The organism is Rhodobacter sp. P2_H5 (assembly GCF_056403335.1).
In genome coordinates, this window is sequence record NZ_JBFUFS010000022.1 from 1 (window position 1) to 56,034 (window position 56,034).

At 65.5% G+C, this 56,034-nt stretch carries 52 protein-coding genes (1 of these 52 only partly in view); 17 read left to right on the forward strand and 35 right to left on the reverse strand.

The genetic code is table 11. From position 1 onward, the window contains the following. Positions 1 to 181: 181 nt before the first annotated feature. Entirely contained in the window at positions 182 to 1,846 is a 1,665-nt protein-coding gene (locus AC1DVR_RS20370; protein ID WP_478002444.1) for an amidohydrolase, read from the reverse strand. Positions 1,847 to 1,950: 104 nt separating this feature from the next. After that, on the reverse strand, positions 1,951 to 2,928 hold the full coding sequence (locus AC1DVR_RS20375; protein ID WP_478002445.1) for an agmatinase: 978 nt from the start codon (positions 2,926 to 2,928) through the stop codon (positions 1,951 to 1,953). A gap of 213 nt (positions 2,929 to 3,141) precedes the next feature. Between AC1DVR_RS20375 and AC1DVR_RS20380 the strand changes: the two genes are divergently transcribed. Then, entirely contained in the window at positions 3,142 to 3,522 is a 381-nt protein-coding gene (locus AC1DVR_RS20380) for a bactofilin family protein (RefSeq protein WP_478002446.1), read from the forward strand. Between the two features lie 24 nt (positions 3,523 to 3,546). Continuing rightward, on the forward strand, positions 3,547 to 4,332 hold the full coding sequence (locus tag AC1DVR_RS20385) for an enoyl-CoA hydratase (protein ID WP_478002447.1): 786 nt from the start codon (positions 3,547 to 3,549) through the stop codon (positions 4,330 to 4,332). Between the two features lie 3 nt (positions 4,333 to 4,335). Here the strand turns inward: AC1DVR_RS20385 and AC1DVR_RS20390 are convergent, their stop codons facing one another. From AC1DVR_RS20390 to AC1DVR_RS20405, 4 genes are all read right to left on the reverse strand, one after another. After that, positions 4,336 to 5,517, reverse strand: coding sequence for an MFS transporter (locus AC1DVR_RS20390; protein ID WP_478002448.1), 1,182 nt, complete (start codon positions 5,515 to 5,517; stop codon positions 4,336 to 4,338). Continuing rightward, positions 5,514 to 6,992 carry a carboxypeptidase M32 gene (locus AC1DVR_RS20395; protein WP_478002449.1) on the reverse strand — a complete coding sequence of 493 codons (1,479 nt, stop codon included), beginning with the start codon at positions 6,990 to 6,992 and terminating at the stop codon, positions 5,514 to 5,516. Before AC1DVR_RS20395 ends, AC1DVR_RS20390 begins: the two co-directional genes overlap by 4 nt. Continuing rightward, positions 6,989 to 8,140: a heme A synthase gene (gene ctaA, locus AC1DVR_RS20400; protein WP_478002451.1), complete on the reverse strand. Its 1,152-nt coding sequence runs from the start codon at positions 8,138 to 8,140 to the stop codon at positions 6,989 to 6,991. Before ctaA ends, AC1DVR_RS20395 begins: the two co-directional genes overlap by 4 nt. Positions 8,141 to 8,358: 218 nt before the next feature. Then, entirely contained in the window at positions 8,359 to 8,784 is a 426-nt protein-coding gene (locus tag AC1DVR_RS20405; protein ID WP_478002452.1) for an Rrf2 family transcriptional regulator, read from the reverse strand. A gap of 145 nt (positions 8,785 to 8,929) precedes the next feature. Here AC1DVR_RS20405 and AC1DVR_RS20410 point away from each other — a divergent pair, with 145 nt between their 5' ends. The 5 genes from AC1DVR_RS20410 to AC1DVR_RS20430 all read left to right on the forward strand — a co-directional run bounded on the left by AC1DVR_RS20410 (position 8,930) and on the right by AC1DVR_RS20430 (position 12,962). Further along, positions 8,930 to 9,826: an NAD(P)/FAD-dependent oxidoreductase gene (locus tag AC1DVR_RS20410; protein WP_478002453.1), complete on the forward strand. Its 897-nt coding sequence runs from the start codon at positions 8,930 to 8,932 to the stop codon at positions 9,824 to 9,826. Between the two features lie 4 nt (positions 9,827 to 9,830). Further along, entirely contained in the window at positions 9,831 to 10,511 is a 681-nt protein-coding gene (locus tag AC1DVR_RS20415) for a class I SAM-dependent methyltransferase (RefSeq protein ID WP_478002454.1), read from the forward strand. 515 nt (positions 10,512 to 11,026) lie between these two features. After that, complete coding sequence (locus AC1DVR_RS20420) at positions 11,027 to 11,500, forward strand: hypothetical protein (RefSeq protein WP_478002455.1); 474 nt, start codon at positions 11,027 to 11,029, stop codon at positions 11,498 to 11,500. Positions 11,501 to 12,117: 617 nt separating this feature from the next. Then, the gene (locus AC1DVR_RS20425) at positions 12,118 to 12,600 is read left to right on the forward strand and encodes an ankyrin repeat domain-containing protein (protein ID WP_478002456.1); all 483 of its coding nucleotides are present in this window, start codon (positions 12,118 to 12,120) and stop codon (positions 12,598 to 12,600) included. Between the two features lie 32 nt (positions 12,601 to 12,632). Then, positions 12,633 to 12,962, forward strand: coding sequence for a hypothetical protein (locus AC1DVR_RS20430; protein WP_478002458.1), 330 nt, complete (start codon positions 12,633 to 12,635; stop codon positions 12,960 to 12,962). Between the two features lie 34 nt (positions 12,963 to 12,996). On the opposite strand, the gene AC1DVR_RS20435 is transcribed toward AC1DVR_RS20430, so the two are convergent. Next, on the reverse strand, positions 12,997 to 13,737 hold the full coding sequence (locus AC1DVR_RS20435) for a hypothetical protein (RefSeq protein ID WP_478002459.1): 741 nt from the start codon (positions 13,735 to 13,737) through the stop codon (positions 12,997 to 12,999). Between the two features lie 87 nt (positions 13,738 to 13,824). Beyond that, positions 13,825 to 14,574 (reverse strand): type I methionyl aminopeptidase, encoded by a 750-nt coding sequence (gene map / locus AC1DVR_RS20440; RefSeq protein ID WP_478002461.1) that lies wholly within the window; start codon positions 14,572 to 14,574, stop codon positions 13,825 to 13,827. Positions 14,575 to 14,736: 162 nt separating this feature from the next. Between map and AC1DVR_RS20445 the strand changes: the two genes are divergently transcribed. Then, a complete protein-coding gene (locus AC1DVR_RS20445) occupies positions 14,737 to 15,564 on the forward strand; it encodes a class I SAM-dependent methyltransferase (protein ID WP_478002462.1) in 828 nt (275 codons plus the stop codon). A 58-nt stretch (positions 15,565 to 15,622) separates the two neighbouring features. On the opposite strand, the gene AC1DVR_RS20450 is transcribed toward AC1DVR_RS20445, so the two are convergent. Next, positions 15,623 to 15,964 (reverse strand): VOC family protein, encoded by a 342-nt coding sequence (locus AC1DVR_RS20450; RefSeq protein ID WP_478002463.1) that lies wholly within the window; start codon positions 15,962 to 15,964, stop codon positions 15,623 to 15,625. Between the two features lie 205 nt (positions 15,965 to 16,169). Then, positions 16,170 to 16,907, reverse strand: a complete 738-nt coding sequence (locus AC1DVR_RS20455) for an RNA methyltransferase (protein ID WP_478002464.1) — start codon at positions 16,905 to 16,907, stop codon at positions 16,170 to 16,172. Positions 16,908 to 17,012: 105 nt separating this feature from the next. Between AC1DVR_RS20455 and AC1DVR_RS20460 the strand changes: the two genes are divergently transcribed. Continuing rightward, positions 17,013 to 17,633 carry a thiamine phosphate synthase gene (locus AC1DVR_RS20460; RefSeq protein ID WP_478002465.1) on the forward strand — a complete coding sequence of 207 codons (621 nt, stop codon included), beginning with the start codon at positions 17,013 to 17,015 and terminating at the stop codon, positions 17,631 to 17,633. A gap of 4 nt (positions 17,634 to 17,637) precedes the next feature. On the opposite strand, the gene olsA is transcribed toward AC1DVR_RS20460, so the two are convergent. From olsA to AC1DVR_RS20475, 3 genes are all read right to left on the reverse strand, one after another. Then, the gene (gene olsA, locus AC1DVR_RS20465) at positions 17,638 to 18,468 is read right to left on the reverse strand and encodes a lyso-ornithine lipid O-acyltransferase (RefSeq protein ID WP_478002466.1); all 831 of its coding nucleotides are present in this window, start codon (positions 18,466 to 18,468) and stop codon (positions 17,638 to 17,640) included. Continuing rightward, on the reverse strand, positions 18,465 to 19,250 hold the full coding sequence (olsB, locus tag AC1DVR_RS20470; RefSeq protein ID WP_478002467.1) for an L-ornithine N(alpha)-acyltransferase: 786 nt from the start codon (positions 19,248 to 19,250) through the stop codon (positions 18,465 to 18,467). The genes olsA and olsB overlap by 4 nt, the downstream gene beginning before the upstream one ends. An 82-nt stretch (positions 19,251 to 19,332) precedes the next feature. Further along, complete coding sequence (locus AC1DVR_RS20475; protein WP_478002468.1) at positions 19,333 to 19,530, reverse strand: DUF3553 domain-containing protein; 198 nt, start codon at positions 19,528 to 19,530, stop codon at positions 19,333 to 19,335. A gap of 23 nt (positions 19,531 to 19,553) precedes the next feature. Between AC1DVR_RS20475 and AC1DVR_RS20480 the strand changes: the two genes are divergently transcribed. Further along, entirely contained in the window at positions 19,554 to 20,150 is a 597-nt protein-coding gene (locus tag AC1DVR_RS20480) for a histidine phosphotransferase family protein (protein ID WP_478002469.1), read from the forward strand. 5 nt (positions 20,151 to 20,155) lie between these two features. Here AC1DVR_RS20480 and AC1DVR_RS20485 read toward each other — a convergent pair whose 3' ends face one another. The 3 genes from AC1DVR_RS20485 to obgE form a co-directional block, all read right to left on the reverse strand. Further along, positions 20,156 to 21,415 (reverse strand): glutamate-5-semialdehyde dehydrogenase, encoded by a 1,260-nt coding sequence (locus AC1DVR_RS20485; protein WP_478002470.1) that lies wholly within the window; start codon positions 21,413 to 21,415, stop codon positions 20,156 to 20,158. A gap of 70 nt (positions 21,416 to 21,485) precedes the next feature. After that, complete coding sequence (gene proB / locus AC1DVR_RS20490) at positions 21,486 to 22,610, reverse strand: glutamate 5-kinase (RefSeq protein WP_478002471.1); 1,125 nt, start codon at positions 22,608 to 22,610, stop codon at positions 21,486 to 21,488. Beyond that, complete coding sequence (obgE, locus tag AC1DVR_RS20495) at positions 22,598 to 23,623, reverse strand: GTPase ObgE (protein WP_478002472.1); 1,026 nt, start codon at positions 23,621 to 23,623, stop codon at positions 22,598 to 22,600. The genes proB and obgE overlap by 13 nt, the downstream gene beginning before the upstream one ends. A gap of 273 nt (positions 23,624 to 23,896) precedes the next feature. Here obgE and AC1DVR_RS20500 point away from each other — a divergent pair, with 273 nt between their 5' ends. Continuing rightward, a complete protein-coding gene (locus tag AC1DVR_RS20500) occupies positions 23,897 to 24,979 on the forward strand; it encodes an alkene reductase (RefSeq protein ID WP_478002473.1) in 1,083 nt (360 codons plus the stop codon). A gap of 64 nt (positions 24,980 to 25,043) precedes the next feature. On the opposite strand, the gene AC1DVR_RS20505 is transcribed toward AC1DVR_RS20500, so the two are convergent. From AC1DVR_RS20505 to AC1DVR_RS20535, 7 genes are all read right to left on the reverse strand, one after another. Beyond that, positions 25,044 to 26,663, reverse strand: coding sequence for a dihydroxyacetone kinase subunit DhaK (locus tag AC1DVR_RS20505; RefSeq protein ID WP_478002474.1), 1,620 nt, complete (start codon positions 26,661 to 26,663; stop codon positions 25,044 to 25,046). An 11-nt stretch (positions 26,664 to 26,674) separates the two neighbouring features. Further along, positions 26,675 to 27,670 carry an ABC transporter ATP-binding protein gene (locus AC1DVR_RS20510; RefSeq protein WP_478002475.1) on the reverse strand — a complete coding sequence of 332 codons (996 nt, stop codon included), beginning with the start codon at positions 27,668 to 27,670 and terminating at the stop codon, positions 26,675 to 26,677. Further along, entirely contained in the window at positions 27,663 to 28,757 is a 1,095-nt protein-coding gene (locus AC1DVR_RS20515; protein ID WP_478002476.1) for an ABC transporter ATP-binding protein, read from the reverse strand. The genes AC1DVR_RS20510 and AC1DVR_RS20515 overlap by 8 nt, the downstream gene beginning before the upstream one ends. A gap of 3 nt (positions 28,758 to 28,760) precedes the next feature. Beyond that, positions 28,761 to 28,949 (reverse strand): hypothetical protein, encoded by a 189-nt coding sequence (locus AC1DVR_RS20520; protein WP_478002477.1) that lies wholly within the window; start codon positions 28,947 to 28,949, stop codon positions 28,761 to 28,763. Further along, positions 28,946 to 29,884, reverse strand: a complete 939-nt coding sequence (locus AC1DVR_RS20525; RefSeq protein WP_478002478.1) for a carbohydrate ABC transporter permease — start codon at positions 29,882 to 29,884, stop codon at positions 28,946 to 28,948. The genes AC1DVR_RS20520 and AC1DVR_RS20525 overlap by 4 nt, the downstream gene beginning before the upstream one ends. Beyond that, positions 29,881 to 30,828: a carbohydrate ABC transporter permease gene (locus AC1DVR_RS20530; protein WP_478002479.1), complete on the reverse strand. Its 948-nt coding sequence runs from the start codon at positions 30,826 to 30,828 to the stop codon at positions 29,881 to 29,883. Before AC1DVR_RS20530 ends, AC1DVR_RS20525 begins: the two co-directional genes overlap by 4 nt. A gap of 113 nt (positions 30,829 to 30,941) precedes the next feature. Beyond that, the gene (locus AC1DVR_RS20535; RefSeq protein ID WP_478002480.1) at positions 30,942 to 32,261 is read right to left on the reverse strand and encodes an ABC transporter substrate-binding protein; all 1,320 of its coding nucleotides are present in this window, start codon (positions 32,259 to 32,261) and stop codon (positions 30,942 to 30,944) included. Between the two features lie 166 nt (positions 32,262 to 32,427). On the opposite strand from AC1DVR_RS20535, the gene AC1DVR_RS20540 reads away from it, so the two are divergent. Beyond that, a complete protein-coding gene (locus AC1DVR_RS20540; RefSeq protein ID WP_478002481.1) occupies positions 32,428 to 33,447 on the forward strand; it encodes a LacI family DNA-binding transcriptional regulator in 1,020 nt (339 codons plus the stop codon). Here the strand turns inward: AC1DVR_RS20540 and AC1DVR_RS20545 are convergent. The 9 genes from AC1DVR_RS20545 to AC1DVR_RS20585 form a co-directional block, all read right to left on the reverse strand. Next, positions 33,442 to 35,208 carry an ABC transporter ATP-binding protein gene (locus AC1DVR_RS20545; RefSeq protein ID WP_478002482.1) on the reverse strand — a complete coding sequence of 589 codons (1,767 nt, stop codon included), beginning with the start codon at positions 35,206 to 35,208 and terminating at the stop codon, positions 33,442 to 33,444. The two genes, AC1DVR_RS20540 and AC1DVR_RS20545, sit on opposite strands and share 6 nt — an antisense overlap. After that, complete coding sequence (locus AC1DVR_RS20550) at positions 35,205 to 36,164, reverse strand: acetamidase/formamidase family protein (RefSeq protein WP_478002483.1); 960 nt, start codon at positions 36,162 to 36,164, stop codon at positions 35,205 to 35,207. Before AC1DVR_RS20550 ends, AC1DVR_RS20545 begins: the two co-directional genes overlap by 4 nt. Positions 36,165 to 36,170: 6 nt before the next feature. Continuing rightward, positions 36,171 to 37,793 carry an ABC transporter substrate-binding protein gene (locus AC1DVR_RS20555; RefSeq protein WP_478002484.1) on the reverse strand — a complete coding sequence of 541 codons (1,623 nt, stop codon included), beginning with the start codon at positions 37,791 to 37,793 and terminating at the stop codon, positions 36,171 to 36,173. 17 nt (positions 37,794 to 37,810) lie between these two features. Next, positions 37,811 to 38,731 (reverse strand): ABC transporter permease, encoded by a 921-nt coding sequence (locus AC1DVR_RS20560; protein WP_478002485.1) that lies wholly within the window; start codon positions 38,729 to 38,731, stop codon positions 37,811 to 37,813. Then, positions 38,732 to 39,616, reverse strand: coding sequence for an ABC transporter permease (locus AC1DVR_RS20565; RefSeq protein ID WP_478002486.1), 885 nt, complete (start codon positions 39,614 to 39,616; stop codon positions 38,732 to 38,734). Beyond that, positions 39,594 to 40,193: an ANTAR domain-containing response regulator gene (locus AC1DVR_RS20570; protein WP_478002487.1), complete on the reverse strand. Its 600-nt coding sequence runs from the start codon at positions 40,191 to 40,193 to the stop codon at positions 39,594 to 39,596. The genes AC1DVR_RS20565 and AC1DVR_RS20570 overlap by 23 nt, the downstream gene beginning before the upstream one ends. Beyond that, the gene (locus tag AC1DVR_RS20575; RefSeq protein ID WP_478002488.1) at positions 40,190 to 41,260 is read right to left on the reverse strand and encodes a transporter substrate-binding protein; all 1,071 of its coding nucleotides are present in this window, start codon (positions 41,258 to 41,260) and stop codon (positions 40,190 to 40,192) included. Before AC1DVR_RS20575 ends, AC1DVR_RS20570 begins: the two co-directional genes overlap by 4 nt. 195 nt (positions 41,261 to 41,455) lie before the next feature. Beyond that, complete coding sequence (locus AC1DVR_RS20580) at positions 41,456 to 44,584, reverse strand: PAS domain S-box protein (protein ID WP_478002489.1); 3,129 nt, start codon at positions 44,582 to 44,584, stop codon at positions 41,456 to 41,458. Then, positions 44,581 to 45,309: a response regulator transcription factor gene (locus AC1DVR_RS20585; protein ID WP_478002490.1), complete on the reverse strand. Its 729-nt coding sequence runs from the start codon at positions 45,307 to 45,309 to the stop codon at positions 44,581 to 44,583. Before AC1DVR_RS20585 ends, AC1DVR_RS20580 begins: the two co-directional genes overlap by 4 nt. Before the next feature lie 109 nt (positions 45,310 to 45,418). On the opposite strand from AC1DVR_RS20585, the gene AC1DVR_RS20590 reads away from it, so the two are divergent. Next, on the forward strand, positions 45,419 to 46,099 hold the full coding sequence (locus AC1DVR_RS20590) for a response regulator transcription factor (RefSeq protein WP_478002491.1): 681 nt from the start codon (positions 45,419 to 45,421) through the stop codon (positions 46,097 to 46,099). Positions 46,100 to 46,127: 28 nt separating this feature from the next. Here the strand turns inward: AC1DVR_RS20590 and AC1DVR_RS20595 are convergent, their stop codons facing one another. Continuing rightward, positions 46,128 to 46,571 carry a globin domain-containing protein gene (locus AC1DVR_RS20595; RefSeq protein ID WP_478002492.1) on the reverse strand — a complete coding sequence of 148 codons (444 nt, stop codon included), beginning with the start codon at positions 46,569 to 46,571 and terminating at the stop codon, positions 46,128 to 46,130. Between the two features lie 198 nt (positions 46,572 to 46,769). Further along, positions 46,770 to 49,565, reverse strand: a complete 2,796-nt coding sequence (locus tag AC1DVR_RS20600; protein ID WP_478002493.1) for a hypothetical protein — start codon at positions 49,563 to 49,565, stop codon at positions 46,770 to 46,772. 240 nt (positions 49,566 to 49,805) lie between these two features. On the opposite strand from AC1DVR_RS20600, the gene AC1DVR_RS20605 reads away from it, so the two are divergent. From AC1DVR_RS20605 to AC1DVR_RS20620, 4 genes are all read left to right on the forward strand, one after another. Further along, complete coding sequence (locus tag AC1DVR_RS20605; protein ID WP_478002494.1) at positions 49,806 to 51,893, forward strand: calcium-binding protein; 2,088 nt, start codon at positions 49,806 to 49,808, stop codon at positions 51,891 to 51,893. Between the two features lie 89 nt (positions 51,894 to 51,982). Beyond that, positions 51,983 to 52,810 carry a glycoside hydrolase family 25 protein gene (locus AC1DVR_RS20610; RefSeq protein ID WP_478002495.1) on the forward strand — a complete coding sequence of 276 codons (828 nt, stop codon included), beginning with the start codon at positions 51,983 to 51,985 and terminating at the stop codon, positions 52,808 to 52,810. A 118-nt stretch (positions 52,811 to 52,928) separates the two neighbouring features. Continuing rightward, positions 52,929 to 53,171, forward strand: a complete 243-nt coding sequence (locus tag AC1DVR_RS20615; RefSeq protein ID WP_478002496.1) for a hypothetical protein — start codon at positions 52,929 to 52,931, stop codon at positions 53,169 to 53,171. Further along, on the forward strand, positions 53,171 to 53,605 hold the full coding sequence (locus AC1DVR_RS20620; RefSeq protein ID WP_478002497.1) for a hypothetical protein: 435 nt from the start codon (positions 53,171 to 53,173) through the stop codon (positions 53,603 to 53,605). Before AC1DVR_RS20615 ends, AC1DVR_RS20620 begins: the two co-directional genes overlap by 1 nt. Before the next feature lie 97 nt (positions 53,606 to 53,702). Here AC1DVR_RS20620 and AC1DVR_RS20625 read toward each other — a convergent pair whose 3' ends face one another. After that, on the reverse strand, positions 53,703 to 56,034 hold the 3' portion of the coding sequence (locus tag AC1DVR_RS20625; RefSeq protein ID WP_478002498.1) for a GcvT family protein. Its footprint extends 167 nt past the window's final position; 2,332 of the gene's 2,499 nt are visible here — the last part of the coding sequence; the start codon falls outside the window, past its right edge — the gene reads right to left on this strand; the stop codon is at positions 53,703 to 53,705.

A 56,034-nucleotide genomic window follows, 5' to 3' on the forward strand; every position in this document is an offset into this window, starting at 1 on the left:
AGGAGGCGGTATTTAGGGAAACACAACAAAACCCGCAAGCACAAAAAACACCCTTCATGACGATTTCTTGTCAGACCCAGTAAAACTTGGACTTTTTCAGCGCTTCGCCCCCAACCGACTCATCCAACGAAAACGGCCGGAACCCAAACATCCCGGCCGCAACCCAAATCCTGTGGATAACTCAAACGAATCCAACCCCTTGATACGTGATTCGGCCCCCGCAAACCGTCAAACCGATTCCCAAGGTGCCGAGTCGGTCATCCGGAACCGCTTCGATATCCCCGTCGATCAACACCAGATCCGCCGCCATCCCCGGACGGATCGTGCCGGTCACGCCCTCCATATGCGCGGCAAAGGCCCCGCCTGCCGTATAGGCGTGCAGCGCCGCCATCCGGTCGAGGCCCTGGGCGGTCCCGCCTTCATAGGCCGGCCGCGTCGCATTGGCCTGCATCCCGCGCAGCACCGAGACATCCGCCACCGGCCAGTCCGAGGCGAATGCCACCCGCGCCCCCGCCTCCGCGAGGTCGCGGCAGAGGTAGGCATCCTTCCAGCGCTCGGGCGCGAAGACCGTCTCCATGGCACCGATCGGGAAATCCATCGCGCCGGGCGGGTGCGGCGGCTGCAAGCTGGCGGTGATCTCCAGCTCCGCCAGACGCGGCACGTCGCTGCGGTTGATCAGCTCGATATGTTCGATGCGGTGGCGACGGTCGTGCTTGCCATTGGCCCGCGCGGCTGCCTCATAGCCGTCGATGGTCTGGCGCACCGCGCCGTCGCCGATGGCATGGACGGCGATCTGCAGGCCACGGCGGTCGATCTCGACGCAGACCTCGTTGAAGCGCGCCGCGTCAAAGAGGGGGAAGCTGCGATGCCCCGGCACTCCGGGATAATCCTCCAGCATATAGGCGGTGCGGCTGTCGACCACGCCATCCATGAACATCTTGACGAACCCCGACGACAGCCATTCATCCTGATAGGCCGCCGTCATCGCAGAGGCGCGGTCGAGTTCCGAAAGCGCCATCTCGGGCTTCATATGGAAGGGCACCTTGACCCGCTGGGTCAGCCGCCCCTCATCCCGCATCTCGGCCAGAAGCTGCAGCGTGTAAAGGCTGCCATCCATCGTCACGAGGCTGGTAATCCCCTGCGCCGCGCAATGCGCCATGCCGCGGGCGATATGGTCCTTGTCGATGGCCCTTTCGGCATCCGTGGGCCAGGTCGCAGGCTCTGCCCCGCGCGCAATCGCGAGGTACATGCGCGAGACCCCGGCCAGCGCCAGGATCGCGTCAAAGGCCTCAAACTCCAGAAGCTCGCCCGAGGCCAGCCCATCCGCCCCCATCACCACCTCATGGCCATGCGGCATCTCGGCCCCCTGCAGCAGCCCCGCCGTCTGCAGGGCCACGGTATTGGCCCAGACGGTATGGTGGTCCATCGCCCGGATCGCGATCGGCCGGTCGGCAAAGATCTCGTCCAGCGCCTGCCGCGTCACCCCGCCTGGCAGCAGCGAATAATCCGCCCCCTCCGCCATCAGAAACCCGTCGCGCCCCTTGGCATAGTCCTGAAACGCCGCCTTCAGCGCTTCCATCCCATGCACCCCGGTCAGTTGCAGGTGGTTGAGCTCGGCCCCGCCAAACAGATGCATGTGGCTCTCAAAGAACCCGGGCAGCAGGCTGCGCCCGCCCGCCTCGATCACGCTTGTCTCCGGCCCCCGCAGGGCCAAAACCTCCGCCGCCGTCCCCACCGCCAAGATGCGCCCGCCCGCCACGGCCACCGCCTCGGCCCGCGGCAGCTTCGGGTCCATCGTCAGAACCCGCGCCCCTGTCACGATCATCTCAGCCACAAGATCAGCCATCCGGGCTCTCCTTTTCATTGGTCTTCAAATATCCCGGGGGGGTCCAGGGGGGCAGAGCCCCCCGGCCTCCCGCGGCCGCAGGCCCCTTCAGGCATCCCGCAGGCCTATTTCGCCAGCCGCTCTGCCATCACGCAAAGCATCTCGAACATCAGACTGATCCCCAGCCAGGCCGTCCCCCCCGCCTGATCGAACGGCGGCGAAACCTCGACCAGATCCGCGCCGATGATATTCAGCCCGCGCAAGGCGCGCGCCACCTGCAGGGCCTGCCAGGAGTTCGGGCCGCCCACTTCCGGCGTCCCGGTGCCGGGCGCGAAGGTCGGGTCGACGAAGTCGATGTCATAGGTGACATAGGTCTCGCCGTCGCCGACGATGCTGCGCACTTCGGCCATCACGTCCTCGACCCCGCGACGGTGGAATTCGTCGATGCCGATGATGCGGATGCCGTGTTCGGCGGCATAGTCCCAGTCCTCACGCCCGTAAGCCGTGCCGCGAATGCCGATCAGGACATAGCGTTTGGGGTCGATCAGCCCCTCTTCCATCGCGCGGCGGAAGGGGGTGCCATGGGTGTATTTGCCGGTGCCGAAATAGACGTCGTTCAGATCGGTATGGCTGTCGAACTGGATCAGGCCCAGCTTTTGCCCCTCGGGGCGCCCCTTGCCCAAAGCGCGCAGGATCGGCAGCGTGCAGAGGTGGTCGCCGCCCCCGGTCAAGGGCAGAACCCCCGCCTTCCGCAGCCGGGTGTAGAAGGCCTCCATCCGGGCCAGACTGTCCATCAGGTCCGCCGGGTTCGGCGCCACATCGCCCAGGTCAGCGCAATTGGCCAGGGCGAAGGGCGCCACCCAGGTCGAGCCGTTCTGCGCCCGGATCATGGTGGACAGATCGCGCAGCTGGCGCGGTCCGTGGCGCGGGCCCGGGCGGTTCGTCGTCCCGCCATCCCAGGGCGCACCCACCAGGCCGATCTGCACCTCGGCAAAGCGCGGGTGGTCGAAGTCCACCACCGGCAGCCGCATGAAGCTCGGCACCCCGGCGAATCGCGGCAGGTCAAAGCCCGATACCGGTTGGAAGAAAGGATCGCCCGCCATGCTCTTGTCTCCGTTCGTTGCACCCGGCCCGCATCCGGGCCGCCGTTGGCCCGGGTCTGGCCCGCTGTTCCGCCGCAGTCAAGCAGCGCAGCCCCCCGCCTGCTGGCCAATGCGCGACACCTTCTGGCGCGAAACAGCCCCGAGACCCATCCACCACTTGACCCCGCCCGCCCTATCAGTCCTTATCCCTGCAACCACCCAGGGACAGACCTCATGTTCAGCAAATCCGCCGACACCACCCCGCCGCCCGCCCCCGCCGCTTCGCCGCGGGCCTCGGGCAATTCCAACCGCTCCGTTCTCGCCGCCGATCTGCGGATCACCGGCGAGATCTCCTCGACCGGCACGATCGAAGTGCTGGGCGAGATCGAGGGCAACATCACCTCCAAGGGCCTGATCATCGGCGCCGAGGGCCGGGTCTCCGGCACCGTCTCGGCCGAGAATGTCGAAGTGCGCGGCAAGCTCGACGGGTCGGTCGCGACCCACGGCTTTGCGCTGCGCGCCTCGGCCGAGGTGCAGGCCGATGTGCTTTACACCACCTTGATGATCGAAAACGGCGCCTCGATCGAAGGCAAGTTCGCAGTGAACAAGGCCTGAACGGTCCCGGCGCGGGAGATTGGGATGAACCAGATCCTCTTGCGTGCCGACCAGGGCCCGGTGGCCGTGCTGGTGCTGAACCAGCCGGCCAAGCTGAACCCCCTGTCCAATGCGATGCTGGCAGCCCTCGAATCCGAGCTGGATGCCATAGCCAGCGACCCTGCCCTGCGGGTTCTGGTCATCAGGGCCGAGGGCAAGGCCTTCTGCGCCGGCCATGACCTGCGCGAGATCCAGGCCGCCCGCCAATCGCCCGACGGCGGCGCTGCCGAATTTGCCGCGCTCTTCGACGCCTGTGGCCGCGTCATGCAGAAAATCGCGGGCCTGCCGAAACCTGTCATCGCCGCCGTCCAAGGCATCGCCACTGCCGCCGGCTGCCAGCTGGTCGCGAGCTGCGACATGGTGGTCGCCTCCGATCACGCCCGCTTCGGGGTCAACGGCGTCAACATCGGCCTCTTCTGCTCCACGCCCATCGTGGCCCTGTCGCGCAAGATCGCCCCCTCCGCCGCCTTCGAACTGGCCGCCACCGGCGATTTCCTCGATGCCCAGCGCGCCCTCGCCCTTGGCCTCGTCACCCGCGTCACCCCTCCCGAGGGGCTGGAGGCCGAGGCCATGGCGCTCGCCCAGCGTCTGGCGCAGAAACTCCCCTCCGCCCTCGCCCTCGGCAAAGCCGCCTTCGCCGCGCAAAGCGGCCTGCCCCTGGCTGCGGCCTATGCCGCCGCCGGGGCCGCGATGGTGGAAAACCTGCTCGATGCCGACACGGCCGAGGGGATCAGCGCCTTCCTCGACAAGCGCCCGCCGCACTGGACCTGACTGCTACCCCGCCAAAGGCCGCGGGCGCAGCAGAACCAAAGCCACCGCCAGCCCGACCACCGCGCAGATCACCAGCAGCGCATAAATCGCCCCCGGCCCATGATGGTCCAGCAAATAGGCCCCGAGGATCGGTGCCGCCGCCGTCGCGAGAATGGGCGAGACGGCCACCGCCCCCGAAATCGCCCCGAAGCCGCGCCGCCCCAGCACATCGCCGATCAGCATCGGCCGCATGATCGACATGAGGCCGACCCCCGCGCCCTGCACCGCAACCACCAGAAAAACCAGCTCCGGCGCCAGCCCCGCCAGCAGCAGCAGAAAAGCCGCCACCACGACCATGGCCAAGGCCACCTTGGTCGCCACCGCATTGACGATCCGCCCGCCGCCAAAGACCAGAACCAGCCGCCCGGCCAGTTGCGCCGGGCCAAGGCAGGCCGCCGCCAGCGTGGCCCAGCCCCGGCTGACGCCGCGCTCCTCGAACAGGGGCAGGATGAAGGTCACCAGCATGCCATGCGCCAGCCAGATCAGCGCCAGCATCACCGCAATCGCCCAGAAGGCCGGCCGCCGCAGCGCCGCCCGCAAGGCGCCCGAGTTGTCCGCCCGGGTCGCCGCCACTTCCGGCCCGCGCAGCAACCAGACCGCGGCGATATTCAAGGGCACCGTGCCAAACAGGGTCAAAGCGGCAAAGCCCAGATAGGCCTCGCGCCCGCCAAAGGCGCTGCCCATCCAGTGGCCCAAGGGAAAGGTCACCGTCCCCGACAGCCCGGCCACCAGCGTGATCCTTGTGATCGCGGTGCGCGAATGGTCGGGCAGGCGCCGGGTCAGCAGGGCAAAGACGCTTTCATAAAGCGACCCCGCCTGGGCGATCCCCAGAACGCCCCAGACCGCCCACCATTGCCAGACGCTCTGCACCACCGACAACAGCGCCACGCCAAGCGCCGCCAGCACCGGCAGCACCATCATCATCCGCCCGCCCTGCCCGCGGTCGATCACCCGCCCGGTCAGGGGCGTCAGTGCCGCCATCACCAGAAACGACAGCGTCGGCCCCGCCGCCAGTTCGGCCTTGCTCCAGCCGGTTTCGGCCTGCAAATCCGGCAGAAGCGCCGGAAAGGCATAGAACAGCCCGGCGTAGATCAACAACTGCCCCAGCGCGAGCAGCCAGACCGCAAGGCTTTCGTTGCGGCTCACAATCCGTACAGCGCCCCGAACTTGGCTTCGAGATAGTCGAGCAGCGGCGCCTCGGTGGGTTCAAAGCCGCAGGCATGGGTGATCGTCTCGCGCGGGCTGCGCAAGCCGCCATGGCGCTGCAAATTCTCGCGCAGCCATTCGACCGCAGAGGTCGTCTCGCCCTTGGCCAAATGGTCCTCCAGATCCGGCACCGCAGCCTGCAACGCCTGCCACAGGCAGCCGGCATAGACATTGCCGAGGGTATAGGTCGGGAAATAGCCGAAAAGCCCCACCGACCAATGCACATCCTGCAACATGCCATGCGAGGGCCGATCGACCTTCACACCGAAGTCCTTGAAGAAGCGCTCGTTCCAGGCGCCTTCCAGATCGGCCACCGCCAGATCACCGCGCACCAAGGCGCGCTCCAGATCGAAGCGCATCATGATGTGCAGGTTGTAATGCACCTCGTCCGCCTCGGTCCGGATGAAGCCCGGCTGCACCCGGTTGACCGCCTTGTAGAAGCCCGTCGCATCCTTGACGCCCAGATCGTCGAAGCGGTCCTTCATCTCGCCGTAAAGGTATGCGGTGAAGCCACGCCCCCGCCCGATCTGGTTTTCATAGATCCGGCTCTGGCTTTCATGCACCCCCATCGACACGCCGCGCCCCAGAGGCGTCAGCTTGTAATCGGGGTCGATGTTCAGCTCGTAGCTCGAATGGCCGACCTCATGGATGGTCGAATAGATGCAGTTGAAAGGCTCGGTCTCGACCACCCGCGTCGTGATCCGGCTGTCGCTGGCCGAACCCGAGGAGAAGGGATGCACCGCCAGATCAATCCGCCCCCGGCTCCAGTCATAACCGAAGGCCGAGGCGAGGTCGCGCGCCAGCCGCATCTGCGCCGCCTCGCCATAGCGTCCGGTCAGGGCCTTGGGCGCGGGCTTGTCCAGCACCGCGGCACGCAAGGCAACCAGCCTTGGCCGCATCCGGTCGAACATCGCGCCGATGCTTTCCGCCGTGGCACCCGGTTCGTAGTCGTCCAAGAGCGCGTCATAAAGATCGCCGCCCTGGGCGAGGCAAGCCGCCTCTTGGCGCCGCAGGTCGATCACTTCGGACAAGGTCGGCAGGAAATCCGCCACCCGGTCATTGGCCCGCGCCTCGGCCCAGACCCCTTGCGCCACCGAAGTCACCTGCGCCAGCTTTTGGGCGAGGTCGGAGGGCACCTTGGTCGCCCGCACGAAACTGCGCCGGATCAGGCGCAGCTGCGCCAGCCCCTCGGCATCCTGCGGGTCCGCCGCCTCCAGCCAGTCGGCGATGCGCGGGTCGGTGCGGCGGGCGTGCATCACACCCTCCATCGCCGCCATCTCCTCGCCGCGCTGTTCGGCAGCGCCGCGCGGCATCATGGTCTCCTGATCCCAGCCGAGCCTTTCGGCCACCAGACCCAAAGCCTCGGTCTGGCGCTGGAAGGCCATCAACTGCTCATATGCGTGATTGTTCGTCATGCCGTTCCCTTCCGGATCGAGCCTTGGACCGGATACGCCGCCATGTGCCGCGCCCGGATCACCAGAACCCACAAGACCACCGCGCCGACCTGGTGCGTGATCGCCATATGCAACTGCGCCGCCGAAAGCGCCGTGAAGATGCCCAAGGCCACCTGCGCCAGAAGCATCGCCATCATCAGGTTGAACGCCGTCCGCGTCGCCTTGTACGCCGACTTGCGCCCCCTGAGCCACGCCACCACCCCAAAGGCGAACAAGAGATAGCCCGAGATGCGGTGCACGAACTGCACCAGCCCCGGATTGGCCCACAAAGGCACGCCCGGCACATCAAACGCATCCGCCGGAAAGAAGCTGCCGTTCATATCCGGCCAGGTCGGATAATTCCGCCCCGCATCAATTCCCGCCACCAGGGCACCCAGGATGATCTGCAGGAACAGGAAATGCATGACCCCGGTCGAAAGCCCGAAGAGCTTCCTCTCCCCACTCCGCCGCGCCGTCAGAAGGTCGGTCTCGCTCCGCCCCAGCAGGAATACCCACCAGGCGATGAAGCCAAAGATCACAAAAGCCCCGCCCAGATGCACCGCCAGCCGGTAAGATGCGACCGAAGTCATCGCCCCGGTGAGGCCCGAAGCCACCATCCACCAGCCAATCGCCCCCTGAATCCCGATCAGGATCCCCAGACCCCACAGCCGCGGCGCCCAGCCCGGCGGCACCCGCCGCGTCAGCGCGAAGAAGCCAAAGCCAATTGCCCAGACCAGCCCAATCACCCGCCCCAGCTCGCGATGCCCCCATTCCCACCAGAAGATCTGCTTGAACGCCGCGAGGTCCATCGAGGCGTTGAGGATCTGCCCCTGCGGGCTCGCCTGATACTTGGCAAACTCCGCTGCCCAATCGGCCTCAGACATCGGCGGCAAAGCCCCCATGACCGGGTTCCACTCGGTGATCGACAGCCCGCTCTCGGTCAGCCTTGTCAGCCCCCCCACCGCGATCATCACCGCCACCAGCGCGAAGATCACCATGAGCCAGACCCTGACCGCCCCCCGCGCCCCCGCAGGCCGCGTGGCAATCATGCCCCCAGCCGGAGCCTTGCCAGGAGCCCTGGAGCCACCCTCCGCCCCGACCTCTTCAAAAATGCTGCGCTTGCCCGCCATCCCAAGCCCCTTGATCCGTTGCCCGGACCCTAGTCCGCCAAGGGGGGGCCTTCAAGGGCGCGTGGGTGTTGCCGTGGGGTGGCACATTGACACGAGGCGCGGGTCTGAGCCCAAATTACCGGGCTACGCTGCCGCAACATTTCGCCGGTGCAGAGATTTGGCATTGGCGGTTCAGGCCCTTGGCGGACCTTCGTGGGTACCGCAGCGAATGGCAGCTCTCACGCCTCCGCTTGCGCTTCTGAATTCGGGTCAATTTGATCAAGCGTCAGCGCACCGAAACGCTTGGCGAACAGGCCCTGCGCCTCTCGCATCGTTTCGGCCATGACGGCATTGACCTTCTGCTCGACGAGGCAACTGCCGTTTTCACTGCGATTGCCGATGGCAAACAATGTGGGGCGACCAAGCGCCTCATAAACCGCCAGCAAGGTGATCTGCGCAAGCGGTCGCGACAACTGCCATCCCCCGCCGCGGCCCTTGCCCGACTGGACGATTCCGGCGTCGCGAAGGCCTGCCATTGTCCGGCGGAAGACGGCCGGGTTTGTGCCCATGCTGCGCGCCAGAATCTCGGACGTCACCGGCGCGTCGGTCTGCGCCATATGCAGCAGGACGTGAAGCACATCCGAAAGGCGGGTGTCCTTGTTCATGACAGCTCCTTGTCTGGCTGCGGGGGTCACGGCGGTCTGAGCAAATATAGTTCGTATCTCCTATTGATACAATATCCGCGTTCTTTTATGTAACTTCGACTGATACGATATCGGGCGCATCGCCCCCCCTGCGGAAGGAAAGCACATGTTTTACGATACGATCATTGTGGGCGGCAGCTTCGCCGGCCTGTCGGCGGCAATGTATCTGGCCCGGGCGCGACGTTCCGTGCTGGTTCTTGATACCGGCAAGCCCCGCAACCGCTTCGCCAGGGAATCGCACGGGTTCTTCGCTCAGGACGGCAGCAGCCCTCTCGCGATGCTCGAGACGATGCGGCGCCAGGTCGGAGCCTATCCGACCGTGCAGTTCCTTGACCGGATGGCCACCGATACTGTCCGCAAGGACAAAGGCTTTCGCATCACCCTCGATGACGGGGAAACGGTTGCCGGATCGACCGTGCTGCTGGCCTTCGGCGTGAGCGACCTGCTGCCCGATCTGGAAGGCGTCGCGCAGCGATGGGGCAGCACCGTCATTCACTGCCCTTACTGCCACGGATACGAGTTCAGCGGCCAGCGACTCGGCGTTCTCAACCTGTCAAAGATGTCTGGCCATCAGGCGACGTTGATCACGGAATGGGGTCCGACGACCTTCTTCCTCGACGGCGCCACGATAGAGCCCGATCTGCGGGCGGAGTTGGGGCGGCGCGGCGCGGTCATCGAACCCAGACCCGTCGCGCGTCTGGTCGGGCAAGGCATCGGCCTCTCCGGGGTGCAACTGCAAGATGGCACGGTGACGCCCATCGACGCGCTCTTCATCGGGCCAGCCTACCGGTTTAACAGTGATCTGCCAAAGATCCTCGGATGCGCGGTGGACGACGGTCCCTTGGGGCCCATGGTGACCGTGGACGACCTGAAGGCGACCACGGTTCCGGGCGTCTATGCCGCCGGTGACATCACGCGCTGGGGGCATACCCTTGCTTTCGCCTCGGCCGATGGGGTCATGGCTGCGCTGGCCATTCACCGCTCTCTCGCCTTCGGAGGCTAAGTCCATGGCGCACGCACACTCCCCCTTTGCCGACCCTGCCAAGGTCGCCTCCTACGCCGAAAATGCCCGGCGCAACGTGCCCGGCCTGGCCGATCTGCATCGCATGGTGACGCTGCTTCTGGCCGAAGGCGCACCGCATTCCGCCCATATCCTCGTGGTCGGGGCCGGCGGCGGCATGGAGACGGCGGCCATGGCGCAGTCGCAGCCCTCCTGGAGGTTCACCGGAGTTGATCCCTCACCCGCCATGCTTGATCTGGCGCGCGAGACGACCCGCCCCCATGCCGAACGCATCAATCTGGTCGAGGGCCGGGTGAGCGATCTGCCGCAGGACCGCTACGACGGTGCGACCTGCCTGCTGACCTTTCACCACCTTGCCCGCGACGAGCGCCTTCCCATCCTGCGCGAGATCCGCAGCCGGTTGAAACAGGGCGCTCCGCTCGTCTTCGTGGAACACACGGCAATCGACCCGGACCCGGCCCGGTTGATGGGCCTGTCGGTCGCGTTCCGCGACCGCGACGACCCGGATTGGGAAAAGGCATCCGAGGCCGGAGCGACCATGACACGGCATCTGTCCTTGTTGACCCCACCCGAAACAGAAGCCCTCCTGCGCGACGCCGGGTTCGGCGAGATGGCGTTATTCTACGCCGCCCTATCGCTCCGGGGCTGGGTCGCGCGAAGGGCGTAGAGGATTGATCGCGACATGAAACGGCCCGGAGGGCAGCTTCGTCCCGCATCGCAGACATCCCCCTCACCCCGTCAGCCCCCCACCATCGCGCCCTTCCCGGTCGCCACCACCCTACGCCCATACGGCACCGCCGGGGCCGCAGGTTGGGCAAAAATCGTCCAGCCGCAGATCTCCTCCTTGCCCCAAAGCGCCTCACGACACCGTCAGCACCGCTGCGCCACCCGCCCGCTGCGTCGGACCACGGGAACCAACCGGAGCGTCGCCTCTCCAAAAACATTGCGCTCGCCCGCCATCCCAAGCCCCTCGATCCGGTGCCCGGACCCTGTTGCGCCAAGGGGGCCGTCAAGGGCGCTTTGGTGTTGCAGTGGGGTGGCACATTGACACGAGGGGCGGGTCAGAGGCCAAACTGCCGGACTCCGCCGCCGCAACATTTCGCAAGTTCAGAAATTTGGCATCGGCGGTTTCGACCGGATAGCCGACCTTGCCAAACTCGACCGCTCAATCCACATTATGCCATGGAATACTTTACGCGGGCTTGGGCCATCGGTGAACTCTCTGACGATGAGTGGGACAAAGTACTGCCAGCTTATCAAGCGTATATCGACACTCTCGATCACAACTCGGCAGTCTGGCGATTTGCAACCACGGTAGGGCTGAACGACGCCATTTTTGACCGGATGGACATCGGGTCCGGAGATGTGCGGCTGCAACTTCTGACGGGGAACCTGCAGCGCGGATACTTTCACACCGCTATCACATACCGGAATGCGAATGTAACCATCGGGCAAGATGCCCTCGCACAGGCGGTGGAGAACCCCACGACCGAGATTTGGTATGACGAGTTCTCAGGTTGCACGTCCGGGATGGTCCACCGGTTTCTGTTGGTGGAGACTGGCGGAACTGAAGACCGGGGAGAGGTTCACATCACGTTCACGTCCTTCGAGTTCTGTGAGACTCCAGCGCCAGGCAGGGAACTTCCCGCCCGTTAACTGGTGCTTCCGCCAAACACCCCACCGCAGACATTGGCCGCCACTGCAGCGCGCTGCAGGAAAGTCCGCGTGGCAAACATCCCCTCACCTCGGCACCACCCCCACAATCGCGCTCTTCCGGGTCGCCACCACCCTATGCTCATACGGCACCGCCGGGGCCGCGGGCGCGGCGTAAAGCGTCCAGCCATCCCACCCCTCACTGGCCCAAAGCCCGCTCGGCGACAGGAAAGGCGCCACCATCAGCACCACTGCGCCACCAGCCCGCTGCGTCGGACCACGGGAATCAAGCGGAGCGTCGCCTCTCCAAAAAACATTGCGCTTGCCCGCCACCCCAAGCCCCTTGATCCGTTGCCCGGACCCTGGTGCGCCAAGGGGGCCGTCAAGGGCGCGCGGTTGGGGTGCGCTGGCCATGTGACTGCCGTGCTGCGCGCCCCTTCGGACAGCCCCACCCTCATCAATGCGGATAGGCTCAAGAATCGCCGACCTCACTTGCCAGAGATTGCAAATCGGACATAGTCGTCCAACCCCCGCGCGGCCAAAACCGGAAGTTGAACCGCTTCGCAGGAACACCCGCCCCTTTCATCAGTCAGATTAGAACCCAAAGACAAGTGAACAGCATGCCGAAGAGAAATGAGATTGGTTCACTTCACGCCGCCGTTTTGCGACACAGTTTGCCCGAAAGTGCCGCCGCGATCTCCGCAGGGGCGGATGTGAACGCCCGTGATCTCGAGGGACGAACCGCCCTGTTCTACGCTTGCATGGATGGCGAAGAGACGATCGTCGACGCACTCATCAGGGCGAATGCGGACGTCAACCTAAAGGACAAGGCCGGAGAAACACCGCTGCATTTCGCCGCGCGCTTCCATCGTGAACGGATCGCGGAACAGCTTTTGCGCGCAGGTGCCGCAGTCGACCCGCAAGACACACACGGCAACACCCCATTGTGGCGCGCCGTTTTCGAGTCGAAAGGACGTGGAGAGATGATCGCTCTCTTGCTTTCCTGCGGAGCGGACCGATCCCTGGAAAACAATCACGGCGTCTCTCCCCTCGGGCTTGCGCAGAGGATCGGGAATTTCAACGTGCATCAGTTTTTTGCTTGAGTGTTTGATCCCATAGTTTCACGGAGCGCCCCTTGACCACGGACATCCACGCCATCTTCGACAGCACCTTTTCCGGCGAGACAAGCGACGCTGTCTGGATCATCGACACCCCCGCCAACCGGATCTGGTTCGAGAAGGCCCAGACATACCTCGCGCCCGACAGCGCCCTTTTCCTCGTGGAACGTTACAGCTCCACCGAGGAGGCCCTTTGCCACATGATCTGGGGTATGATCGAGCATTTCCCGGATTGGCAACACATCACGGTCTGTGGCCTGGCGCCCGGCTTTCCGATTCCGAACGCACTGTCGTATGAAGGTCGCTGGGAAATCGGAAAGGACGGATGGGCTATGCACCGGATCTGAACAGCCGTTTGCCCCTCCCCCCGGCAAGGCCCCGTCAGATCTGCGCGGCAAAAGTTGCGATCACCTTCAGATAACAGGCGATCCGTGTTTCTGCGGGCATGGCGGCGTCCCAGGCAAATTCACTTGCGGGGCTGATAGACATGAACATCAGCAGGGGAAGCGGCATCCTTCCCGGGAGGGTCAGGGCAACGGCCGAAGACCAGATGGAAAGGCCCTCGAAGTCAAACCCAACCAGAACAAGAAGTTCGCTTCTGGTCCCGAATTGCACGACGAAACCGCGAAGTTTTCTGAGCGAGCCAGGTTGCGCCTCCACCTTGATCCAGGAGGGCTCAACCAACCCTTCCGCCGCTTTGACCGCAAGTTCCAGCAATCGTGCCTGAGTCATGGATCTTGTCAGCTTGGGTGACGGAAATCTTGGGATCGGAGGGTCACCCAGAGCCTTCCTCAGCGCGATGTTCTCATGCGCGAGGAAGTGGTGATCGCTATTCGACTGCTGCTGTTCGGACAAATTGGGGACGTGAAGCGCTTCAAATCGCGCCACGGCCAAGGCACTTCTGCGAAGTGTTGCGATCACCTCAGGATCACTGGAAATTGCCGTGTATCTTTGGTTTCCCTGTTTATTTCTGGGCACATAGGGCACATCTGTGACACACCCCTCGCCCAGAAAGTAGTCCTCCATGAACGACAGCGAATCGTTCATCGCCTTGACGACTTCGGGCCCACACTTGTTCGTCACACGCTCGATGTGTTCGGTCAGAACTTTGATCTCGTCCATGAGTTGCTGATTTTCTTCGTCATCCATGGATCGAGTGAAGCCACGGATATCCGTTCATTGTCAAACGTCCGCTTTGCCACCGCCCCCTCACCCCGGCAAGGTCACCACAATCGCCCCCTTCTCCGTCGCCACCACCGTATGCTCATATTGCACCACCGGGGCCGCGGGTTCGGCGTAAAGCGTCCAGCCATCCCGCCCCTCGTTGGCCCAAAGCCCGCCGAGCGACAGGAAGGGCTCCACCGTCAGCACAAGCCCCCGGTGCATCCGCCGCTTGTCGCCGCGCGTGGGCCAGGTCGGCACCTCGCCCGGTTCCTCGTGCAGGGCCCGGCCCACGCCGTGGCTCGCCAGGTTGCGGATCAGCGTATAGCCCCCAGCTTGCGCAAACCGCCCGATGGCAGCGCCAATCCCGGCCAGAGGCTTGCCCGCGCCCACCTGCGCCACCCCGATCTGCATGGCCTTGCGCCCATCCCGACACAGCCGCTCCAGCGAGGGTCGCACCGGCCCCATCCGGAACGTCGCCCCGGTATCGGCAAAATACCCGTCCTTGCTGGCCGAGACGTCGATATTCACCAGATCCCCGGCCCGGATCACCCGATCCCCCGGGATCCCATGCGCGATCTCTTCATTGATGCTGATGCAGGTCGCCCCCGGAAAAGCGTAAGTGGCCTCCGGGGCAGAGGTCGCCCCCTCCCGCTCCAGCAAGGCCCGACCGATGGTGTCCAGCTCGCGCGTCGTCATGCCCGGCTCCATCGCCCTGGCCATGGCATGCATCGTATTGGCCACGATCCGGCCGATCACCTTCAGCCCGTCCAGATCGTCTTCCTGCGTGATCGTCATCGCCGCCGCATCCCGCACCCCAAGCTTGCTGCATCTTTCCCTAAGCCTAGTCGGCAGCCGCCGGTCCCGCAAGCGCGCGCCGCCGGGCCCGGCTTCATTGATTTTTGGCCCGAGGTGCGGCAGACTTGCGGGGGTTGTCACAGGCGCAAAGGGGGGGCGGAGATGGCACAGCCGGATATTTCCGAACACTGGGGCACGGGCGATGTCTATGGCCGCATCCTGACCGCGATGCAGGAAGCGGGGCTTTCGCCCGACAGCGTGACGGTCGAGCAACTGGCCCCGGTCGACCATTTCCACGCCCGCGGCCTCGCCGCGACCGTCGAGCTTGCCAACGCGCTTCCGGTGCGGGCCGGCGACCATCTCGTCGACATCGGCTGTGGCATCGGCGGCCCCGCCCGTTATCTCAGCCGGCGTTTCGACTGTTCGGTGTCGGGAATCGACATCACCGCACCCTTCGTCGAGGCGGCCAACAAGCTCTCCGCCCTCGTTGGCCTGCAGGACCGGGTTGCCATCGTCCTGGGCGATGGCCAGCACCTGCCCTACCCCGACCAGATGTTCGACGGCGGCTATAGCCAGCATGTCACGATGAACGTCGCCGACCGCCCGCGCTTCTTCGCCGAGGCTTTCCGGGTGCTGAAACCCGGCGCCTGGTTTGCCCTGACCGAACACGGTCGCGGCAACGGCGCCGACCCGGTCTATCCCCTGCCCTGGTCCGAGGATGGCACGGGCGCCTATCTCGTGACGCCCGCCGAAACCGTGGCCTTCCTGCAAAAGGCCGGTTTTGTCGATGTGGCGGTGACCGACACCGGCCCCGCCTATCTGGCCGGCTACAAGCGCGCGATGGCACTGGCCCAAAGCGGCCAGTTGCCGCCCTTCGGCCTGCACATCCTGCTCGGCCCGGCCGCGCCCGCCAAAACAAGGAACGCCGCCCTCAACATCGAGGAGAACCGGACCCATCCGATCCAGGTCCTCTGCCGAAAGCCCGCGTAATCGCCGCCCCCCACGATCTCCCCCGTTGCGCAGAGGAGTTCCCCAGGGCGGGGCTACCTCAGACCTCGGACCAGATGCCCATTTCCACCCCACCCGGCGCGCGGAAGTGAAACCGCCGCCCGCCCGGAAAGCTGAAAATCGCCCTGGTCACCACGCCGCCGGCGGCCTCGACCCGGGCCAGCGCGGCCTCCAGATCGTCGGTCTTCAGGATGACCAGCGCCCGTCCCGCCGGGGTCGCACCTGAGCCGTCCAACCCGCCGTCCAGCCCCGCATCGGCAAAGGCCTGATACTCCGGCCCGTAATCGACAAAGCCCCAGCCGAAGGCCTGCGCGAAAAACCCCTTGCTCGCCGCCAGATCGCCACTGGCAAACTCCACATAGTCAATCTTCAGATCAGACATGGCGCCGCCCTCCCGGTTGCCACAATGTTCTAGAGCTTGCCGCCCCGTTTTTCAATGCGCCCCCGTTTCATTGGTCCATAAATATCCTCGGGGGTGCGGGGGGCGAGCCCCCCGTTCCGCCGCCGATCACGGTTAACAACACATGAAGAAACTTATCAGAATATAGCGAAAACAACATCTTACCAAAGATTGCACGCGTGCAATCTCACTCGCCCTGCTTTTTCAGCCGGTAAGCGATTTGCCGCAGCATGCCATGAAAGGTCTGAACCTCGGCCCGCGTCAGCCCCAGCCGCGACCACATGTTCCGCAGGCTCTGCTTCATCTTCGGCGCCTTCAATTCCGGAAAGAAGAACCCCGCCTCGTCCAGCTGGGTCTCGAAATGCCCGGCCAAAGCCGCGATTTCCCCGGCGTTGGCAAAATCCGCCCCGGCCATCTCCAGCACCATCCCCGGCACCTCGACCGTCTGCCGCCGCCATTCATAGGCCAGAAGCAGGACACATTGGGCGAGGTTCAGGCTGAAGAACTCCGGATTGACCGGCACCGTCACGATCGCATTGGCCCGGATGATGTCATCATTTTCCAAGCCCGCCCGCTCCGGCCCGAACAGGATCGCGACCTTCTTGCCCGAAGCAGCCATCGCCCGCACCAGTTCCATCGCGGCCTCGGGCGTATAGACCGGCTTCGTCAACTCCCGCCCCCGCGCCGTGGTGGCCAGAACGAAATCGCAGTCGGCCAGCGCCCCGTCGAGGTCCTCACTTATCCCGGCATTGTCCAGCACCCGCCCCGCGCCCGAGGCCATCGCCACCGCCTTCGGGTTGGGCCAGCCGTCGCGCGGCGCCACGACCCGCATCCGCTCCAGCCCGAAGTTCAGCATCGCCCGGGCGGCCCCGCCGATATTCTCGCCCATCTGCGGGCGGACCAGAACGAAAACAGGAGGGATCATCTGCAGGCCTCTCTTTGCGACCCGCCGCAGATACGCCTCCCCGTCCCCCCTGACAAGCGCCCCGCTTTAGGCTAAACGGGCGCATTCACCGCGAAGGAGCCCGCTTTGGCCAATCAGGACCGCCCGCAGATCACCCTCATCACCCCGCCGAGCCTGGACCTCGACCTTTTCCCCACGGCGCTGGCCCGCGTGATGGACGGGGTCGAGATCGCGGCGCTGCGCCTGACCCTCGCCACCAAGGACACCGACGAGATCGGCCGCGCCGCCGATGCCTGCCGTCTTGTGGCCCATGCCCGCGACGTGGCGATCATGATCGAGAACCACGTCCTCTTCGTCGAACGCCACGGGCTTGACGGCATCCACCTGACCGACGGCGCCCGCGCCGTGCGCAGCCTGCGCAAGGACCTCGGCGCGGATGCCATCATCGGCGCCTATTGCGGCACCACGCGGCATGAGGGCATGACGGCGGGCGAGGCCGGGGCCGATTACGTCTCCTTCGGGCCGATCGGCGCCGCGGGCCTTGGCCTCGGCACGCAGGCACCGCGCGATCTGTTCGAGTGGTGGACCGAGATGATCGAGGTTCCCGTCGTCGCCGAAGGCGCCCTGACCGCCGAGCTGGTCGAAAGCTTCGCCCCGGTCACCGACTTTTTCGCCGTCGGCCCCGAGATCTGGGGCGAGGAAGACCCGCTCGCCGCCCTCAAGGCCCTGCTGAAGCCGATCCTGTAAGGCCCTACGCCCCCGGCTGATCCGCGCCGACATGGCTGGTGCGGATCACCCTTTCGCAATAGGCCGCAAGGCTCTTGCGGTCGGGGAAGGAATGCACTGGCACGGGGGCGTGAAAGATCACCTCGACCCGGCCGGGGCGGGGATCGGCCAGCACCATCAAGAGATGCGGGCCAAAATCCATGTCGCCATACCAGCCATAATGCCGCGCATCCGCGCCTTTGGGCGCGTGCCAGATCACCGTCACCGGCTGGATCTGCAAGGGCTCGGGCACATCGGCGCTGAAGAAGGCGGCGAAGAGCGTGGCTTTGAAGGGCAGCACCCGCATCCCGTCGGTCGAGGTGCCCTCGGGGAAGAACAGCAGCTGATGGCCCGCGGCCAGCCGCGCCTCGAACATCGCTTGTTGGCGCTTGGCCTCGGCGCCCTTGCGGGTCACAAAGACCGTGCCGGTGGCGCGCGCCAGCCAGCCGATCCCGGCCCAGGCGGCGACCTCGGACTTGGCGACGAAATAGATCCGCGCCGCCGCGTTCAGCGCGAAGATATCCAGCCAGGAAGTGTGGTTGGCCACCATCGCCCCGGGGGCCTTCATCGGCGCACCCCTGACTTTGTGGCCGATTCCCAGAAGGACAAAAGCCGTCCGGCACACCGCTTGCGTGATATGCGGGGTCCAGGGCCGCGCCGCCCCGTGCAGCGGCCGCTCCACCAGCCGCAGCAGAAGCAGCAGCGCTAACCCGCCATAGGCCACCAACGCCAGAAGCCCGCCGCGCCAGATCACCCGCAGCCAGCCGCCCGGCCCGATCCGCCGGGGCGCCGGACGGGCCGAAAGCCAGTCGCTCATCCCTCGCGCCCCGATTTCCGCGTGTAGAAATCGCGGTGCTTGCCGCTCATCCTTGCGGTGTCCATCACCAGACAGACATCGATCGTGTTGAACGCCCGGTCGATCCAGGCCCCGTCCGAGACAAAACCGCCGAGCCGCAGATAGGCCTTGATCAGCGCCGGGATCCCCGCCATCGCGCGGGCCCGGTCAAGCGCCTCTTCCGGCAACAGATCCATGTTCAGCGCTTGCGCCGGCTGCGGCGTCACCCGCAAAGCCTCGGGCGCGCGGTGATGGTGATGGAGGAGCGACAGAGGCTGCGCCAAGGCCGCCGCATCAGTGCCGTGGAACGAGGCCGCGCCGAACAGGACCTCGATCCCGCGCTCCAGCACATATTCGGCCAGACCATTCCACAACAGAAACATCGCGGCCCCGCCCCGCATGTCGCGGTGCACGCAAGACCGTCCCAGCTCCAGCAAACGCCGCCCGCTGGACTTGAGGCGCGACAGGTCGAACTCGCCCTCGGAATAATAGCGCCCGGCGGCTGCGAAGCGTTCGGGCGGCAAAAGTCGGTAGACGCCCACCACATCCGACAAGGTCTCCGGGTCGCGGCGGCTGTCGATCAGCAGGAGGTGGTCGAAACAGGGGTCGAACTCATCCGCCTCCAGCCGGTTTTCATGGTCCACCAGCGGCCCATCGGCGCCCAATTCGGTCACGAAGACGTCGTAGCGCAACCTTTGGGCAGCGCGCAGGTCTCTGGCATCACGGGCCAGGCGAAGCGTCAGGGCAGCGGCATCAAGGGTCATCGGGTCCGGCGCATCAGGGTCCTGGAAGGGTGGCTCAGCTTGCCATGAGCGTCAAGTGACACAAAAACGTGACAAATTGCCGTCATGGCGAGGGGCCAGTGGAAAAATCCACAACAAGGCTGATAAGGTTCGTATCAATCACCACCTTGCCGCGATTTTCGAAGTTAACTGTGCATTTACCATTTATGAGGGACTGTACCTGACCAAGGCCCCACTCGGCTTCTGCCGGATGGCGCACCAGCATTCCCGGTTCCAGACCAGAAGACCTATCGAGCCGCATCTAAGCCTCCGCAAAGGATTGCCATGTCAGACAAATCAGACCTCGCCGCCCTGCTCGGGTCGCGCATCTGCCATGACCTTATCAGCCCGATCGGCGCCATCGGCAATGGGCTGGAGCTGCTGATGATGGACACCGGCACCCATGGGCCCGAAATGGCGCTGATTTCGGAAAGCGTCGGCCATGCCAATGCCCGCATCCGGTTCTTTCGTGTGGCCTTCGGGGCGGCGGCGGGCGAACAGCGGCTGGGCCGGTCCGAAGTGGCCAGCATCATCACCGACATGACACGGGGCGGCAGGCTTGCCATCGAATGGAACACCGGCACCGATCTGGCGCGGGGCGAGGTCAAGATCGCCTTCCTGCTGCTGATGTGCCTGGAAAGTGCGATGGCTTACGGCGGCAAGATCACGGTGACGGTTGACGGCGGGCGCTGGCATATCATCGGCGAAGCGCCCAAGCTGCGGCTCGACGCCTCGCTCTGGGCCATGCTCGCCGATCCGACCGCCGACCCCGAGATCACCCCCGCCGTCGTGCATTTCCCCCTCGCGGCGGAGGAGATCACCCGCCGCCAGTACCGCCTGTCGGCCGAACTGGGGCAGACCACGATCAAGCTCAGCTTCTGACCGTCTCAGGGGCGGATCGTGCCATCCCCGGTCACAAGGTATTTGAAGCTGCAAAGCTGCTCCGCGCCCACCGGGCCGCGCGCATGCAGCTTGCCGGTCGCGATGCCGATCTCGCCGCCCATGCCGAACTCGCCGCCATCGGCGAACTGGGTCGAGGCGTTGCGCATCAGGATCGCGGAGTCGAGCCGCTGGAAGAACTTGGCAGCCGTCTCGTCATTCTCGGTCAGGATGCTTTCGGTGTGGCTGGAGCCGTATTTGCGGATATGCGCCATGGCCTCGTCGACGCCATCCACCAGCTTGGCGGCGATGATCATGTCGAGGAACTCGCGCCCGAAATCGTCGGGTGCGGCCTGCACCGTGCCGGGGATCTTCAGAAGCTCGCCCTCGGTGCGCACCTCGACCCCGGCCCTCAGCAGGTCCTCGATCAGCACGCCGCCATGCTGGGTGTAAAACTTCCAGTCGATCAGCAGGCATTCGGCCGAGCCGCAAACCCCGGTCCGCCGCGTCTTGGCGTTCAGGACCACACGGCGCGCCTTCTCAAGGTCGGCGTCCTTGTCGGCATAGACGTGGCAAATCCCTTCCAGATGCGCAAAGACCGGCACCCGCGCCTCGCGCTGCACCAGACCCACCAGACCCTTGCCGCCGCGCGGCACGATGACGTCGATATAGTCGGTCGCCGTCAGCATGGCCGAGACCATTTCGCGGTCGCGCGTCGGAACCAGCTGGATCGCGGCCTCGGGCAGCCGCGCTTCGCGCAGGCCGCGCACCATGCAGTCATGGATCGCGGTGGAGGAATGGAAGCTTTCCGAGCCGCCGCGCAAAATCACCGCATTCCCGGCCTTCAGGCACAGGGCTCCGGCATCCGCCGTCACATTGGGCCGGCTTTCATAAATGACGCCGATCACACCCAAGGGTGTGGCAACCCGCTGGATGTGCAGACCGTTCGGCCGGTCCCATTCCGCCAGAACCCGTCCCACCGGGTCGCGCTGTTCCGCCACGGCGCGCAAGGCATCGACGATCCCGCGCAAGCGGTGATCATCCAGCCGCAGCCGGTCCATCATCGCCGGGCTCAGCCCCTTGGCGGCGCCGTAAGCCATGTCCTCGTCATTGGCGTCCAGAATGGCCTGCCGGCTTTCCCAGACGAAATGCGCCGCACTGACCAGGGCCGCATATTTGCGCTCCTGGCTGGCATAGGCGAGCTCGGCCGAAGCCGCCCGCGCCTTGCGGCCAATGTCTGTCATCAGATCGGAGAACTGCCCGTCCATCCTTCACCCTTTCATTTTGGTGAAAATATCCCACGGGGGTCCGGGGGTATGAAACCCCCGGCGGGTGGGATCATATCACCATATCGTCACGATGCACCAGGGCCGCACGCCCCTGATAGCCCAGAATCGCCTCGATCTCGCCAGAGCGGTGCCCGGCAATCGCCTTGGCCTCGACGGCGGTATAACGCACCAGACCCTTGCCCAAGACAACCCCCTCGGGCGAGACGATCGCCACCGGGTCGCCACGGCCGAAACTGCCGGTGACCGCGGTCACCCCCGCCGGCAGCAGGCTTTTGCCCTGCGCCATGGCCGTCACGGCGCCGGCGTCGAGCTTCAGTTCGCCGCGCGGTTTCATCGCGTTGATCCAGCGCTTGCGCGCCGCCTGCGGGTCGCTGATCGCGACAAACCAGGTCCGGTTCGCGCCATTGGCCAGCGCAGACAGCGGCCGCAGGGTCGAGCCTTCCATGATCGCCATGGCACAGCCCCCCGCCACCGCGGTCTTGGCGGCCAGAAGCTTGGTCTTCATGCCGCCTTTCGACAGGCCGGAAATCGGGTCGCCCGCCATCGCCTCGATCTCGGGCGTGATCTTCTGGACCAGATCAAAGCGCTGCGCGGTCGGGTCTTCCTTCGGGTTGGCCGAATAGAACCCGTCCACATCCGAGAGAAGGATCAGCATATCCGCCCCCGCCGTCACCGCGATCTGCGCGGCCAGGCGGTCGTTGTCGCCAAAGCGGATTTCATCCGTCGCCACGGTGTCGTTTTCATTGACGATCGGCACCACGCCAAGGCCCAGCAGCGTTTCCATCGTGGCGCGCGAGTTCAGGTAGCGCCGCCGATCCTCGGTATCTTCCAAGGTCACCAGAACCTGCCCGGTGATGATGCCATGCGGCGCCAGCACTTCCTCGTAAGCCCGCGCCAGCCGGATCTGCCCGACCGCCGCTGCGGCCTGGCTTTGCTCCAGCGTCAGGGGCCCGTTCCCCAGCCCCAGCACCTTGCGCCCCAGGGCGATGGAGCCGGAGGAGACCAGCACCACCTGCGTGCCGCGCACCTTGGCCTCGGCCACATCCATCGCCAGCGCCGAAAGCCAGCCCTGCCGCAAACCCTTCGCATCCACCAGAAGGGCGGAGCCGATCTTCACCACCAGACGGCGGGCCGTCCTGATATCGGGGGCGGAAATATGGCTCAGGGCCGCCACGGCTGCACCTCTTCAGGCTTGGCATTGCCGGCCTTGATGCGGGCGTGGATCTCGCGCAGCACGTCTTGCAGGCCACGACCCGCGACGCCGGAAATCACATGGACCTCGCCCCCGCTGGCCTTTTCCAGGGCGCGGCGGCGGTCGCTGATCTGCTTGGCGTCCATCGCATCGACCTTGTTCAGCGCCAGAATCCGCGGCTTGTCGCCAAGCACTTCAGAATAGGCCTCAAGCTCGTGAACGATCGTGCGGTAATCCTTGGTGATGGTGGAAGAGGTGCCATCGACCAGATGCAGCAGGACCTTGCAGCGCTCGACATGGGCGAGGAACTGCATGCCAAGGCCACGGCCTTCCGAGGCACCTTCGATCAGGCCGGGGATATCGGCCATGACGAATTCCGACCCATCGACGCCCACGACGCCGAGGTTGGGCACCAGCGTGGTGAAGGGATAATCCGCAATCTTCGGCCGCGCGTTCGACACGGCGGCGAGGAAGGTCGACTTGCCGGCATTGGGCAGACCAAGCAGACCCGCATCCGCGATCAGCTTCAGCCGCAGCCAGATGGTGCGCTCGACACCCTCTTGCCCCGGGTTGGCGCGGGCTGGCGCGCGGTTGGTCGAGGATTTGAAGCGCAGGTTGCCCCAGCCGCCATTGCCGCCTTCGGCCAGACAAACGCGCTGGCCGGGGATGGTCAGGTCGGCCAGGACCGTCTCTTCGTCCTCGTCCAGAATCTCGGTGCCCAAGGGCACGCGCATCACCATGTCTTCACCGGTCTTGCCGGTTTTCTGGCTGCCCATGCCGGGCTGGCCGGACTTGGCGAAGAAGTGCTGTTGGTAGCGATAGTCGATCAGGGTGTTCAGCCCCTCGACCGCCTCGGCCCAGACCGAGCCGCCATGACCGCCATCGCCGCCATCCGGGCCGCCGTATTCCACATATTTGTCGCGCCGGAAGGACACGCAGCCCGCACCGCCGCCGCCGGAGCGGATGAATACTTTGGTGAGGTCGAGAAACTTCATGGGCGAAAAACCGATATGAGGGGACGCATCAGCCGATAGACCCAAGAAACCAAAGGTGCAAGCCTTCTGCTGCATCCAGACAGCGCCACGCGCCGGGATAAGCTTGCCCAAAGCCGAAGGCAGGGGGCAAGCGGCGGTAGATGGGGGTCTTCGCGCCCTATTTCAACCCCGGCTTCGGTGCAGCCCCGCACAGAGATGGCGCCGCCCGGGGCCGTTGTGGCCGCAGGCCCGTTCTTCCACTGAATGGGAGAAATGCCTTGAAAGGGAAACCACATGCCGACGATCTCTGTCTTTGAACCCTATGCGATGGGCCCGCACAAACTGGCCAACCGGTTCGTGATGAACCCGATGACGCGCTGCCGCGCCGATGCCGATGGCGTGCCGACTGCCATCATGGCGACCTATTACGGCCAGCGCGCATCGGCCGGTCTGATCGTGACCGAGGGGATTTCGCCCTCGCCCGACGGGCGCGGCTATGCCCGCCAGCCCGGCCTTTGGACCGATGCGCAGATTGCCGGCTGGTCCGCCGTCACCGGTGCCGTCAAAGCTGCGGGCGGCACGATCTTCGCCCAGGTGATGCACACCGGCCGGGTGAGCCACCCTGCCAACATGCCCGCCGGCGCCCGCATCGTAGCCCCGAGCGCCGTTGCGCTGGCGGGCCAGATGTACACCGACTCGCTCGGCATGCAGGACTATCCGGTTCCGGCCGAAATGACCGCAGCCGACATCGCCCAGGCCAAGGCCGAGTTCGTCACCGGCGCGAAGAACGCGATCGCGGCGGGCTTTGACGGGATCGAGCTGCATGGCGCCAATGGCTATCTGCTGGAGCAATTCCTCAGCCCGCTGACCAACCTGCGCAGCGACGGCTACGGCGGCTCGGTCGCCAACCGGATCAAGTTCGTGGTCGAAGTGGCGCAAGCGGTGGCGGCTGCCATCGGCGCCGACCGGGTCGGCATCCGGCTCTCGCCCTATGGCATGGCCTCGGGCATGGCGCCCTATCCGGAGCTGGACGAAACCTATCTGGCGCTGGTCAAGGCGCTGGATGAGGTCGGTCTGGTCTATCTGCATGTCGTCGATCACGCCGCGATGGGCAATCCGCCGATCCCGGCGGACTTCCTGACCGCTCTGCACAAAGCCTGGTCGCGCACCTTCTTCATCGGCGGCAGCTTCGATCTCGCCTCGGGGCAGGACGCCGTGAACGCCGGCAAGACCGATCTGGTCGGCATCGGCCGCGCCTTCATCGCGAACCCTGACCTTGTGGCGCGGTTCAAGGCCGGCAAGCCGCTCGCTGCAGCCAATGCCGATACGTTCTACACCCCCGGTGCTAACGGCTACACCGACTACGCGGTGGCCTGAGCCACTTCCTTCAAGGCTTGGCTGATCGCGAAGGCCCCGTGGCATTGCCCCGGGGCCTTTTGCGTCAGGCCGACAGGGCCTCGAACAGGCGGGCCACGGCCTCGGCCCCGGGGTCGACATGGCCTTCCAGATTGCCCGCGTTGACATAGGCCGCGCGTCCCGCCTTGGCTTTGCGCAGGGTCGCGGTGTGATCCGCCCCCTTGCGCGCCGCAGCGGTGGCGGCCGGCAGCCCTTGGTCCAGCGCCTCCAACGCCGGTTGCAGCGCGTCGATCATGGTGCGGTCGCCGAGCCTTGCGCCGCCAATCTCCTGCATCCGGTCCAGCCCGGCGCGCAGCGCGTCGCGCATCGTCAACCCACTCGACGCCGCATCCCCTGCCGCCGCAAAGAAGATCGCCAGCAGCACGCCCGAGGAACCGCCCATGGTCTGGCTCAGTTCAAGCCCGATGGCGCGGTAGAGCTGGGTGTGATCGGCCAAAGGCAGATGATCCATCGCGCCGATCAGGGCCCGCGCCGCGCCAGCCAGAGTGGAGCCGGTGTCGCCGTCGCCCGACTTCGCATCCAGCGCGTTCAGATCCGCCTCCATCCCGATCAGCACCTCGCAGCACCGGGTCAGGAAGGCCCGCGTCGGCGCATGGGCCGAGGGGATCGGCCGGATCGGCGTCAAGCCATCCGGCAGGGCCAGAAGCGCCGGCGCCGTCATCGCATGGCACCCCGGCCAGGCGGCCAGCGGGGTTTCCGCCTGCAATGCCACCTCATCCTGCGGGGTCAGCGGGTAGACCGAGATCGACACCCCCCGCATGTCCAGCGAAGTCATCATCGCGGCAGGCCCCACCATCAGCTTGATCCGCGGGCCCAGGCTGGACCGCGCCAGTTCATAGGCCAGCACCGACATTTCCAGGACCGAGGTGCCGCCAAGGTTGTTCAGCAGGGCAACATGCGGCCCCTGCCCCATCGCGGGGGCCAGCTTTTCCACCATCGCCGCCACGGCCTGTTCGGCTCCGGTGAAGCTGACCTGCTCCACCCCCGGTTCGCCGTGGATGCCAAGGCCCAATTCGGCCATGCCGGGAGCGATGCGGCTTTCCTTGGCCGAGCCGGGCACGGTGCAGGTGTCCAGCGACATGCCGATGGATTTGGTGCCGGCGATCACCCGCTCCGCCGCCTCGGTCACGGCGGCAAGGTCGGCACCGGATTCGGCCAGATGGCCGGCGATCTTGTGGACAAAGAGCGTGCCCGCCACGCCGCGCGCCTGCGGCAGGTCGGGAAGCGCGATGTCGTCATCGACGATCACCATGCTGACCTTGCGGCCAAAGGCCCGCGCCCGCTCGGCCGCAAGGCCGAAGTTCAGCCGGTCGCCGGTATAGTTCTTGACGATCAGGAGACAGCCCGCAGGCCCCGTCACCGCCAGAATCCCCGCCAGCACCGCATCGACCGAAGGCGAGGCGAAGACATCGCCGCAGACCGCCGCCGTCAGCATGCCGGGGCCGACAAAGCCCGCATGGGCCGGCTCATGCCCCGACCCACCGCCCGAGACCAGCGCCACCCGCGACTTGTCCCAGTCGGCCCGCACCACGACGCGGATATGCGGAAAGCCATCCAGCCGCGCCAGCTTGCCGCCGGAGGCCATGATCACCCCGTCAATCGCCTCGGTGACGATATTCTCACGTTTGTTCATGAATTGAGTCATGTGGTCCTCCCTCAGGCAATGCGTGCGCCGGTGGCGTCGAAGTAGAACGGCCGTTCCGGCTGGATCTTCACGATGTCGCCGGCGCGCAAGGGCGTGTGGGCATGGGTCACCGTGATCAGGTCATGGGTCTTGAAGGTCAGATGCAGACGGGTCTGGTCGCCCAGATGCTCCACCCGTTTGACAAGACTGTCCTGCCCTTCGCCCTGATGGATCTGTTCGGGGCGCAGGCCGATATGGGTGGCGCCGGAGGGGGCGCCGCCGAAGACATCGGCGGGCAGGATGTTGATGCGCGGCTGGCCAAGGCGGCTTGCCGCGTAGATACTCACCGGCTGTTCGTAAATCTCGCGCGGGGTGCCGAATTGCACCAGACGGCCATGGTCCAAGACGCCGACATGGGTCGCCATCGTCATCGCCTCGATCTGGTCATGGGTGACATAAAGGAAGGTGGCGCCCAGATTGGCCTGGATGTTCTTCAACTCCACCCTAAGGTCCGCCCGCAGCTTGGCATCCAGCGAGCTGAGCGGCTCGTCCATCAGATAGACCGAAGGATTGCGCACAAGGGCTCGGCCGATGGACACGCGCTGCATCTCCCCCCCGGACAGCGCGGTCGCCTTGTTGTCCAGCTTGTGGGAGATCTGCAGGATATCCGCCACTTCGGCCACCTTGCGGGCGATCTCGGCCTTGGGAGTCTTCAAAAGCGGCGATTTCAGCGGGAATTCCATATTCTCGCGCACGGTCAGATGCGGATAAAGCGAGTATTGCTGGAAGACCATCGCCACATTGCGCTGCGCCGGGGTCAGGCCCGCCATCGGCTGGCCGCCGATCAAGACCTGGCCCGCATCGGGTTTGTCGAGGCCGGAGGTCATCCGCAGCATCGTGGTCTTGCCCGCGCCCGTCGGCCCGAGCAACACCACGAAAGAGCCATCCGGGATCGTCATCGAGACATCTTCCAGCGCGATCTGGTTGCCGAAGCGCTTGGAGACGTTCTGTAAAATCACCTCAGCCATGGTTCAGCACCCTTTGATTGGCGACCGACAGCAAGGCGCGGCCTTCGGGGTTGAATAGCGTGATGGAGCGGGGATCCAGGCGCAGCCCCGTCGTCGCACCCACCCGTACCGGAGTTTCTGAACCGATCCGGGCCTTGACCGTGCCATGTTCGGTGTCCAGCGTGACGATCTGCGTGGTGCCGAGATATTCGCTGGCGAGAATCCGGCCCCGGGTCGGCGCCGTGTCGTCCAAATGCACATTCTCGGGCCGCACGCCGAGGATCAGCGCGCCGCTGGCCCCGTCGAGCATCTCGGGAATTGCGATCTCGTGCCCCGAAAGGCTGACCGAAGTTGCGCCATGCCCGACCATGCCATCAAAGCGCAGGAAGTTCATCGGCGGCGAGCCGATGAAATTGGCGACGAAGGTCGTGGCGGGCCAGTCGTAAATCTCCTGTGGGCGGCCGAATTGTTCGACGACGCCGTGGTTCATCACCACGATCTTGTCGCCCATCTGCATCGCCTCCAGCTGGTCATGAGTCACATAGACCGTGGTGGCGTGCATCCGGTCGTGCAGGGCGCGCAGTTCCTCGGCCATATGCTCGCGAAACTCGGCATCCAAGGCGCCCAGGGGCTCGTCCATCAGGAAGCAGGCGGGATTACGAACGATCGCTCGTCCAAGCGCCACGCGCTGGCGGTCGCCGCCCGACAGGCCGCCCACCGGGCGGTCGAGCAGCGCCTCGATCCCGAGGATGCGGGCCACTTCCTCGACCTTGGCCTTGACCTGGGGCTTGGGCATGCCCTGGCTGACCAGCGGGTAGGAGATGTTCTTCCTCACATTCATATGCGGGTAAAGCGCGAACATCTGGAAGACGAAGGCGATGTCGCGTTGGCTGGCGGGCTTTTGGGAGACCTCCTCGCCGTTGATGTAGATCTCGCCTGAAGTGGGCAGTTCAAGGCCTGCGATCATGCGCAAGGTCGTGGTCTTGCCGCAGCCCGAGGGCCCGAGCAGCATGAAGAATTCGCCGTCCTCGATGGTGAACGAAGACGATTGCACCGCTGTGAAGGCGCCGAATTCCTTGCGGATGTTCTTGATGACGATCTGGGCCACCGCTTACTCCGGGAAATGGCTGACGATGATGAACATGACGGTGCCCACCAAGGTGACGAGGAAGGAATAGGTGAAGAGCACCAGGGCGAAGGGCTGCATCAGCATGACGACGCCAAGGGCGATCAGGATGGTCGCCAGCATCTCCCAGGGGCCGCGGCGCAGGTGGAGAAGGCCGTTGAAGAAGGCACTCATTTGCGAACCGCTCCGAAGGTGATGCCGCGCAGAAGGTGTTTCCGCAGCATGATGGTGAAGATCATGATCGGCAGCAGGAACAGGGTGGCGCCTGCCGCCACGGCGGGCCAGTCCTTGCCGCCGGTGCCGATGATCGTGGGGATGAAGGGCGGGGCGGTCTGCGCCTCGCCGCTCGTCAGCAGCACGGCGAAGGCATATTCGTTCCAGGCGAAGATCAGGCAGAAGATCGCGGTGGAGGCGATGCCGGTGGCGGCCTGCGGCAGCACGACTTTGTAAAAGGCCTGAAACCGCGTGTAGCCGTCGATCAGGGCTGCCTCTTCGTATTCGATCGGGATCTCGTCGATGAAACCCTTCAAGAGCCAGACCGAGAGCGACAGGTTCACCGCGGTGTAAAGGAAGATCATGCCAAGGTGCGTGTCGTTCAGGCCAAGCTCCCGGTACATCAGGAAAATCGGGATGGCGACGGCGATGGGCGGCATCATCCGGGTGGAGAGGATGAAGAACAGAAGGTCGTCCTTGAGCGGCACCTTGAAGCGGCTGAAGGCATAGGCGGCGATGGTCCCCAGAAACACGCTCAGGAAGGTCGAACCGAAGCCGATGATGACCGAGTTCAGGAAGCGCTGGCCGTAGCGAGAAGGCCCGGTGATCACCATGTCGTATTGCCGCACGATCGTATCGTACCAGGTGGTAGGCGGGCCGAGGGCGGCGAGATCCTCTGGCGTCACCCGGCTGCGCGAGGTGAAGAGGTTCACATAGCCTTCCAGCGTTGGCGAGAAGAAGACTTTGGGCGGGTAGGCGATCGAATCCGAGGGCGATTTGAAGCCGGTGGCGATGATCCAGACCAGGGGCAGCAGGGTGACCAGAGCGTAGAGGATGACCAGGCTGCCGGCGATCCACTTTTGCCTTTTGGAGGGTTCGGTGATGGAAAAGCTCATCTGTCTTTCACCTTGTTCAGCGCCTTGACGTAGATCGAGGCGAGGCCGAAGACCGTCACGAAAAGGATCACCGCATAGGCCGAGGCATAGCCGGTGCGCCACTTTTCAAACGCCTCGCGTTTCAGATCGATCGAGGTCAGCTGCGTGGTGGCCCCGGGGCCGCCGCCGGTCAGCTGCACGACCAGGTCGAACATCTTGAAATTCTCGATGCCGCGGAACAGGACGGCGAGCATCAGGAAGGGCAGGACCATGGGAATGGTGATGGTCCAGAACTGCCGCCATTTCGAGGCGCGGTCGCATTCGGCGGCCTCGTAGATGCTCGGCGGAATCGAACGCAGGCCCGCCAGACAAATCAGCATCACGAAGGGCGTCCACATCCAGGTGTCCACGATGACGATGGCCCAGGGCGCCAGAGGCACTTCGCCGATCATCGAGAAGCTGGACGGGTCCGCTCCGGTGAAGAAGGCCACGACATAGTTGAAGAGCCCGATCTGCGGTTGGTAGAGGAAGGTCCAGAAATTGCCGACCACGGCGGGCGACAGCATCATCGGCAGCACGATCAGCGTGGTCCAGAGATCGTTGCCGCGGAATTTCTTGTTGATCAGGTAAGCCAGAGTGAAGCCGATCACCACCTGCAACAGGATCGTCCAGATCAGGAAATGCGCCGTGGCTTGCAAGGAGGCCCAGGTGTCGGGATTGGTCAGGATCTTGCGGTAATTCTCGATGCCGATGAAATGCACCGGGTTGTTCGGCCGGTTGGTGCGAAAATCGGTGAGAGACAGGCGGATCGTCCAGATCAGCGGGAAGATATTGACCGCCAGCAGCAGGAAGATCGTGGGGGCGACGAAGACCCAGGCGATGGCCCGGTCAGACAGGCCCCGGACCTTGTGGGCAAGCCGGGACGGTGTGGCCTCGGCAATGCGATGAGCCATGTTTTCGGACATGATGTGGGGTTCCAGAGGGCGGATTCGACGAAGGAAGGATGCGCGAGGCCCGGTTGGCCCTCAAGAGCCTCGCGCTTATTGCCCGTGGGGAGAGGAGACGGGCAAATCCGGGGTCAGTACTTGCCTTCTTCCTCGAAGGTGGCGTGCCAATCCTTGACGATGCCATCCAGCGCCTCTTTGGCGGTGCCATGGCCAGCCACGACATAGTCATGGAAGTACTTCTGCGAGGCCTGCATCAGCGTCGCGTAGCTGGGTTCAGCCCAGAAGTCCTTCACGATCGCCATGCTGTCCAGGAAGGTCTGCGCATAGGGCTGCGAGGTCGCAAAGCCCGGGTCTTCCACCACGGCCTTCAGCGCCGAATAGCCGCCGAGCTTCCACCACTTGGCCTGCACATCCTTTTGCGCGAACCACTTGATGTAGGAGAGAGCCGCGTCCTTCTTCTCCGACGTGGCCACGACCGAGATGCCCTGCCCGCCAAGCTGGGCGAACTGGTCGCCGTCGGGGCCGGCCGGATTGGCGAAATAGCCGGTCTTGTCGCCGCCGACCGCCGCATCGGTGTTGAAGCCGGGCCAGGTGAAGGCAAAGTTCATCGCCATCGCGACCTGACCGGATTTATAGGCATCGACGCCCTCGCCCATGTAGGCATTGGACATGCCGGGCGGCGAGCAGCAGTCGTAAAGCGCCTTGTAGAACTCCAGCCCTTTCACGGCCTTGTCGGAGTTCACGTAGCCTTCCATGTCATAGGGCTTGTCGGGGTTGTCGTATTTGAAGCCGAAGGAATAAAGCACATCCATGGCCCCCATCGTGATGCCTTCGGAACCGCGCTCGGTGTAGATATAGGCGCCGTAGACCTTCTTGCCGTCTTCCTCACGGCCGTTGAAGAATTCGGCGATGTCCTTCAGCTCGGCAAAGGTTTTCGGCGGGGCGAGGTCGCGGCCGTATTTGGCCTTGTACTCTTCCTGGTTCTTGGGTTCCGCGAACCAGTCCTTGCGGTAGGTCCAGCCCACCACGTCGCCAAAGGCCGGCAGCGCCCAGTAGTTCGGCGTGTTCTTCGGCCATTCGGCATAGCCCACCACGGTGGCGGGGATGAAGTCGTCCATCTTGATGCCGTTGGCGTCGAAGAAGTCGTTCAGCTTCACATATTGGTTGTTTTCGGCGGCGCCCCCGATCCACTGGCTGTCGCCGATCATCAGGTCGCAAAGCTTCCCGCCCGAGTTCAGCTCGTTCAGGAAACGGTCGGCAAAGCTGGTCCACGGCACGAATTCGAAATGCATCTTGTTGCCGGATTGCGCTTCGTAATCCTTGCTCAGTTCGACCAGGGCGTTGGCCGGGTCCCAGGCTGCCCAGCACAGGGTCAGATCCTCGGCCTTGGCCGCGCCCATGGATGCAGCGACCGCCACGGCCGCCGACGTGATCAACAGTCTCGCTTTCATTTTTGATTCCTCCCGGTTCAAGGCCCCGGCCTCCTCGCCGCGACTCTTTGCCCTTCTTGACGGTAGATGAGGTACGCACCTCATGGCAAGCGATTTTTGAGGTACGCACCTCAATTCTATTGCCTCGCCCGGGGAATTCGGGGAAAAGAGGGGAAAGGAGACCGGCATGCGACCGACGACGAAGGATCTGGCCAAAGCGGCAGGCGTCAGCCTTGCGACCGTGGACCGGGTCCTGAACGACCGGATCGGCGTGCGCGAAGACACGGTCAGGCGGGTGACCGAGGCCATTGAGAAGATTGGCTTTATCCGCAATCTGTCTGCCGCCAACCTCGCCCGGTCGAAAAGCTATCGCTTCGTGTTTTTGCTGCCGCGCTCGGGCGATCAGTTCCTGTCAGCCCTGATCGACCGCATCGACGAGGCCAATCTGGCCTTCGCCGCCGAGGCGACACGGGCCGAGGTCGTCCAGATCCACGAAAGCGACCCGCACCAGATTGCGAACTTTCTGGAGGGGCTGGACCCCACCGCGCTGGACGGTGTGGCGATCATGGCCCCCGAATCGCCCCAGGTCCGCGACGCCAAGGCGCGGCTGGGTCAGCGCGGCGTCGAAGCGGTTTCGTTCATCTCGGGCCAGATCACCGCGGATGAGGATTTCGTCGGCATCGACAACCACGCCGCAGGCGCCACGGCGGGCCGCCTGATGGGGCGGTTTTCGGGGCAAGCGCCGGGCAAGATCCTCGTGGTCGCCGAGACCATGCATGCGCGCGACAGCCTGGAACGCCGCCTCGGCTTTGACGAGGTGATCAACGCCGACTACCCGCATCTGACCGTTCTGCCCTCGCTCGAAACAAGGGGCGAGGCGGAGCGGACCGACCGCATCATCCGCACCACCTTTGCCCGCAACCCCGACATTTCCGGCATCTATATCCTCAGCTCCGAAGCCCGCCTGCCGTTGGAGACGGTGACCCAGATCACCGATGGCGGGCGTCCGGTGATCATCGCCCACGAACGCACCCAGTTCACCGAGGCGGCCCTGCTGTCGCGCCGGATCGACGCCCTGATCACCCAGGACCCCGGCCATCTGGTGCGCAGCGCCATCCGCATCCTGCGCGCCCGCTGCGACCGGCGCGAGGTTCTGGCCAGCCAGGAAAAGATCCGGATCGAGATCCTGATCGCCGAGAACCTATAGCGCGACCAGATGACCGCCGCCGATATCGGTCAGTAGCAGGCGCTTCGGCCCCTGCCCCAGGGCATGCACCGGGCTTGGCACTTCGCCCGCCAGACGCGGCACAGGGGGCCGGACATGGCTGGGGTCAGGCACCGGAACCGCCGCGATCAGGCGGTTGGTATAGGGGTGCTGCGGGTTGCCGAAGACTTGCGCCCTTGTCCCAGTCTCGACGATCTGGCCAAGGTACATGACCGCGACCCGGTCCGAGATATTCTCCACCACTGCCATGTCGTGGCTGATGAACAGGTAAGCGATGCCGAACTCCTGCTGCAGCGCGCGCAACAGGTCCAGCACGCGGGCCTGCACCGAAACATCCAAGGCCGAGACGCTTTCATCGGCGATCACCAGCTGCGGGTTCAGGGCCAAAGCCCGCGCAATGCAGATGCGCTGGCGCTGCCCGCCGGAAAACTCATGCGGGTAGCGGTCGAGCTGGTCGGGCGACAGACCCACTCGGGCGAACAACTCCGCCGCTTTGGCCCGGCGCGAGGTCGCATCGCCGATCCCGTGGATCAGCAGAGGTTCCGCGACAAGATCCGCTACCCGCATCCTGGGGTCGAGCGCGGCCGCCGGGTCCTGAAACACCATCTGCACCTGCCGCCGCAGCGCCTTCTTTCCCGCCGTATCAAGGTCTGACAGGGCCAGCCCGCCGACCTCGATCCGGCCCTGATGCGGGACGAGGCCGACCACGGCCTTGGCAATCGTCGACTTGCCGCACCCGGATTCGCCGACCAGCGCAAAGGTCTCGCCCTTGCGGATGGTCAGACTGACCTGCTCTACCGCATGGACCTGATGCGTCACGCGGCCCAGAAGGCCACCGCGCAGGGGAAAGCGGACGGAAACGTCAGTCAGCCGCGCCACCACCTCGCCTTGCGGTTCGGGGCGGGCGGTGGCGCTGCCCATGCGCGGCACGGCAGAAAGGAGGGCTTGCGTATAGGCTTCGCGCGGGCGGTGGAAGAGGTCTTCGGTTGCGGCCTCCTCCACCACGGCGCCGTTCTGCATGACGATCACCCGATCGGCCATTTCGGCCACCACGCCCATGTCATGGGTGATGAGGATGATCGCGGTGCCAAGCTCCCTTTGCAGATCGCGCAGCAGGTCCAGAACCTCGCGCTGCACGGTGACATCCAGCGCGGTGGTGGGTTCATCCGCGATCAGCACCTCGGGCCGCAGCGCCAGCGCCATAGCGATCATCACGCGCTGGCGCATGCCCCCGGACAATTCATGCGGGAACTGGGTCATGCGGCGTTCGGGTTGCGATAGACGGACGGCGCGCAAGGCCTCCAAGGCGCGCGCCCGCGCTTTCGCGCGCGAGAGGGGCGCGTGGGCGCGAATCGCCTCGATCACCTGATCGCCCACCGACATGACGGGGTTGAGCGAGGTCATCGGCTCCTGAAAGATCATCGCGATGCGGTCGCCGCGACAGGCGCGCATCTGATGTTCGGGCAGTTTGGTCAGGTCCGTGGACCCGAGCCGCACCGCACCGCCGCTGACGCCCACATTCGGCGGCAAAAGCCCCATGATGGCGAGCGAGGTGATCGACTTGCCCGACCCGCTTTCCCCCGCAATCGCAAGGGTTTGCCCCTTGTGCAGCGTGAAGGACAGATCGCGCACCAAGGGCCGAGCCCCGGCTTCGGTGGCGACCGAAACCGTCAGCCCCTCCACCGTCAGCACGGGGGCTTCCGGGGCCGTTTCGGCCCCGGAGATCGGCAAGATTGCCGTCATTCGAACACGCAGCGCGGGAAGTAGAAGGAGACGACCCAGTTCGGCATGTCGACAATCTCGGATATCCTGAGGTCGCCACAGGTCGAGACCAGCATATAGGCGTCCACCGCCGCCATGCCGCGCGTGGCGCAAAGGAAGTCGACCATGCCCGCAACCGCATCGCGCGCGGCGCTCATCAGGTCGGGGCCGATGCCGGTGGTAACCTCATAGCCCTTGGCGTCCAGATGGCGCGTCACCGGCCCGGGCGTGGTGAAGCGCGGGGTCTTCAGCGGGTAGTTCTTCACCAGATCAAGGGTCAGGACCACATCCATCGGGCTTTCGATGGCGGTGCCGCAAACCTCGCCATCACCTTGCGCGGCATGGGTGTCGCCCACGCTGAAGAGGGCGCCCGCCACCTCGATCGGCAGGTAGAGCGTGGTGCCGGCATTGAGGTCGCGGATGTCGAGGTTGCCGCCGACGCGCCGGGGCGGGACGACCGAGTGCAGGCCGGGTTCGGCCAAAGCATTGCCGATGGTGCCGGCAAAGGGCTTCAGGGGAACGCGGGCTTCCTTGCCGTACACCGCCGGGCCCATCTGGCCGGGATCATAGCTCCAGACATGCAGGGCCGGGTCGGTGAACTGGTCGGCGAGCAGGCCAAAGCCCGGGATATTCGCCGTCCAGCCAAAGCCGCGCCCCTCGAAGACACGAGGGGCAAAGCTCTCGATGGTGACCTTCAGCACGTCGCCCGGCTCGGCGCCTTCGACGAAGATCGGGCCGGAGACCGGGTTGATCTTGCCGAAATCGAGGGCGCTGACGTCAGCCACGGTCGACTGCGGGCCAAGCTGGCCCGCAGAACTGTCATTGCAGTGAAAGAGGATCGTGGCGCCGGGTTCGACCCGCGCAGCCGGGGCAAAGGCATTGTCCCAGCCGAAGTGATGCTGCGCGCCGTGGATCGTGTAGTTGCAGGCTTTGCACATGATGGTTCACTTCACATAGATGTAGTCGAAGTTGATCGGCGTCGCGACCGGATCGGCGTAAAGCGCATTGGCGCCGCCCAGTCGGGGCGCATGCATGGTATAGCGGCTTTCGTTGAACACCGGAATCCAGGGCGCATCGGCCATGACCTTGCCCATGATCGTGGACCAGGCTTTCATCCGCGCCTCGGTCTGCTCGGGGGCGGTCATCGCATCGGCCTTGGTCGACTCGGCATCGAGATCCTTGTTGCAGTAATGCGCCCAGTTCCAGCCGCCCGGCCCGCCCGATTGGCAGGACAGGATCGGACCGTAAAAGTCGGACGGATCGGGGAAGTCCGCCGCCCAGGCCATGCCGCCGGACCAGATCATCGGCGCCGAGGTGGGCTCGCCCCCAGCCTGGATGACATTGGCCTGCGCCAAGGACTGGATCGAGGCCTTCACGCCGATCTTGGACAGATCCTGCTGGATGGCTTGGGCAATCCGCGGGTTGGGGTCGGTGTTGTAGACAAACAGTTCGGTCTCGAACCCATCCGGGAAGCCTGCCTTGGCCAGCAGGGCCTTGGCGGCGTCGGGGTCATAGGCATAGCCTTTGAAATCAGGGTCATAGCCGGGCATGCCGGGCGGCAGCACCTGCCCTGTCGGCTTGGCGCGGCCATTGATGATCTGCGTCACGCGCTCCTTGTTGATCGCCATGTTGAGCGCCTGCCGCACCTCCAGCTTGTCGAAGGGCGCGACGTTCAGGTTCATCGTGATATAGCCGGTCTGCAGGCTGGCCTGGCTGACGACCAGCGCCGCCTGCGCCGGGTCGGCCATCACTTCGGTGAACTTGGCCGGCGGGATGCCGTCGCCGGCGATGTCGATCTCGCCCTTCTGCAGGCGCAGAAGCGCCACGACAGGCTCTTGCCCGACCTGGAAGGTGATCTTGTCCAGATAGGGTTCACCCTTGCGCCAGTAATCGGCGTTGCGTTCGAAGGTGATGCTTTGCCCCAGCGTCCAGTCGGTCATCTTGAAGGCCCCGGTGCCGACCGGATGCTTGCCGAAATCGGCGCCCGAAGCCTCCACCGCCTCTTTCGGCACGATGTAGGAGAAGTTCAGCGCCATGACCTGCAGGAAGGTCGCATCGGGGCGGTTCAGGGTGATCGCCACGGTCAGGGGATCGACGACCTTGACGCCTTCAAGCCCAGTGGCCGAGCCATCGGCCATCTTCTCATAGCCGAGGATCGAGGCGAAAAAGCCCGCGCCGGGGGATTGGGTTTTCGGATTGGTCACGCGGTCCAGCGAGTATTTCACATCCTCCGCCGTCATCTCACGCCCGTTGGTGAACTTGACCCCTTTGCGCAGGTGGAAGGTAAAGGTCATGCCGTCTTTCGAGACGTCATAGCTTTCGGCCAGACCGGGGCGCAGCGTGGTGGTGCCGGGGACATAATCCATCAACCCATCGAACAGCGACTTGATCATCGACCAGTTCTGCCAGTCATAGCCGATCGCCGGGTCCAGCGTGGCCACGTCGTCGTGGTAGGTGACGGTGATCTCGCCGCCCTGTTTGGCCGCGGGGTCGGGCGTGTAGTCTTGCGCCAGGGCGGGCATGGCACAGGCCAGCACGAGGGCGGTGGAGGCGAGCAGGTTTTTCATGGTCTCTCCTGTTGGTTTTATCGGATCTTGATTCTGGGGTCGATGAAGGGCGTGATGAGGTCGGCCAGAAGGTTGCCCAAGACGATGGCCACGGCGGAAACGAGGGTCACCGCCATGATGATCGGAATGTCGATGCGCTGGATCGCCTGCCAGGCCAGCTGCCCGATGCCGGGCCAGGCGAAGACGCTTTCCACCACGACCACGCCGCCCATGAAGACGCCGATGTCGATGCCGATCATCGCGATCACCGGCAGGATGGCGTTGGGCAAGGCGTGGCGCAGCACGACGCGGGCGCGGGTCAGGCCCTTGGCGCGGGCGGTGCGGATGAAATCGGCGGCCAGAACCTCGACCATCGAAGAGCGCATCATGCGGGCGTACCAGCCCGAGCCGAGGATGCCGAGGGTGATCGCCGGCAGCACCAGATGCCGGAAGGTGCCGTAGCCGCCGACCGGAAACCAGCTCAGATGCACGGCAAAGACGTAGAGGAGCAGCAGGCTGACCACGAATTGCGGGGCCGATACCGTGACGAAAGAGGTCATCATCAGCATCTGATCCGCCAGCCGCCCCTTGGTGAGCGCGGCGACGATGCCCATGGTCAGACCCAGAACCAGCTCGCAGCAAATCCCCGCCGCCATCAGCAATAGCGTGGCGGGCAGGCGCGAGGCGATCAGTTCGGCCACCTGGGTTTTTTGCAGATAGCTGCGCCCGAAATCGCCATGCAGCAGGCCCGTCAGGTAACGGAAGAACTGGACGATGAAGGGTTGGTCGAGGCCCAGTTCGCGCCGGATGTTGGCGACGGTTTCCGGCGTGGCAGATCGGCCCGCGATCTGGCGCACCGGGTCGGCGGGCAGGACGTAAAGCAGAAAGAAGGTGATGAAGGCCACCCCCAGCAGGATCAGCGCCGACTGGATCAGGCGGCGGAAAAGGTAAGCCGCCATCTACCCGCGCCCCCTTTGCGTCGGGTCGAGAACGTCGCGCAAGGCGTCCCCGACAAGGTTGAAGGCCAGCGCCAGCAGGATGATCGCAGCACCAGGGATGAAGACCAGCCAGGGGGCCGATTGGAAATAGGTCTGGTTTTCGAAGATGATATTGCCCCAGCTGGGCGTCGGCGGCTGCACGCCCACCCCAAGGAAGGACAGCGTCGCCTCCAAAAGTACGGTGGTTGAGATGCCAAGGGTGCCCCAGACGATGATCGTCGGCAGCAGATGCGGCAGGATGTGGCGGAACAGGATGCGCCCGGTGCCCGCGCCCAAGGTCCGCTCCGCCGCGATGAAGTCGCGGGTCGCGAGAGAGGAGGTCTCGGTATAGATCACCCGAGCCGTCTGCACCCAGTTGACCAGAGCAATCACCATGGCGACGATCCAGAGCGAGGGCTGGAAGATCGCCGCAAGGCAGATCGCCAAAAGCAGCGCCGGAAAGGCCATCATCAGGTCGGTGAAACGCATCAGGACCGATCCGACCCAGCCCCGGAAATAGCCCGCCAGAAGCCCCACGATGGTGCCGATCAGCAAGGACATTCCATTGGCCACCACCCCGATGATCAGCGATGTCCGCGCACCATAGAGGATGCGCGAGAACAGATCGCGGCCCAGAAGGTCGGTGCCGAAGAGGAAGGCGCCACCCGGCGGCATCGGCGCGCCCTCCAGCGTCAGGCCGTCGAACATCTGTTCATCGGGCGCATGGGCGACAAGCCAAGGCGCCGCCAGCGCGCTGCCGATCACCAGGGCGATGACCAGAAGGCCAAGCACGGCCAGCTTGCGGCGCATCAGGCGGCGCAAGGGGCCTGCGGGGCGGCTGGGTTCAGCCACGGTTGCGGAAACCATCGGGGTCCTTTCCGGCGGCGGCGATCCGGGCCGCCGCTTCCTCCAGCGTCACGCGCCAGGCCATGGCCATCTGGCGCAGGCGGTCATAGGCCTCGGCCTCGGTGCCGCCACGCGCGGCCAGAAGGGTGACGGCGCGCACCAGGGTCTGGCGTTCATCCAGCCGCCGCCGCAGGCCCGCGATTTCAACGCTCAGCGCCGCCTGCGCGTCAAAGGCGGCGCGGGCGACCAGAAGGGTCGCATAGGCCCCATTGTCGCCCACGGGTTTGAGCATCTGGGCATGGGCCCCGGCCTCCAGCGACCATTCGATGCGGCCGGGCGCCTCTGACCCGATCAGCGCGATCATCGGCATGGGCGAGGCGCCGGGCGCCCAGGGGAATTGCGCGTCATGCCCCATGTCGGCGTCGAAGAACACGAAATCGGCGCCAAGCGCGCTCGCGTCCAGTTCGGGCCAGACTTGGGTGACGGCCAGGCCGATGGCGGTCAGCTGGCGGGTCAGGGCCTGCACGGTCGGGTGCGGGCGGTGCAGGATGATCGCCTGCGCGCCACCGAGGTTCTGGATGCGGACCGGGCGCTTCATGACACGACCCGCAAGGCCGGCGCCATCGGGTCGCGGCCGCGCGTGAGGTACGGGTCACCCGCCACGGCGCCGCGGTTCTGGATCACCCGAAACGCCCCATTCTCCACCCTTGCGATCAGCACGGGCAGGCTGGTGTGATGGGTGTCGGGGTCGATGATCCCCCCTGCCCCGTCCAACAGATCCGACAGGCCCTTCGCCTCGGGCCTTCGGGCCAAAAGCCGGGCCAGTTCGCGCACCGCGACAAAGGCCGAAGCCTCGTGCGAGGAGCCGAAGCTGCCGCCGGGCCAGGCCTGCTGGCCGCGGAAATAGGGGCCTGCGGCGACCAGCCCCTCGGCCCGGTCGCCCAGCGCGGGCAGCTCCGCCTCGGTCAGGTTGCAGGACAGGACCGGGCAGTGGGCGGGCAGGAAGGCTGCGTCCTCGGCCCCGAGCGCGCGGTGGGCCTGCATGAATTCGTAAGACGACGGGCCGATCAGCGAGTTCAGGATGAAATCCGGCCTTGTGGCGCGGATCTCCTCGATCATCCGGGCGACATCGGTCGAGCCGATCGGCAGATAGCGTTCGCCCAAGACCTGCCCGCCCGCGCTTTGCACGATCTCGCGCGCCAGGCGGTTCATCTCCCAGCCCCAGATATAGTTCGATCCGGTCAGGTAGGCGCGCTTGCCATGCGCGGGCATCACCCAGTCGAGCAGCGGCAGAAGGTGCTGGTTCGGGCAGGCATGGGTATAGACGACGTGATCGGAGGCTTCGAACCCTTCGTAAGGCACGGTGTACCAAAGGGTGCCGCCCAGCTTCTCCAGAACCGGGATCACCTCCTTGCGGCTCCACGAGGTGACACAGCCGATGACATGGCGGGCGGCGGTGTCACGCAGGATCTCGGCACAGAGTGGGCCGTAAAGGTCGATATTGCCGCCGGGGTCGCGTTCGACCGGCAGGAAGGTGACATCCAGGTCGGGGTCGGCGTTGATCCGGGCGATGGCCGAAAGGGCCCCGGCGCGGCAGGCCTCGCCGATCAGCGAATAGCTGCCCGAGCGGGAGTAGAGCAGCCCAAGTTCCACGCGACGTTTCATGCCAGACCGTCCAAAACAAAAGGCCCCGGCGCAGTCCTGAAAAGGTACTGCGCGCGGGGCCCTGATGCCACACCGGCTTTTGCCGTAAATGATGTTGTGACGCTAGCGAGCGAGGGCCTGCGGGTCAAGGCGCGGCAGGCGGTGGATGCGGCTTCGGCCCCGCCGTATGCCGCGAAAATGGGCAGAGCGCAGGTGTCAGACGATCCGGGCCAGCAGCTTTGCAACCTCGGCGGGTGTGAAGGGCTTTTCCAGCATCACGGGCGCCTCCAGCCCGACCTGCGCCGCCCTCGCCGGGCCAGAAACGGTATCGCCGGTCATCAGGACGATCTTGCCGGCAAGGTCAGGGCGCAGTTCGGCCGCCTTCAAGGCCAGTTCGGCGCCATCCATGCCCGGCATCCGCAGATCGGTGAAGACCAGATCGAAAGCCCCGGCCCCGAGCGCCTGCAAGGCCGCGGCGGAGGAGGCGCTGACCGTGGCCCGGTGGCCCGCAAGCTGCAGGATCTCCGCAAGGCTGAGCGCCACATCCGGCTCGTCATCGACAATCAGGATGTCGCGACCCGTAGGCCCCGGCAGATCGGCGCGCCCGGGCATGGCGGCAGAGGAAGCGACGGCGATCGGCAGGCGGATCTCGAAACAGGCGCCGGGCAGATCGCCCGTGCCTTTGGGGGCAAGGCTGATGCTGCCGCCATGCGCCTCGACCACATTGCGCGAGATGGAGAGGCCGATGCCGGTGCCGACCTCGACCGCCTTGGTGGTGAAATAGGCGTCGAAGATCCGGGCGCGCAGCGCCTCGGGCACGCCGGGGCCATTGTCCTGAAAGCGCAAAAGCAGGATGGCCCCGCCCTCCTGCTGTTCCACCTGCGCCGTGACCCGGATCAGACGCGGCAGGGGGATCGTGATCAGCACCTGCTGGGCATTGATGAAGAGGTTGGAAAAGACCTGCCCCATGAGATCGCGGTCCGCGTCGATCTGCGGCAGGTCTTCGGGCAGGTCCAGCACAACCTCGACCCCGGCGGAGCGCAGGCCGTAGCCGACCAGTTCCAGGGCGCCGCGGATCACCTCGGCCACATCCAGCCTTTCACGCTGCGGCGGTTTCTGCCGCGCCATGGCGAGGAAGCTTTTCACGATCCGCCCACAGCGGTTGGCGGCGGCGCGGATGCGTTCGGCCCGGGTGCGGATGTCGGGGTCCTTGGCGCGCTCGACCAGCAGCGTCGCCTGGGCCACGGCGATGGCCAGCGGGTTGTTCAGCTCATGCGCCACCCCGGCCAGCAAAGAGCCCATGGCCGAGAGCTTTTCGACCTGATGCAGGCGGTCGCGGCCCTCCTGCATCTCGCGGGCCAGACGCTTGGCCTCGGTCAGGTCGCGCAGGTGCGAGACGAAAAGCCGGCGGTCGCCCTCGGTCACCTGGGTGATGGCGAGTTCCACTGGCAGGCGGCTGCCATCCTTGCGCATCGCCTCGACCTCGATCCTGCGGCCGATCACCCGCGCCTCGCCGCTGGCGAGATAGCGCGCCATGCCGGCCTCGTGCACAGCGCGGGCTTCGGGCGGGACGATCAGATCGCCGACCCGGCGCCCGATCGCCTCGGCGGCGGTATAGCCGAAGATCGCCTCGGCCGCCGGGTTGAACTCATGCGCCACGCCCTTGTCATCCATCACCACGATGCCATCCAGCGCCGAGACGACGACCGAGCGGTACAGCGCCTCGCGTTCGGCCAGGGCAGCGACATGGGCCTCGGCCTCCTGCTCGGCGGCTTTCAGTTCGGTCAGGTCGCGGGTGAAGGTCAGATAACCCGGCAGGCTTTCGCCTGGTGCGGTGAAGGGCAGGATCGAGACCTGAAGATAGCGCCGCCCGGTGCCCTGATAGGTGATCCAGCCTTCAAAGCGGCCGATTTCGCCGCGGCGGATCGCGGGGGTGATGGACTGATACTGCCCCTCGACCTCGGGGCCGAGGATTTCGGCCACCGGATGGCCGATCACCTCCTCCGCGGTCTTGCCCATGAAGCTGAGGAATTCGCGGTTGGCGTCGCGGTAGATCAGGCCAGCATCCAGATAGACCACGCGCAAGGGCACGCCATCGACCATGGCGCGCAGCTGCACGGTCTGGGCAAAGCGCAGGCGGGCGGCCTCGGTGATGCGGTCGATCAGCGGGCGGAACGGCGCGGGCAGGTCTTCGGGCGGTCCAAGGCGGACGATCTCGGCCGAGGGTTTGGTGCCGTAATCGGCCAGGGCCACCGCCGGGATCACGAACTGGCGGTCGAGGATGGCGGCAACCGTCGCCAGCACCACGATCACCCCGGCCACCAAAAGGCCCATCGGTGCCATCCGGTCGCGGGCGCGGGCCTGCACCTCGGCGCGCGGCAGGGTCATCACCAGCCGCCACGGCGTCCCCTCGATCAGGACCGAGGCAACGTAAAGGCTGCCGCGCGGCAGGAAACTTCCGCCGGTGTCGGAGAGATCCGCCGTCTGCATCAGGCCTTGCGCCGCAACAGGCCCCGTGGCGGAAGGGTCAAAGCCATCCGGCGTGGCCACCAGATTATCCGCCTGATCCACTACCGCGACCTTGGCCGAAACCACCGGAAACCCGCCCAGCATCTGCGACAGGTAAGACAGCAGCACATCCGCCCCGACGATGCCGCGAAACTGGCCCTTGACCCAGACCGGCGCGCCGCGCGTCACCATGAGGCCGGTGCCCCCGGCATCCAGATAGACCGGCGACCAATAGGCCTTGCGCTCGGGGTTGGCCGCAGGCTCGGCCAGCTTGTAAAGGTCATAGGTGAAATAGGATGCCAGCGCCGTGTCCGGATTGCCCGGCGCCAGCATCTCTTGCGGCGGCGCCCAGGGGTAGATCGCGACATAGCGCCGGGTTTCCGAGAAGAAATAGGACCAGCGCATCCAGGGTCGGCTGACCTGCGTCGCCCGCGCCAGCGCGAACATCGAGGACAGGGCCGAAATCTCGCGCCGCGCCGCGGGGGTCAGGCGATCGGGGTTGCCCAGAAGCATGCCGTGGTCGGGGCCGGGGTTGGCCAGATAGGGCGGCCAATCCATCGCACCGTCGTATTCGGGCTGCTCCTCCTCCTGCGAAAGCCTTTGTTCGGCAAAGGCGCGCATCACGGCGATATGGGTGTCGACCTCGGCGGCCAGCTGTTCCAGCCCGGCGCGGCGGATGCGCCCGGCATCGGCCAGTTCGCGCAGGATATCCGCGCGGGCGTTGCGCATTTCGCGCAGGCCGAGGATCACCATCACCGCCAGCAGCGGCACCGCCGCCCCGATCAGCAGCCAGATGAACCGGCGGCGCAGGCGGGCTGCGGGGTCGGCGGCGGTCAACTCCCGCCCTCGGCGGACAGGACATAACCCTCGCCGCGGATGGTGCGCAGGAAGCGCGGGCTTTCGGGGTCAGGCTCGATCTTCTTGCGCAGCCGGGTCACCCGCACGTCGATCCGGCGGTCGGTTTCCGCACCCGAAGCCTCGGCCCCCAGAAGATCGGCCAGCACCGCGCGAGAGAGGATGCGGTTGGGTCGCGCGGCCAAGACCTCCAGCAACTCGTATTCGGCGGCGGTCAGGTCCAAGGCCCCGGTCTCGGCATGGGTCAGGCGCCGGGCGGCGGTATCCAGCGTGAAGGGGCCAAAGCGCAGCACCCGCACCGGCAGAACGGCAGAATGCGGTGCTGCGGCGGGCGCGGGGGCGGCGTCCAGCCTGCGGATCAGGCTGCGCACCCGGGCCAGCATCTCGCGCAGGTCATAGGGTTTGGCGACATAATCATCGGCCCCGATCTCCAGCCCGACGATGCGGTCCATGGCTGAGCCCGAGGCCGAAGCGAAGATGATCCCCGCCCGCCCCGACCGCCGCAGCCAGCGCGCCAGCGATAGCCCGTCCTCGCCCGGCATGGCGATGTCGAGGATGGCGACGTCGATCCGGTTCTGCGCCGCCAGCGCCCGGAACTCCGCTGCATCGCCCGCGGTCAGGACCTGATAGCCGTGGCCGGACAGGTATTCGGCCACGGCCTCGCGCAGGTCTTCCTCGTCGTCGGCAATGGCGATCACATAGGCCACGGGGCCCGCTCCTCTGCAAATTCCAAAACTATCGACACTGCGGCCCGCCAGACACTAAGCTTGCCAGACACTACACATGTCGCAGAAACCTCCGTCAAGAAGGCCCGCCATGCCGCCGCGCGCCCGCATCATCTTTGCAGATGACGAGCCCGACCTCGCCGAGGCGCTGGCCGCCTATTTCGACGGCCTGGGCCATGACACGGCGCTGGCGGCGGATGGCATCGAACTGGAGGCCGCGCTGCGCGCCGCGTCGGCGGATCTGGTGATCCTGGACCTCAACATGCCCGGACGTTCGGGCTTTGACCTGATGAACGGACTCGAGGCGCTGCGCGGCGTGCCCGTCATCATCCTGACCGCCAACCCCGACCAGATCGACCGCGTCATCGGGCTGGAGATGGGGGCCGATGATTACGTCCTCAAACCCGTGGACCCGCGCGAACTGGCCGCCCGCGCCGCCGCCGTCCTGGCCCGGCGCAAGGGCCAGACCCGGGTGCTGGTGCCCTTCGAGACGACCTCGGCCGACCTTTCCGCCGCGCGCATCCTGTTGCAGGATGGCGCGACCGAGGCGCTGTCCCCCGGCGAGGTCGCCCTGATCCGCGCCTTCGCCGCCCATCCGCACCGGGTGCTCAGCCGGGAAGAGCTGATCGACCTCGCCCCTGCCGAGACGACCGAGGCGCTGGACCGGGCGATTGACGCCAGGGTCGCCCGCCTGCGCCGCAAGCTGCGCACCGAAAGGCTGATCACGGTGCGCGGCCTGGGCTACCGCTACGAGCCGCCCTGGCAGAGCTAGGGTTGGGGGAGCCAGGCGGGCAAATGGATCAGGCGGCGCTCAGATTGGCCTTGGTCGCGGCCCGGGCCTGAGCCATGCCTTCGGCCATCAAACCCGCCAGAGCGGTGATCGCGGCGGTCCAGGCGGCCTCGGCGCGGGCGTCAAAGCCCTGCCCCAGGGCAGCGGCCAGCGTGTGCAGAAGTGCCGCGCCGACCGGTGCGAAATGGGCCAGCTCGACCCCGTAAGCCACATGGCGTGCGCCCAGCATCCGGACGGCGGGCACCAGCGCATCGGGCTTGTCCAAGGCGCCCGCGGCAAGGGCCAGCACGGTCATCAGCTTGCGGCCCTGATCCGACAGATCATGCGGGAACAGCGCGCGCAGCTGCGGGGCGATGTGGAACAGCCTGGCGTAGAAGGCGGCGGCAAAGGCCTCTTCCATGCCACGGGTCAGAGCCAGTTGCTGGCGGATGAGGGCGATATCTTCGGGGGACATGATCTTCTCCTTGGGGGCGCCGTCCGCGAACCGGGCGGCTACAGGATCAAGACTGCGCCTTGGAGGTTTCAACTTGGCGCCGCTCGGCGGGTTTTGATGTTTCAGAACTGCGGCGGCTGAAACATCCGGGGCCGTCGGGCGAAATGGCAAAGGCCCGCCGGCAAAGCGGCGGGCCTTTCGTTTCCTCAAGGTCAGGCGTCAAAAATAGCTGATCTGATCCAGAACCTGCGCCCCGGTCACGCCGTCGAAGGTCAGGACGAACTCACCCCCGGCGCTCAGCGCCATGTGCAGTTCGGTCCCGCCGGCAACGTCGGTGGCGGTGATGCCGGTGATCGCCCCTTGCGCCAGCTTGATCTGGTCCACCCCATCCTGGAAATCGGCGATCCGGTCCTTGTCGCCCGCCAGCAGGGCATATTTGTCGAAGATGAACGCATCGGTCCCGACCCCGCCGGACAGATAGTCGCTGCCGGCGCCACCGTTGATCTGGTCATTGCCATAGCCGCCATAGACAAAATCCTTGCCGGCCCCGGCCTGTGCGCTGTCATTGCCATCGCCACCCCACAGCGTATCGGCGCCGTCATGGCCCAGAAGCTGGTCGTTGCCCGCCCCGGCATTCAGCGTGGTCGCACCATGCCCCGCCGACAGCAAATCGTCATACATCGAGCCGTTGATCGCCTCGATATTGGTCAGCCGGTCGCCCTCGGCATCGCCACCCTTGCCCACCGCATACCAGCTGGAGGTCGCGGCATCCCAGAGCGACTCGAGCCAGATCGTCACGCCGGCGCTCGAGGCGCTATAGGCCGCGCCATCGCGCCCGGCACCGCCGTCCAGCGTATCGGCCCCGGCCCCGCCGATCAGCCAGTCATCCCCCGCCCCGCCGCTCAGCACATTGGCCGCGCTGGAGCCGGTGATGTCGTCGTTGAAGTTGGAGCCGATGGCGTTTTCAAAATTGCTGATCTTGTCGCCGGTAGCATCGGTGCCCGACACCGCCCCGGTGCCGAGGTTGACCATCACGCCATAGGCATTGGCGGCAAAGCTGACCGTGTCGATGCCTGCCCCGCCATCCATCGTGTCGGCGCCGGTGGCGTTCAGGATCAGGTCATTGCCGTTGCCGCCATAAAGCACGTCATTGCCCGAGCCACCATTCAGCGTGTCATTGCCGTCAAAGCCCCAGAGCAGATCCTGCCCCATGCCGCCGGTCATCACATTGTTCAGCGCATTGCCAAAGCCCCAGAAGGTGGCGCTGCCCAGGTGCATCAGGTTTTCCACCTCTGCGCCGAGGGTATAGCTGGTGAGGGTGGTGCGCACCTCGTCGATGCCGCCGCCGGCCAGCTCGGCCACAACGTCGCCCGCATCATCGACGATGTAAAGGTCATTGCCCGCCCCGCCGATCAGATTGTCGGCCCCGGCGCCGCCATCAAGGTAGTCGTTGCCGGCGTCGCCGCCGAGCTTGTCAATGCCGTCGCCACCGTACATCTGGTCATTCTCGCTGCCGCCGTAGAGAAGGTCATTCCCCTCCATCCCGACCAGCGTGTCATTGCCGCTGCCGCCATAGATCCCGTCGGCATCGCCCTCGCCGTTCATGTAGTCGTTGCCGGTGTCGCCGATCATCCAGTCCACCCCGGTGCCGCCGCGCATGCTGTCGCTGCCCGCGCCGCCGTTCAGGATGTCGTCGCCGGCATCGCCATACAGGGTGTCATTGCCCTCGCCGCCCTGCGCCACATCGTTGCCATTTCCGCCCGACAGGCTGTCGTTGCCGCCACCGCCATAAAGCGAGTCCCGCCCGTCAAGCCCGCTCAGCACATTGGCCGAGGCCGAGCCGGTCAGCCGGTTGTCCAGCGCATTGCCGGTGCCGTTGACCGCTGCGGCGTTGTTGGTCAACTCCAGGTTCTCGAATTCGGTGCCCAGCACCCAGGAAACGGCCGAACGCACCGTGTCGATGCCGCCGCCTGCCGTCTCGACCAGCGCCGTGGAGGAGGTGATGACATAGGTGTCATCCCCCGCGCCGCCGACCAGCTTGTCACCCGCGCTGCCGGTCAGCGTGTCATTGCCATCCTCGCCGTAAACCGTGTCATTGCCGGCATCGCCGGACATGACATCATTGCCCGCGCCGCCATAAAGGCTGTCATTGCCCGACCAGCCGTTGATCGTGTCGTTGCCGGCATTGCCCCAGACCGTATCGGCCCGGTACGAGGCCGAGATGACGTTGTTCAGGCTGTTGCCGGCCAGATGGTTGCCCGTGGTGGGCGAGGTATAGGACCAGACGTCGATCACATCGGCCGAGACGCGGATATTTTCCAGATTGGCCCCAAGGGTGTAGTCGTTGCCCAGCAGCACCTCGACCGTGTCGTTGCCCTCGTTGGCGTTTTCGGTGATCGTCCAGGACATCGGGTTCTTGTTGCCGATGTCGAAATAGACGTCGTCGCCGGCACCCCCGGCCATGACATAGGTCGAGCCGGCCATCCAGTGGCTGGAGACGGTGGCGTGGAAGCTGTCGTTGCCGGCGCCGCCATAGGCGTTCTCGACGTTATCCGCGATTTCCTCGGTCATGTAGAAGGTGTCGTCACCGTTGCCGCCATAGGCCGTGGCATCCGACTGCAGATAGAAAGTGTCGTTGCCGTCTTCGCCATAGCCCGTGGCACTGTCACCGCCGAGGTCCAGGGTGTCATCGCCAGCACCACCCCAGACCGTGGCCGAATCCGAGCGGACCTCGATATCGTCATTGCCCTCGCCGCCATAGACGGTCGAGGTGCCCCATTGGGTTAGCGTGCCGTCGCCGACCACGATCCGGTCATGGCCCAGACCGCCATAGACCGTGTCGGTCCCGCCGCCCGAGATCAGCGTGTCATTGCCCGCGCCGCCGTCGATCACATCGTCGCCGTCGCCGGTGGTGATCGTGTTGTTCACCGAGGTCGCAATGACGAGGTAGCTGTCGTCGTCCGGTGCGGTCCAGTTCGGGATGCCGTCGGTCAGGGTGATTTGCGTCTGTGCCATGGTCTGTCTCCATCCGGTCGGGCCGCCGGGGCCCGGTGTTGCGTGATGGGACGGGTTCTGCGGCCCGCAGGTTTCGCTTTGACGCCGCCGTTGCGTCACGTTTGTTTCAAAATCGTTTCAGCCGAAATTTCTGTTACAGCGGTTACAATACCCCGGCGCAGACGGCGCCAAGGCGAAACATGCCGCGTCCAGAACGACCCCATCACGCGGGGCTGACCCGCCAGCACAGGGGTATCGGACATGACTTACAAGACAGGCACCGCAGGCGACGATCTGATCGGCGGCACCTCGGACGACGACACGCTCGGCGGTCTTGCGGGCAATGACGTTCTCTTGGGCGGGACCGGTTACGACTACCTCGACGGCGGCGCAGGCAATGACTCGCTCTCGGGCGGGGCGGAGGGCGACACGCTGATCGGCGGCACCGGCAGCGATTATATGGAGGGCGGCGATGGTGACGACGTCTATTACGTCGACTCCACCGGCGACAAGGTGGTCGAGGCCGCCGGCAAGGGCTATGACACGGTTTACACGACCCTTTCCGCCTATAGCCTCGGGGCCAATTTCGAGGATGTCTATGTCTCGGCCACGGCGAATTCGGTGCTTTGGGGCAACGACCTGTCGAACCATATCTTCATGAACAAGGGCAATGACTGGGCCTATGGCGGCGCAGGCCATGACATGCTTTACGGCGGCGAGGGCAACGACCAGCTGTTTGGCGGCTCCGGCAATGACATCCTCTATGGCGGCGCGGGCAACGACAGTCTGACCGGCGGCACCGGCGACGACACATACATGCTGGACAACTGGGCGCAGAACAAAGTCGATCAGGTGATCGAGGCGGCCGATGGCGGCTATGACACGATCCTCACCCAGGGCATCGGCTATCTCGGCGCAACGGGCGCCGTGGGAGAGGTTCATTTCACCACGCTGGCCGCCAATGTCGAAGCGATCATGGGCACCGGCGCCTTCGGCTTCCGCTTCACCGGCAACGACCTCGACAACAAGATCACCGGCGGGGCGCGGGCCGATACGCTGGACGGCGGCAAAGGCGCCGATACCCTGTCGGGGGGCGACGGCAACGACACCTATGTCATCGACAACGCGGGCGACGTCATCACGGGCGAGGCGGCAGGCAAGGTCGGCTACGATCTGGCCCGCGTCATCGGCGCAGCCAGCTGGACCATCGCCAACGGCATCGAAAGGGTCGAGATCGGCGCCGGCACGACCAAGATCATCGGCAATGGCGAAGATAACCTTGTGGTTGGCACCGGAGCCGCCGAAACCATCGAAGGCGGCGCCGGAAATGACGTGCTGCAAGGCGGCGGCGGGGCGGACCTGCTGACCGGCGGCGCGGGCAACGACGTCCTGCAATCCAGCGTCTCCGCTGAGGGCGCCGCGACGATGGAGGGCGGGCTGGGCGACGACACCTATTACGTCACCGCCACCGCCGATATCATCACCGAAGCCGCGGGAGAGGGCTATGACAAGGCCTATGTCAGCGCCACCTGGGTCATGGCCGCCAATGTCGAGGCCGCCACGGTCAGTTCGGTGACCGGCATCGAGGTCACCGGCAACCTGTCGGACAACATGATGCAGGGCGCTGGCGGGGACGACATTCTGCGCGGGCTCGGCGGCAAGGATACGCTTTTGGGCGGGGCCGGGACCGACCAGCTTTTCGGCGGGGTCGGCGATGACCTGCTGAACGGCGGCACCGGCAACGACGCGCTGCAGGGCGGTTTTGGCAACGACATGTATATCGTCGATTCCAGCACCGACACCGTCACCGAAGCGGCCAGCGCCGGCTTCGACATCGTGATCGCCAGCGCCGATTTCCAGCTCGGCGCCAATATCGAGACGCTGAACCTGACCGGCTTCGCCCAGAGCGGCACCGGCAACTCCCTCAACAACCTGATCACCGGCACCGCGCTTGGCAACCAGCTGAGCGGGATGCTCGGGGCGGACACGCTGGTGGGCGGCGGCGGGGCGGATCTGCTTTCCGGTGGGCAGGGGTCGGATGTCTTTGTGTTTGCCTTCGGCGACAGCGGCACAACGGATGGCATGCGCGACCAGATCCTCGACTTCACCTCGGGCAAGGACCGCATCGACCTGCGCGGCATCGACGGCGATGCCGGCACGCTCAGCCATGACCCGCTGCAGTTCATCGGCGATGCGGCCTTCGGCCTCCATGCCGGCGAGATGCGCTTCGAGGTGCTGGGGGCGGGCAGCCTGCGCCTGATGATCGACCTCGGCGGCGACGGCGTGGCGGATATGGCCATCGACGTGCAGGGCACCGATGCCCTGGTTTTCGCCGATTTCATGCTCTGACCTGACCGGGCGCGGGCGGCTTGAGCGATTTTGCGCAGCCCGCCCGCGCTTCACCGTGACAAAGCCCGCGCCGCGCGGCAAACTGCGGCATGAGATTTCAAACCCGCCCCGCATTGCGCCTGTTCCTGCTGACCCTTGGCCTTGTGGCGAGCCTCTCCGCCTGTGGCCCCCGCAACACCCCCCGGTCCGAGCCTGGCCCGGGCCGCAGTTCGAACGGGTTCACCGTCACGCCTCCCAACTTTGGCGAAAGCCATCCGGTCGACTGGAAGGGCAACCCGCCCTCCAGCCATCAGGTGCATGGCATCGACATTTCGGTCTGGCAGGGCGCGGTAGACTGGCCGGTGGCCAAGGCCAACGGGGTGAACTTCGCCTATCTGAAGGCGACCGAGGGCGGCGACCACGAGGACCCGGCCTTTGTCTTCAACTGGCGCCGGGCCGAGGCCGCAGGCGTGCCGCGCGGGGCCTATCACTTCTTCTACCACTGCCGCCCGGCCTCCGAACAGGCGCGCTGGTTCATCGCCCATGTACCGCGCAGCCCGGGCGCCCTGCCCCCGGTGCTGGATGTCGAATGGACCCCGCGCTCGCCGACCTGCCCCGGCAAGCGTCCGGCAGAGCTGGTCCGGGCCGAAGCGCAGGTCTTCCTCAAGGCCGTCGGCCGCGCCTATGGCCAGCGCCCGATCCTTTACACCACGGTCGATTTCTACCGTGAGAACGAGCTGTGGAAGATGAACGGCGTGGATTTCTGGCTCCGCTCGGTCGCGGCCCACCCCTCGGACCGCTTCCCCGGCCAGCATTGGCTCTTCTGGCAATATTCCGGCACCGGTGAGGTGCCCGGCATCGGCGGACCGACCGATCTCAACGTCTATGCCGGCACCGCAAGCCAGTTCACCGCCTGGCTCGCCAGCCACCGCCGCTAGCGCCCCGGCCGATTTGACGCAGTTTAACGCGCCTTTCACTCGCCTTTGACAGGGGCAAGGCGCAGGCTTTGTCTGCGCGGACCCATTACCGCGCGGCGCTTTTTCACCGGAGATTGAAATGACACGTTTTGTCGTCGATCTGGGCGATATTGCCCTGTCCAAGGACGCCCAAGCCGCCCTCAACGCCGATATCCAGAAGGTGGCCCTGGCCCATATTGCGGGTCTGAACCTGGACAAGCCCCATGTCTTCCGCTTTCCGCGCGAATGGTGGGGCTTCATCCTGCGGCAGGATTTCGAAGGCCTGCTGGAGGGCGAAAAAGCCCTCGGCCGCGGCCTCCTGCAAACCGCGGGGCGCATGTGATGGAACCGGGCGGCGACGAGCCCGCCGCCGCCCGGCCTGCCAGCCACGCCTGCCCCTCTGCCCCCGCCACGCCGGGCAGCGGGCTTCTGGGCGTGCTGGGGCTGGACGGCAAGATCCACAACCTGCGCACCCTGATGCCGGTGGACAAGAATTTCCTGGCTGCGGTCCGCCTGCGCGGCGCGCCCGAGGCGCGGATGCGCTTCACCAGCCCGTGCCAGACCTCGGGCTGCAGTCAATGGACAGGAACACGCTGCGGCGTGATCGACCGCGCGATGAAAGAGATGGAGGTCCCGGGCGCTCCCCTCGCAACAGACCTCCCCGCTTGCACCATCCGCGGCACGTGCCGGTGGTATGCGCAGAACGGCCCGCAAGCCTGCGGAACCTGCGCCTATATCGTGACCGATAACCGGCAAACAGACATGGCGGCGGAGTGATCCGCCGCCATGTTTCAATTTCGAAGTCGGGGGCGGCGGAGTGATCCGCCGCCATGTTTCTCTTTTCAGAACTGTAGGTTAGAACGGCTAGAAGGTCTTAGCCATCAATCCGGATGCGGGCGTTCGACGGGTCGAACGGGCTGTCCTCAACCACCACGGCATCCCAAAGCTCGCGGTTCATCCGGACCTTCAGCTTGGTGCCGACCTCGGCGAGATCGGGGCGGACGTAACCCATGCCGATCTGCTTGCCGAAGGCCACCGAATAGCCGCCCGAGGTCAGACGGCCGATCTTCTCGCCGTTCAGCAAAAGCGCCTCTTTGCCCCACGGATCGGTGTCCGACGGCCCGTCGATCAGCAGGGTGCAGCACTTGGAGCGGATGCCGATGGCCAGCATGGCCTCTTTGCCCTGGAAGTCCTTTTTCAGGTCAACAAAGCGGTCCAGAGCGGCCTCCAAAGGCGAGGCGTCGCGGCCGAGTTCGTTGCCAAACGCGCGGTAGGATTTCTCCTGACGCAGCCAGTTTTGCGCCCGGGCGCCGACCAGCTTCATCCCGTGCTTGGCGCCAGCCTTCAGCAGTTGCTCCCACAAGTAGCGCTGCATCTCGATCGGGTGGTGCAGTTCCCAGCCGAGTTCGCCGGTGTAAGCCACGCGGATCGCGTTGACCGGGCACATGCCAAGCTCGATCCTACGGGCCGAGAGCCAAGGGAAACGCTTGTTTGACAAGGCGGTTTCCGGCTCGGCGTCCTTGATCAGCTCCGCCATGATCTTGCGGCTGTTCGGGCCGGCGAGGGCGAAGACGCCCCACTGGGTCGTCACGTCATGGATGTCGAGATAGGCGCCGCCGCGGCCCATGAAATCTTCGGCCGATTTGCGCAGGTAGTCCGCGTCATAGGCCGTCCAGGCGCCGGCCGAGACCAGGTAGTAGTCATTCTCGCCATTGCGCACGATTGTGTATTCGGTCCGCGTGGTGCCTTGCGGGGTCAGGGCATAGGTCAGGTTGATGCGGCCGACCTTGGGCAGGGCGTTGCAGGTGAACCAGTCGAGGAAGGCCGTCGCCCCCGGCCCGCGCACCAGATGCTTGGTGAAGGCCGAAGCGTCGATCAGGCCGGCGGTCTCGCGGATCGCTTTGGCCTCGTCCACGGCATATTGCCACCAGCCGCCACGACGGAAGCTGCGGGCGTTGTGGTCGAAATCGGCGGGCGCGTCGATGGGACCGTAGTAGTTCGGGCGTTCCCAGCCGTTGACCTGACCGAATTGCGCGCCAAGCGCCTTCTGGCGGTCGTAAACCGGAGTGGTGCGCAGCGGGCGGCAAGCCTCACGCTCTTCATCGGGGTGGTGCAGGATGAAGACGTGGTCATAGCATTCTTCGTTCTTGCGCGCCGCATATTCGGTGGTCATCCAGCTGCCGTAGCGACGCGGGTCGAGGCTGGCCATGTCGATCTCGGCCTCGCCGTTCACCATCATCTGGGCGAGGTAATAGCCCGTGCCGCCGGCAGCCGTGATCCCGAAGGAGAAGCCTTCCGCGATCCACATGTTGCGCAGGCCCGGCACCGGGCCGACCAGCGGGTTGCCGTCGGGCGTGTAGCAGATCGGGCCGTTGAAATCGTCCTTCAGACCCACGACTTCCGACGAGGGGATGCGGTGGATCATCGACATGTATTCCGCCTCGATTCGCTCCAGATCCAAGGGGAACAGGTCGGCGCGGAAGCTGTCGGGCACATTGTATTCAAAGCGCGCCGGGGCGCCCTTTTCATAGGGCCCGAGGATCCAGCCGCCGCGCTCTTCGCGGACATACCACTTGGCATCGGCGTCGCGCAGCACCGGGTGTTCGGGGTTGTTCTTGCGGTATTCGACCAGCATCGGGTCGGGTTCGGTCACGATGAACTGGTGTTCCACCGGAATGGCCGGGGTCTTGATGCCCAGAAGGCGGGCGGTGCGCTGCGCATGGTTGCCGGTTGCGGTGACGACATGTTCGGCATGGATCTCGAACTTCTCGTCCGAGGGGACGAGGTTGCCGCCCTTGTCGACCATCTTCGTGCAGGACACGATCCATTCCGAGCCAGTCCAGCGGTAGCCGTCGACCTGGATCTTGCGCTCGATGGTGGCGCCATGCTGGCGGGCGCCCTTGGCCATGGCTTGCGTCACGTCGGCCGGGTTGATGTAGCCATCCTGCGGGTGATAGAGCGCGCCGATCAGGTCATCGGTGCGGACCAGCGGCCAGCGGTCCTTGATGTCCTTGGGCGACAGGAATTCGTGGTAGACCCCGGCGGTCTCGGCCACCGAGGAATAGAGCATGTATTCGTCCATCCGCTCCTGGCGCTGCGCCATGCGCAGGTTGCCCACCACGGCGAAGCCCGCGTTCAGGCCGGTTTCGGCCTCCAGGCTCTTGTAGAAATCGACCGAGTATTTGTGGATGTGGGTCGTCGCGTAG

Bases quoted from the DNA above. Each gene is read 5' to 3' on its own strand.
- AC1DVR_RS20590 (WP_478002491.1), top strand. From the start codon at position 45,419: ATGCCGCCGCGCGCCCGCATCATCTTTGCAGATGACGAGCCCGACCTC.
- AC1DVR_RS20370 (WP_478002444.1), bottom strand. From the start codon at position 1,846: ATGGCTGATCTTGTGGCTGAGATGATCGTGACAGGGGCGCGGGTTCTG.
- map (WP_478002461.1), bottom strand. From the start codon at position 14,574: ATGACGATCACGCAGGAAGACGATCTGGACGGGCTGAAGGTGATCGGC.
- AC1DVR_RS20405 (WP_478002452.1), bottom strand. From the start codon at position 8,784: ATGAACAAGGACACCCGCCTTTCGGATGTGCTTCACGTCCTGCTGCAT.
- AC1DVR_RS20445 (WP_478002462.1), top strand. From the start codon at position 14,737: ATGGCACAGCCGGATATTTCCGAACACTGGGGCACGGGCGATGTCTAT.
- AC1DVR_RS20410 (WP_478002453.1), top strand. From the start codon at position 8,930: ATGTTTTACGATACGATCATTGTGGGCGGCAGCTTCGCCGGCCTGTCG.
- AC1DVR_RS20380 (WP_478002446.1), top strand. From the start codon at position 3,142: ATGTTCAGCAAATCCGCCGACACCACCCCGCCGCCCGCCCCCGCCGCT.
- AC1DVR_RS20550 (WP_478002483.1), bottom strand. From the start codon at position 36,164: ATGTGCAAAGCCTGCAACTACACGATCCACGGCGCGCAGCATCACTTC.
- AC1DVR_RS20570 (WP_478002487.1), bottom strand. From the start codon at position 40,193: ATGAAGCGCCCGGTCCGCATCCAGAACCTCGGTGGCGCGCAGGCGATC.
- ctaA (WP_478002451.1), bottom strand. From the start codon at position 8,140: ATGGCGGGCAAGCGCAGCATTTTTGAAGAGGTCGGGGCGGAGGGTGGC.
- AC1DVR_RS20475 (WP_478002468.1), bottom strand. From the start codon at position 19,530: ATGCGGCTCGATAGGTCTTCTGGTCTGGAACCGGGAATGCTGGTGCGC.
- AC1DVR_RS20605 (WP_478002494.1), top strand. From the start codon at position 49,806: ATGACTTACAAGACAGGCACCGCAGGCGACGATCTGATCGGCGGCACC.
- olsA (WP_478002466.1), bottom strand. From the start codon at position 18,468: ATGAGCGACTGGCTTTCGGCCCGTCCGGCGCCCCGGCGGATCGGGCCG.
- AC1DVR_RS20395 (WP_478002449.1), bottom strand. From the start codon at position 6,992: ATGACGAACAATCACGCATATGAGCAGTTGATGGCCTTCCAGCGCCAG.
- AC1DVR_RS20435 (WP_478002459.1), bottom strand. From the start codon at position 13,737: ATGGACGAGATCAAAGTTCTGACCGAACACATCGAGCGTGTGACGAAC.
- AC1DVR_RS20615 (WP_478002496.1), top strand. From the start codon at position 52,929: ATGACACGTTTTGTCGTCGATCTGGGCGATATTGCCCTGTCCAAGGAC.
- AC1DVR_RS20500 (WP_478002473.1), top strand. From the start codon at position 23,897: ATGCCGACGATCTCTGTCTTTGAACCCTATGCGATGGGCCCGCACAAA.
- AC1DVR_RS20505 (WP_478002474.1), bottom strand. From the start codon at position 26,663: ATGACTCAATTCATGAACAAACGTGAGAATATCGTCACCGAGGCGATT.
- AC1DVR_RS20535 (WP_478002480.1), bottom strand. From the start codon at position 32,261: ATGAAAGCGAGACTGTTGATCACGTCGGCGGCCGTGGCGGTCGCTGCA.
- AC1DVR_RS20555 (WP_478002484.1), bottom strand. From the start codon at position 37,793: ATGAAAAACCTGCTCGCCTCCACCGCCCTCGTGCTGGCCTGTGCCATG.
- AC1DVR_RS20420 (WP_478002455.1), top strand. From the start codon at position 11,027: ATGGAATACTTTACGCGGGCTTGGGCCATCGGTGAACTCTCTGACGAT.
- AC1DVR_RS20520 (WP_478002477.1), bottom strand. From the start codon at position 28,949: ATGAGTGCCTTCTTCAACGGCCTTCTCCACCTGCGCCGCGGCCCCTGG.
- AC1DVR_RS20385 (WP_478002447.1), top strand. From the start codon at position 3,547: ATGAACCAGATCCTCTTGCGTGCCGACCAGGGCCCGGTGGCCGTGCTG.
- AC1DVR_RS20540 (WP_478002481.1), top strand. From the start codon at position 32,428: ATGCGACCGACGACGAAGGATCTGGCCAAAGCGGCAGGCGTCAGCCTT.
- AC1DVR_RS20530 (WP_478002479.1), bottom strand. From the start codon at position 30,828: ATGTCCGAAAACATGGCTCATCGCATTGCCGAGGCCACACCGTCCCGG.
- AC1DVR_RS20600 (WP_478002493.1), bottom strand. From the start codon at position 49,565: ATGGCACAGACGCAAATCACCCTGACCGACGGCATCCCGAACTGGACC.
- AC1DVR_RS20620 (WP_478002497.1), top strand. From the start codon at position 53,171: ATGGAACCGGGCGGCGACGAGCCCGCCGCCGCCCGGCCTGCCAGCCAC.
- AC1DVR_RS20595 (WP_478002492.1), bottom strand. From the start codon at position 46,571: ATGTCCCCCGAAGATATCGCCCTCATCCGCCAGCAACTGGCTCTGACC.
- AC1DVR_RS20525 (WP_478002478.1), bottom strand. From the start codon at position 29,884: ATGAGCTTTTCCATCACCGAACCCTCCAAAAGGCAAAAGTGGATCGCC.
- AC1DVR_RS20575 (WP_478002488.1), bottom strand. From the start codon at position 41,260: ATGAAACGTCGCGTGGAACTTGGGCTGCTCTACTCCCGCTCGGGCAGC.
- AC1DVR_RS20425 (WP_478002456.1), top strand. From the start codon at position 12,118: ATGCCGAAGAGAAATGAGATTGGTTCACTTCACGCCGCCGTTTTGCGA.
- AC1DVR_RS20610 (WP_478002495.1), top strand. From the start codon at position 51,983: ATGAGATTTCAAACCCGCCCCGCATTGCGCCTGTTCCTGCTGACCCTT.
- AC1DVR_RS20560 (WP_478002485.1), bottom strand. From the start codon at position 38,731: ATGGCGGCTTACCTTTTCCGCCGCCTGATCCAGTCGGCGCTGATCCTG.
- AC1DVR_RS20510 (WP_478002475.1), bottom strand. From the start codon at position 27,670: ATGGCTGAGGTGATTTTACAGAACGTCTCCAAGCGCTTCGGCAACCAG.
- AC1DVR_RS20450 (WP_478002463.1), bottom strand. From the start codon at position 15,964: ATGTCTGATCTGAAGATTGACTATGTGGAGTTTGCCAGTGGCGATCTG.
- AC1DVR_RS20485 (WP_478002470.1), bottom strand. From the start codon at position 21,415: ATGGACGGGCAGTTCTCCGATCTGATGACAGACATTGGCCGCAAGGCG.
- AC1DVR_RS20415 (WP_478002454.1), top strand. From the start codon at position 9,831: ATGGCGCACGCACACTCCCCCTTTGCCGACCCTGCCAAGGTCGCCTCC.
- AC1DVR_RS20455 (WP_478002464.1), bottom strand. From the start codon at position 16,907: ATGATCCCTCCTGTTTTCGTTCTGGTCCGCCCGCAGATGGGCGAGAAT.
- AC1DVR_RS20565 (WP_478002486.1), bottom strand. From the start codon at position 39,616: ATGGTTTCCGCAACCGTGGCTGAACCCAGCCGCCCCGCAGGCCCCTTG.
- AC1DVR_RS20375 (WP_478002445.1), bottom strand. From the start codon at position 2,928: ATGGCGGGCGATCCTTTCTTCCAACCGGTATCGGGCTTTGACCTGCCG.
- AC1DVR_RS20480 (WP_478002469.1), top strand. From the start codon at position 19,554: ATGTCAGACAAATCAGACCTCGCCGCCCTGCTCGGGTCGCGCATCTGC.
- obgE (WP_478002472.1), bottom strand. From the start codon at position 23,623: ATGAAGTTTCTCGACCTCACCAAAGTATTCATCCGCTCCGGCGGCGGC.
- AC1DVR_RS20545 (WP_478002482.1), bottom strand. From the start codon at position 35,208: ATGACGGCAATCTTGCCGATCTCCGGGGCCGAAACGGCCCCGGAAGCC.
- olsB (WP_478002467.1), bottom strand. From the start codon at position 19,250: ATGACCCTTGATGCCGCTGCCCTGACGCTTCGCCTGGCCCGTGATGCC.